The organism is Bradyrhizobium forestalis (genome assembly GCF_002795245.1).
Taxonomy (GTDB): Bacteria; Pseudomonadota; Alphaproteobacteria; order Rhizobiales; family Xanthobacteraceae; genus Bradyrhizobium; species Bradyrhizobium forestalis.
This window is the reverse complement of record NZ_PGVG01000038.1, coordinates 1-57,671: the sequence shown is the minus strand read 5'-3', so window position 1 is coordinate 57,671 and position 57,671 is coordinate 1. Positions and strand designations below refer to the sequence as shown.

Here is a 57,671-nt window from a genome sequence, read left to right as displayed (position 1 = left end):
AACCACAGGGAGCGGTTTGGGGCCGGATGGTAACCGCGAGTCATCGCCAAACTCCTTCCTGTGGTTATGGTCCCGGGTCTGCGCTTACGCTTGCCCGGGACGACCCGGGGAGGGAGCTTGGCCTACATTGACTCCCCCTCCCAAGTCGGGGAAAAGCGCGGCCGTGACGATCGCTCCCGACATCTCTGCGAAGCCAGACGGCGCCGAACGCCGTCTCATCCTTGTTGCCGCGGCGATCATCGCCGCGATGACGCTGCTGCGCATCGTCTATGCCTCTGCGATCGAGCTGCGCACGGACGAAGCCTATTATTGGACCTGGTCGAAGGAGGCCGCGCTCAGCTTCCTCGATCATCCTCCCGGCATCGCCTGGCTGATCCGCTTCGGAACCGCGATTCTCGGCGACACCAATCTCGGCGTTCGCTTCGGCGGCATCGTCGCGATGCTGGTGACGCAGCTGCTGCTCGCCGACATCGTCCGTCGCCTCACGCATGATGCACGTGCGATTGTGCTCGCGGTGCTGATGCCGGAGGCCGCGCTCTATTACGGTCTGCTGATGGCCAAGGTCGCGCCCGATGTCGCGATGATTCCGTGTGCGATGGCGATGGTGTGGTCGCTGGTGCGGCTCGCACAGGGCGGGGACGGCCGGTGGTGGCTCGCGGCCGGCCTGTTCGCAGGCCTCTCGATGCTGTCGAAATTCACTGCGATCATGTTCGCGCCCGCGGTCGCCGCCTTTTTGCTGGTGCCGGATTGGCGCTGGCGTTGGCTGCGCAGTCCTTACCCCTATCTTGCCGTGCTGGTCGCGATGGCAGTGTTCTCACCGGTGCTGATCTGGAACGCGCAGCACGACTGGGCCTCGTTCCGTTTCCAGGGCGTGCGCGCCACCACCAATTACGGCATCTCGCTGCGCACGATCGGCGATTACATCGGCCTGCAATTCGGCCTGGTCGGCTTCGTCATGCTGCCGGTGGTGCTGACGGGCCTGGTCTTGACGGCGTGGCGCGGTTATCGCACGCGCGAGCCGGTCGCGATCCTTTTGTCGACCGCGGTGCTGGTGCCGTTCCTCTACTTCCTCTTCAAGTCGATGACGCTGCGGGTCGGCGACACCTGGCCGATGTTCATGTGGCCGGTGGGCTTTGCGGCCGCCGCGGTGAACCTCGCCACGATGACGAAAGAGGGATGGTCGGCCCGAATGCTCAGGTCATCGCTGTTCTGGGCCGACACGGCGATCGGCTCGGGCATCGCCTTCGTCGTCATCGTGTTCCTCTACTACGTCGCCGCGCCCTGGAATCTGCTCGGCAAGATCGATCCGATCGGCGCCGAAGCCGGCTACGAGCAGGTCGCCGCGCGCGCGCAAGCCGCCCTCGACGTCACAGGCGCGACCTGGATCGCGACCACGGACTACCGCACCTATGCCATGATGCGCTGGCTGTTCCGGGGCCGCGTGCCCGTCATCGAGATCAACGAGCGCGGCCGTTTCCAGGATTTCCGCGATCCCGGCATGGACCGGATCAGCGGCCACGCAGGGATCTATGTCGGGCGCGAGCCGGACGACCGTTCGTCGCTGTGGGCTTCAATCCCCGTGAAACGCGAGCAGCTCGGCCAAGTCGAACGCCGCTGGCGCGGCGTCCTGACGGATACCTATGTGATTGAAAAGCTCTCCGACTGGACCCCGGAGCTCTCGCCGCCGAAGGATTCGCCGCTGTTCCAATGGAAAGTGCTGGCCCTCTTCTCCCTCTCCCCGCACGCGGCAGGGCTATCGTATATGACTCGTGGCGGCAGCCTGCGCGCACGCCTCGTCCTTCGAGACGGCGCTTACGCGCCTCCTCAGGATGAGGCTAATCGGCGTCAGTACCCGTTGAAACTGTTGCCGCGCACTCCGTCCTCATCCTGAGGAGCCCGCCTAAAGCGGGCGTCTCGAAGGATGGCCGCAGGGAAAAGCTCTCAAATGCGATAGCCCTGCCGCACGCGGGGAGAGGCGAAAGGAGTGCACTATTCCTCGTCGTCCTTCTTCCGCAGCAGATCCGTCGCGAGGTCTGACAGCTTCGGCGGCGGCAGCGCCGCGAACGGCAGCGGCCTTGTCACGTCGATCGCGGCCAATCCCAACCGCGCCGTCAGCAGCCCGTTGAGCACGCCTTCGCCCAACCGCTGCGACAGTTTTGCCGCGATGCCATGGCCGAGCATCTGCTGCACCAGGCTGTCGCTCGCGGCCATGCCGCCGGTGATGGCGAGATGGGCGATGACGTGGCGGAGCAGGCGGATCATGCCGAGTGCGCCGGGACGGCCGCCATAGAGATAGGCGAGCTGGCGGATCAGGCGCAGCGCGGCGACGAACACGAACAGCACGTCGATCGCCGCGCGGGGCGAGACCGCGGTGACGATCGAGACCTTTTGCGCCGCTGATGACACCAGCCGCCGCGCTTCCGCGTCCAGCGGCGACATCAACTCGCGCTCGGCGAGCCGGATCATGTCGGCGCCGTCGATGATCTCGCCGGCATGGCTCTCCAGCGTGGCGCGGGCGCGTGCCAGCTGCGGGTTCTGATGCGCGATCTTGAGGAGGTCCTGCACGATGACGCGACTCTCCTTGCGATCGTCATTGGCAAGCACCGCGGCCGCGCGCTGATGCAGCTTCTCGATCGTGGTGAGGCGCGCCAGGCCGAATGCCTCGCGTCCGATCACCACGGCAAGCGCCAGCGCGGTGACGAAGGCGAAGGCAACGCCGACGAAGCCGAGCGTTTCGCTGCGCGCAAACAGGTCTTCGATCAGATGGACGACGCTGAGCCCGGTGCCGAGCAGCGTCAGCCCGGCGAGGCCGGACCAGAACAGCGTGCCCCACGGGAAGCCGCGCCGTACCGGACGCGCGGCCTCGATCGGCACCGGCAGCGCCATTGGATCCGGCTCCGGCGTGATCTGGATCGTGCCGCGACTGAGCCGTCCCGTTTCGTCGGCCTCCGTGACGACGACGCCGGGATCGTCGAGCCGGAACGTCGCCGGCCGCCGCTGCTGGGATCGGTCGTTCATGACAGCCTGTCTCCGATCAGGAACTGCAAGGCACGGTCGAGGCGGATGTGTGGCAGCACGGGCTCGTCGTTACCCTCGCGCGCGAGCTTTGGCGGCCGGAAGCGCAGGAAGCGGAAATCGCTCTTCTCGGCGGCCTCCCTCGCGAGCCCACGGAACGCATCCGCGCCGTTGAACAGCGGCTCGGGATCGACGGGCAGATCGCCGGGAAAGGTCGCAACCTCCGTGTTGCCGTCGAAGAACTCGCCACCGGCGCTTTCGCCCGCGACCGGCGTTCCCAGGATCGACGGCAGTTTGTCGCGGCCATGCGCCACCTGCGCTTCGCGCGTGGCGCGCACGGCGGCCAGCGCCACGACGTCGATCGCCGCGCCGGTATCTTCCGCGCGCACAACGGCGCCCGAGACGGCACGGCGCAGCACGGCCTCGAGACGGTCGTGGCTGAAATGATGCAGATGGTCCGCCTTGGTCGCCGCGAACAGGATGCGGTCGATGCGCGGCCGGAACAGGCTGGAGAGCAATGTGCTGCGGCCGATGTTGAAGCAGTCGAGAATGCCGGCGAGTGCGGCTTCGAGATCGTGCAGCGCCTCGGGGCCGGAGTTGAACGCGGCGAGCGCATCGGCCAGCACGATCTGACGATCGAGCCGCGCAAAATGATCGCGGAAGAACGGCCGCACCACGACGTCCTTGTAGGCCTCGAAGCGCCGCACCATCATCGCCCACAGCGATCCCTCAGGTGCCTGCCCGCCGGCGGGCACGTCGAGCGGCGCAAAGGTCAGCGCCGGCGTATCGGCGAGATTTCCGGGCATCAGGAAGCGGCCGGGCGGCAACAGGCTCATCGCAAACCGCTCGTCGCGGCAGGCGCGAAGATAATCGGTGAAGAGCTTTGCGGCCTTCAGCGTCGCCTGCTCGTCCTCGCGCGCTTCCGGCTTGAGCGTTGCGAGATGGGTGTGCCACTCGGTCGCGAGATGCGCGCGCGGCGCCTCGCGCGACAGCGCCAGGCTTTCCGCGGACCATTGCTCGTAGCTCTTCTGCAGCAGCGGCAGGTCCAGCAGCCATTCGCCGGGATAGTCGACGATGTCGAGCGTCAGCGTGCGGTCGGCGCCGTTCGGGCGCTGGTAGTCGATGACGAGCCTGAGCTCGCTGATGTCGACGGTGGAGTTCGGCCAGCGCCGCTCCTCGACCAGCGCGCGCAGATGGCTTTCATAGGCAAAGCGCGGGACGGCGTCGTCCGGCTGCGGCGCCAGATGCGCCCGCGCGATCCGGCCCGAGGCATAGGCCTCGAACACGGGAAACCGGCCGCCGCGCGTCAGCCCGTGGATCAGTGCGGTGATGAATACGGTCTTACCGGCGCGCGACAGACCGGTGACACCAAGCCGCACCGTCGGGTTGAAGAAATGCTCGCCATAGTCGATCAGCGCCCGCGCCGACAGCCGCGCCTCCTCGACCATATCCTGGAAACTGAATGCCATATGAACGTGAGGGGATCTCGGGCGAGGGGATACGCAAAATGGACTAGTCACAAAAGTGGCAATTGCCTGAGGAAATTCAAGCTTTCATACTTCCACCGCCTTTGTTGGCAAATCAGCCGTTTGAACGATGCGCCGATCCCGAGAGACCATACAAGAGGGCATTGCCACGCTTTGCGGATTGCCATGACCGTCTTCCAAATGAAACAGTTCGCGTCCAATTCCGTCCACGCCGCAGTCGACGCGATCGGCTGGAACTACGACCGCGCCGAGTTGATCGCTGACGGCATCATCCATGCGATCGGCGTGCTCTCCGGCATCATCGCCGCGACCGTGCTGGTGGTGCTGGCGGCGGTTTATGCCGACGCCACCGACATCGTCGGCGTCTCGATCTATGTCGCTGGCCTGCTCTCGATGCTGGTGCTGTCGGCGACCTATAATCTCTGGCCGGTGTCGCCGGCGAAATGGCTGCTGCGGCGGTTCGACCATTCCGCGATCTATCTGCTGATCGCCGCGACCTACACGCCGTTCATCCTGGAGCTCAAGGACAGCGTGTTCGCGCTGGTGCTGCTCGCCGGCGTCTGGTGCGTGGCGATATCAGGCATCGTGCTGAAGCTGCTCTGTCCCGGCCGGTTCGACCGCGTCTCGGTCGGCATCTACCTCGCGATGGGCTGGAGCGGCATGATGCTGTACGGTCCCGTGGTCAGGGCCTTGCCTGCGCTGGTGCTGGGCTTCATCCTTGCCGGCGGCCTGCTCTACAGCTTTGGCGTGATCTTCCACGCCTGGCGGCGGCTGCGCTTCCAGAATGCGATCTGGCACGGCTTTGTCTTGGCCGGCGCGGCATGCCATTATACCGCGGTGCTCGACCTCGTGTTGAGCTGACGAGGACCCGCGACGCGGAATAAGCGGCGCGGTATAAAGCGATACAAGACAGAGGAGACGTCGCATGCAGGTGACCGGCAAGGTCGTGGTCGTCACGGGCGGCGCAAACGGCATCGGCAAGGCGCTGTGCGAGGCCTTTCACAATGCGGGCGCAGCCAAGGTCGTCGTCGCGGATATGGATGCCGCCAATGCGAGGGCGGTCGCCGCCATGGTGGATGGCGCCGCCTTCAAATGCGACGTCGCGCAGGAAAAGGACATCGCCCACGTCATCGAGGAGACCGAGCGGCAGTTCGGCCCGATCGAGCTGTTCTGCTCCAATGCCGGCATCGGCGGCGGCTTCGATCCGATGTCGGAAAATGCCGGCGGCGCCTCGGATGAGCCCTGGCAGCGCAGCTGGGCGATTCACGTCATGGCCCACGTTTACGCGGCGCGCCATCTTATCCCCCGCATGAGGGCGCGCGGCGGCGGCTATTTCCTCAACACCATCTCGGCCGCAGGCCTGCTGTCGCAGGTCGGCAGTCCGGCTTATTCGACGACGAAGCACGCCGCGGTCGGCTTTGCCGAAAGTCTCGCGATCTCGCACAAGGCCCACAACATCAAGGTCTCGATCCTCTGCCCGCAGGGCGTCGACACCAACATGCTGCGCTCGATCCCCAAGGGCCCGCAATCCGGCGACGGCGACCTGACGCCCGAGCAAGTGGCGAAAGACGTGCTCGCCGGTCTCGAGCAGGAAACCTTCCTGATCCTGCCGCACCCGCAGGTGCTCGGCTACATGCGCAAGAAGACCGAGAACTACGACCGCTGGATCGGCGGCATGGCCAAGATCCAGGCGAAGATGCGGGAGGAGTTCGGGAAGTGACCGCCACACCTGACGCTGTCATGCCCCGCGAAGGCGGGGCATCCAGTACCCCGCGGCGCGCATTGGTTTGCACAATTGGCGCCGCGGAGTACTGGATCGCCCGCCCCAGTGCGCAACTGCGCACAAGGCGGGCGATGACACCGAGAGTGTGGCTACGCCGCCATCTCCCCCTCCACCCGGCTCTGCCGCAGCGCCCGCGCGTAGAGCATCATGCCCTCGCGCACCGTGCGCTGCTCCGCTTCCGTCAGCGCGGCCAGCGCTCCACTCACCTGCTGCCGGCCGAACGCATGTAGCGCCTCCAGCGTGCGCCGGCCCTTCGCCGTCAGCGACAGCAGCTTGCTGCGCGCATCAAGCTCATCCGGTGTCTCGCGCAGCTCGCCGCAATCGATCAGCTTGCGCACCAGGCGGCTGACGCTGGATTTTTCCAGGCGCAGGAAGTCGCCGAGCTCGCCCGATGTCATGGGGCCGCGGATGCCGATCTCCAGGATGGTGTGGACCGCCGAGGGCGGATAGCCCGAGGCCGCCACCGTCGCGTCCATGAAGCCGAGCTCGCGCACCATCTGGCGCGAGGCGGCGCGGATGTCGTCGATCAGCGAAAGCTCGGCCATCTTGACTCCCGGCGTATAGTTGTATCATACAACTATATGCGCGCAGCGGCGCGCGCAAGCGTTTCGGAGGTGGGCCATGAGCGGAACTTTGCCTGCGGGGATGCGGATGAAGGACAAGGTCTGCCTGGTCACGGGCGGCGGCAGCGGCATCGGCCGCGCCACGGCGCTCAGGATGGCGGCCGAGGGAGCCGAAGCGATTTTCGTGGCCGGCCGGCGCGAAGCCGAGATCGACGCCACCGCCGCAGCATGCCGCGAGCTCGGTGTGGAGGCCGTCCCGGTCAAGACCGATATCACGCAGGAGGACGACGTCGCACGGCTGGTGCGCGTGGCCATCGAGCGTTGCGGCCGGCTCGACGTTGCCTTCAACAATGCCGGCTTCCAGGAGCGCCGCGCGCCGCTGGAAGAGCAGGGCACCGACATCTACGACAGCGTGTTCGACACCAATGTCCGCGCGCTGTTTCTCTGCCTGCGCCACCAATTGCCGGCGATGCTGCCGCAGGGGCGCGGCAGCATCGTCGTCAACGCCTCCGTCAGCGGCGTGCGCAATCCCAATCCCGGCTTCTCGCTCTATTCGGCTTCCAAGGCCGCCGCGATCTCGCTGACGCGCTCGGCGGCGATGGAGAACGCCCCGCGCGGCATCCGCATCAACGCCATCGCGCCCGGCCGTGTCGTCACCGACATGATGCTGCGCGCCGGCGTCGGCGATGTCGCGACCGTCAGCGCAGGCCTGCCGCTGCGGCGGATGGGCAGCCCGGAGGAGGTGGCGGAGGCCGTGGTGTGGCTGTCGTCGGATGCGTCGTCCTATGTCGTCGGGCACGTGCTCGCGGCGGACGGAGGATTTCTGGCGTCGTAGTGTGTGGTGCGTTCGCGCAACAAACTCGGTGTCGTCCCCGCGAACGCGGGGACCCATAACCACAGGGAGAGTTTGGCGAAGACGGGTAGTTGCTCTATCCTGCGGTACTGGCGCCTGCGCTTATCGACAGATCACGCGGTATGGGTCCCCGCGTTCGCGGGGACGACAAGATCAATGTTTCTGCCCGTACAGCACCGGCACCGCGGAATCCACGACGACCTCCACCAAGCTCGTGCCCTCGAACGCCATCCCGCGCTTCAACACCTCACCCAACTCCGCCGCCTTGCTCACTCGCACCGCATGGCAGCCCATGCCTTCGGCAAGCCGGACGAAATCGATCCCCGGCAGCTCCAGCCCCGGCACGTTCCTCACCTGCATCACCTGGCTGAACGAGCGCATCGCGCCGTAGCCGGAATTGTTGATGACGACGACGGTCAGCGGCAGCTTGCGCTGCGCGGCGGTCCACAGCGCCTGGATCGAGTACATCGCGGAGCCGTCGCCGATCAGGCAGACCGTGCGCTGCTTCGGCTTGCCGAGTGCCATGCCGACGGCGGCGGGCAGGCTATAGCCAAGGCCGCCGCTCGCCATGGTGTAAAAACTGTCCTGACCGCGCATAGGCAGGAATTTTTGCATCGCCGGCCGGTGCGAGGGCACTTCCTCGACGAGTGATGCGCCATCCGGCATCGCCTGCGACAGCGAATGCAGCAGGAATTCGACCGGCAGCGGATCGGCGGCTTGAGGCGGCGGCGGCAGCATGCGGCCTTTGGGCGCCGCGCGCTTGCTCTCCGGCAGCAGGTCGAGCAGCAGGCCCAGCGCCGGCTTCATCGTCGCGATGATGCTGGTGCCGACCGGTGTCACCGCCGCGGCGTCCGCATCATCTGTGATCTGGTAGATCGTCGCGCCGCCGTCGAAGATCGCGGCGTGGCCCTCGACATGGAAGGTGAACACCGGGGCGCCGATCACGACGACGATGTCGTGCTCGCGCAGCGCATCGGAGAGCTGCGCCGGCGAAGCGTGCAGGAAGCCGGCGAATTGCGGATGCCGCTCCGGAAACGAGCAACGCGCTGAGAACGGGCTGACCCAGACGCTGGCCTTGGCCTTCTCCGCCACGCGCACCATCAGATCGACTGCGCCGGCGCGGTCGATTCCGGGGCCGACGACGAGAGCAGGGTGTTTTGCCGAGCCGAGCGCTGTGACCAGCGCCTTCATCGGATCAAGCTCGGGCCCGATCTCACGGCTGACCTTGCGCGCCTCGACCGGTGCGCAGGCATGGGCCCAGTCGTCGATCGGGATCGAGACAAAGGTCGGCCCAAAGGGCGGCTGCATCGCGGTGTAATAGGCGCGTGCGATCGCGGCCGGCACGTCCTCCGGCCGCGCCGGCTCGACGCTGTATTTGACGTAAGGCCGCGGAAATTCCGAGGCGCGCTCGGCATAGAGGAAGGCCTGCAAGGGGAGGATCGAGCGCGCCTGCTGGCCCGCGGTGATCACCAGCGGCGTCTGGTTGCGGTGTGCGGTGTAGATGTTGCCCAGCGCGTTGCCGACGCCGGCGGCCGAATGCAGATTGACGAAGCCGGCATTGCGCGTCGCCTGCGCGTAGCCATCGGCCATGCCGACCGCGGAGGCTTCCTGCAGCGCCAGCACGTAGTCGATGTCGTCGGGCCAGTCGCTCAGGAACGGCAGCTCGGTCGAGCCGGGATTGCCGAACACCTTGTCGATGCCAAAGGCGCGCAGCAGGTCGAGCGTCGCCTGCTTGACGGTGACGGACTTGCTGCCGGTCTTGCCGTTCTTGGCCATGGTTTCCGTCCCCTGTTTATTCCTCATCCTGAGGAGCGCGCCTTCGCGCGTCTCGAAGGATGAAGGCCCGGCTAGTGGCCTCGCCCTTCGAGACGCGCGTGAAGGGCGCGCTCCTCAGGGTGAGGGTCTAACTTCCTATATCGCCGCTACATTCGCAACGACGAGGTGAGTGTGGCTCACCACACCGCCGTGCCCTTCATCGTCGGCTGCCCTTCCGCATTCGCGGTCCACAGCTCCATGCTCTCGCCGCTGTCGTTGGCGTTGACTGAAAACTCCGTGCCCTCGAACAGTGGCTGCAGACCGCGATACGAAAACTTTTTCGGCGCCTTGCCGCCGCGCAAGCGTGCCGCCATCTCGATGATCAGTGCCGCCTGGAGCGGCCCGTGGAAGATCAGGCCCGGATAGCCCTCGACCTCAGTGACGTAGTCGCGGTCGTAATGGATGCGGTGGCCGTTGAAGGTCAGCGCGGAGTAGCGGAACAGCAGCACGGGATCGGAGACATGGGTCTCGCGGTGCTGCGCCTGCGGCGGCGGAGGCGGGGCCTTGGCGCTCGCGGGCGCGTTGCTCGTCATCTCGCGATAGACGATGTCCTGCCGCTCGCGGATGGCGGTGCCGCGTGGCGAGGAGATGCTGTGCTCAACCGAGACGAAGCACAGCGTGCCGGTCGAGCCTGATTTGACCTGCACATCGGCGATGCGCGAGGTGCGCGTCGATTCGTCGCCGACGCGAAGCGGCTGCAGGAATTCGATCTCGCCGCCGGCCCACATCCGGCGCGGCAGCGGCACCGGCGGCAGGAAGCCGCCGCGGGTCGGGTGGCCGTCGGGCCCCAGCATCGACATCGGAAACACCGGCTGCGCCAGGCACCAGTGCACCGTGAACGGCGCGGCGTCACCCGCCTTGGGCTCGCCGACGTCCTGGAACAGCGTCGCGCGCAGGCCCTTCACGAGCTGCGCGGTGACGATGTCGGTGGCCTCCTGGCCGCGGCCGACCCATCGCCGCAAATGATCGATGTCGAGCTTCTCGGTCATGACGTCTCGCTCCGTTATTTCTTGGACTGGGGACGTTCGCCGATGGCGGGCACGGCACCATAGCTGCGCGTCTCGCCGACGATGATCGGCGCCGGCGCGGGATAGCTGACGCGGCCGTTCGGCGTGTCGACCTCGATGCGGCGCAGATGCGGATGATTGGCGAGGTCGGCCATGGTGTTGACCTCGGCGAAGGCGATGTCGGCGTCGGACAGCCGCTTCAGCAGCTCGTCGCGCGTCATCTTGCCGAAGCTGTCGGCGACGGACTTGTCGGTGAAATCGCGGTTGCGCACGCGCTCGACCATGTTGGCGACGCGCGGATCGGCCGGCAAATCCGGCTGGTCCAGCACCTTGACGCACAGCGTCTTCCACTCGCGCTCGCTCTGGATCGAGATCAGGATGTCCTTGCCATCCTTCGAGGTGAACACGCCATACGGCGCAATCGAGGGATGGCGCAGGCCCATACGCTTGGGCGGATTGCCGGCCTCGGCATTAAGCAGCGGCACGGTGCACCAGTCCGCCATCACGTCGAACATGGAGATGCGGATGTCACAGCCCTTGCCGGTGCGCCCGCGCGCGATCAGCGCTTCCAGGATCGCGGCATGCGCGGTGGCGCCGGTCGCGACGTCCACGATCGACATGCCGACGCGCGAGGCGCCATCGGGATTACCGGTGATCGAGGCCAGGCCACTCTCGGCCTGGATCAGGAGGTCATAGGCCTTGCGATGGGCATAGGGGCCCTCGTCGCCGTAGCCGGTGATGGTGCACGAGATCAGCTTCGGATAGTCCTTCAAGAGCCGCTCGCGGGAGAAGCCGAGCTTGTCCATCGAGCCCGGCTTGAGGTTCTGGATCAGCACGTCGGCGCTCGCGATCAGCTTCTCCAGCTCGGCGCAGCCTTCCTTCGTTGCGAGGTCAACCACCGCCGATTGCTTGCCGCGGTTGAGCCACACGAAGTAGCTGCTCTGGCCCTTGGCGGCTGCGTCATAGCCGCGGGCGAAATCGCCTTCGGGCCGCTCGATCTTGATCACCTCCGCGCCGGCATCCGCCAGCCGCGAGGAGCAGAACGGCGCCGCCACGGCCTGCTCGACCGCAATCACCCTGATCCCGTCAAGTGCTCCCATGGCGTGACCTCAGTACGAGCGCGGCATGCCGAGCACATGCTCGGCGACGTAGGAGAGCACGAGGTTGGTCGAGATCGGCGCCACCTGGTAGAGCCGCGTCTCGCGGAATTTGCGCTCGACGTCGTATTCCTCGGCGAAGCCGAAGCCGCCATGGGTCTGGATGCAGGCATTGGCCGCTTCCCAGGACGCATCCGCTGCCAGCATCTTGGCCATGTTGGCCTCCGCGCCGCAGTCGAGCCCGGCTTCGTATTTGCGCGTGGCTTCCTTCACCATCAGTTCGGCCGCGCGCATCGAGGCGTAGGCCTTGGCGATCGGGAACTGGATGCCTTGATTCTGGCCGATCGGCCGGCCGAAAACGCTGCGTTCCTTGGCGTAGTTCGTCGCCTTGGCGATGAACCACTTGGCGTCGCCGACGCATTCGGCCGCGATCAGGATGCGCTCGGCGTTCATGCCGGAGAGGATGTAGCGAAAGCCCTTGCCCTCCTCGCCGATCAGATTCTCTGCCGGCACCTTCATGTCGGTAAAGAACACCTCCGTGGTGGCATGGTTCATCATGGTGCGGATCGGGCGGATCTCGAGGCCCTTGCCCTTCGCCTCGCGCATGTCGACGATGAACACGGAAAGACCATCCGTGCGCTTCTTGACCTTTTCCTTCGGCGTGGTGCGTGCCAGCAGCACCATCAGGTCGGAATGCTCTGCGCGGCTGGTCCAGATCTTCTGGCCATTGACGATGTAGCTGTCGTTGCCTTCCTTGCGCGCGAAGGTCTTGAGCGAGGAGGTGTCGGTGCCACTGGTCGGCTCCGTGACGCCGAAGGCCTGCAGGCGCAATTCGCCGCTCGCGATCTTCGGCAGGTACTTTGCCTTCTGCTCGGCATTGCCGTGCCGCAGCACCGTGCCCATCGTGTACATCTGGGCATGGCAGCCGCCGCCGTTGCAGCCCGCGCGCTGGATCTCTTCGAGGATCGCGGCCGCAGCCGAAAGCTTCAGGCCGGCGCCGCCATATTCTTCCGGGATCAGCACCGAGAGATAGCCGGCCTCAGTCAGCGCGTCGACGAAGGCCTTCGGGTAAGCCATCTCGCGATCGAGCTTGCGCCAGTATTCGCCGGGGAACTGCGCGCAGAGCTTTGCGACGGCCTCGCGGATGTCGGCGTGATCTTCGGTGTGATGTTCTTGACTCATGGCGTTTCCAATTCTTAGCGGCAGTTAAGATAACGCCGGCCGATCCTCAGGCGTTGTGAAAACAACGCCCGCCCCCTATGCTCATTTGTTATAGCGTATGGAGTAGCCTTCCAGGATTGGCAAGCATGGATTTCCGGCAGCTCAGGACCTTCAGTTGCGTGGCGGAGCTCGGCAGCCTCTCCAAGGCCTCCGACACGCTGCGCGTGGCTCAGCCGGCGCTCTCCAGGCAGATCAAGCTGCTGGAACACGAGCTGCGCACCGATCTGTTCACCCGCAACGGCCGCGGCATGGTGCTGACCGAGGCCGGGCGGCTGCTGCTCGCGCGCACCTCCGGCATCGTGCGGCAGATCGACCAGATCCGCGACGACATCCAGTCGGCCAAGGGCCCGCCGTCCGGCCAGGTCGTGCTCGGCCTGGTTCCGACGGTGAGCTGCGTGCTGTCGGCGCGCTTTGCGCGGCGCTGCGTCGAAAAATTTCCCGGCATCTCGCTGCGCATCGTCGAGAGCTACAGCGGCCATCTCGTCGAATGGCTGCATCGCGGCGAGATGGACCTCGCCATTCTCTACGGCCGCTCGGCCGATCTGCATCTCAATGTGCAGAGCCTCGGGCGCGACAACATCGTCGCGGTCGGCCCGCGCGGCTGCGGCCTCGCGCGCAAGAAGAACGTCGATGTCGGCTGGCTGCTGCGCCAGCGCCTGGTGCTGCCCAGTCATTCCCACGGCCTCCGCGCGCTGATCGAGCACGCCGCCGCCCAGCGCAAGATCAAGCTCGACGTCCAGCTCGAGGCGGATTCCTTCCGCGTGCTGACGAGCCTCGTTGAGGAGGGCCTCGGTTTCGCGCTGCTGCCGCCTTCGTCGGTCCACGGCGAGGTCGCGGACGGACGGCTGGAAACCGCGCCCGTATCCAAGCCGATGACGCGCGAGCTCATTTTTGCCTCTCCGATCGACCGCCCGGCCTCGACGGCCTCGCTCGCCATCACCGCCCTCCTGCGCGAGGAGGTCGCCGCCTGCCGCAAGGAAGGCCTGTGGGACATCAAATTGAGTTAGATGCCGTGTGGTAGAACAGCCGCGGGGCATCTTGCCTTCGCATCTGGCGCGAGCTGTCATGCCGAAATTTTATAGCTGAGGTGTCTCCCCTCATCCTGAGGAGCGCGCCCTTGCGCGCGTCTCGAAGGATGAAGGCCCGGCTCTTCACTCCGTCCTCGGTGTCATTGCCCGCGAAGGCGGGCAATCCAGCATTCCAGAGGCAGCGCGGCTTGAATCGAGAGGCCGCGGCGTACTGGATGCCCCGCTTTCGCGCGGCATGACAGCGGGGGTTGGGGAAGCGGTTTGCCCCAAGGCGGCACGCGTAGCGCGCGCCTACCCCGGAATCCTCACCGGCAGCGACTCATACCCCTTGATGAAGCTCGAATAGATCCGCTTGGGCTCGCCGACCACCTCGATGCGGTCGAACCGCTTCAGCATCTCCTCCCAGACGATGCGCAGCTGCAATTCGGCAAGCCGCATGCCGACGCAGCGGTGGATGCCGAAGCCGAAGGAGAGGTGGGTCCGCGGCCGCGGGCGGTCGATGATGAAGTCGTTCGGCTTCTCGAACATCTCCTCGTCGCGATTGCCCGAGACGTACCACATCACGACGCGATCGCCCTTCTTGATATGCTTGCCGCCGATCTCGGTGTCCTCTAGCGCGGTGCGCCGCATATGCGCCAGCGGCGTCTGCCAGCGGATCACCTCGGGCACCATGGAATCGATCAGCGCTGGATTGGTGCGCAGCTTGTCGTACTGCTCCGGGTTCTCGTTCAGCGCCAGCACCGAGCCGGTCATGGTGTTGCGCGTGGTGTCGTTGCCGCCGACGATGAGCAGGATGATGTTGCCCATGAGGTTGTCGGGGTCCATGTGGCGCGTAGCCTCGTTGTGCGCCATCAGCGACAGCAGGTCGTTGCGCGGCGCCGAGTTGACGCGCTCGTTCCACAGCTTCGACATGTAGGCATAGCACTCGTCCATCTCGCGGCGGCGTTCTTCGGCCGAGGCGACGATGCCGCTCTTGGGCAGTGCGGTGGAGACGTCCGACCAGCGCGTCAGCTTGCGCCGCTCCTCCCAGGGGAAGTCGAACAGGGTCGCCAGCATCTGCGTCGTCAGCTCGATCGAGACGCGCTCGACGAAGTTGAAGGTCTCGTTGCGCGGCAGATTGTCGAGCACGGTCTGCGAGCGCTGGCGGATCAGCTTTGCCAATTCGTCGAGATGCGTTGGCGTGAACATCGGCGACACCGTCTTGCGCTGCGCCGAATGCCGGGGCTGGTCCATGGCGATGAAGCTTGGATAGTCATAGCCTTCCGGCACGTCTCGGATTGAGATGCCGCCGAGCTTGGAGTCCGAGGAGAAGAGGCCGTGATTGGTGTCGACATGCATGATGTCGTTGTATTTCACCACCGACCAATAGGGCTCGATCGGCGCGTTGGTGCAGTAATGCACCGGCTCTTCCTTGCGCAGCCGCTCGAACCACGGCCACAGCGTGTCGTCCTGGAACAGCCGTGGCGCGCCGGGGTGGAATTGCGACAGCGGCGTCGCATAGGCCTCCTCGCGCGCCCTGCGCAGGCGTTCGGCCTTGTCCACTTTAACCGGCGCTTGGATGTTCATGGTCGTGGCTCCAGTTGGTTTTCTTAACCTCTCCCGCTTGCGGGAGAGGTCGGCGCGTCCCGGGCGATGCGAAGCATCGTCCAGCGCGCCGGGTGAGGGCTTTCTCCTCTTGGGGATTATCCCGTTGCGGAGATACCCTCTCCCCAACCCTCCCCCGCAAGCGGGGGAGGGGGCGCAGCTTCCTCGTGGATATCGTCTCGGCTCATCTTGCTGCAAATCTACGCCGCAATCTTCACCGGCAGCGTCTCGAGACCCTTCACGAAACTCGAATAGACCCGCTTCGGCTCGCCGACCACATCAATATGGTCGAAACGCCTGAGAATTTCTTCCCAAATTATCTTGAGCTGGAGCTCGGCAAGCCGCAGGCCCACGCAGCGGTGGATGCCGAAGCCGAAGGAGAGATGCGTGCGCGGACGGGCGCGATCGATGATGAAATCGTAGGGCTTTTCGATCGCCTCCTCGTCGCGATTGCCCGAGACGTACCACATCACGACCTTGTCACCCTTCTTGATCTGCTTGCCGCGGAACTCGAAATCGGAGAGCGCCGTGCGCCGCATATGCGCGAGCGGCGTCTGCCAGCGGATCACCTCCGGCACGAAGCTGTCGAGCAGATCGGGGTTCTCGCGCAGCTTGCGATATTGCTCCGGATGCTGGCTCAGCGCGAGAAGCGAGCCCGACATGGTGTTGCGGGTGGTGTCGTTGCCGCCGACGATCAAAAGGATGAGATTGCCGAGGAAGTTCTTCGCGTCCATGTCGCGCGTCGCGGCGCCATGCGCCATCATCGACAACAGGTCGCTCTTCGGCGGTTGTTCGATGCGCTCCTTCCAGAGGCGGGAGAAATAGGCCGCGCATTCCGTCAGCTCGGCCTGCCGCTCGTCCTCGGTCGCGACGAGGCCGTCGCGGCCCGGAATGGTGGTGGCGATGTCGGACCAGCGCGTCAGCTTGCGGCGGTCCTCCCAGGGGAAGTCGAACAGCACCGCCAGCATTTGCGTGGTCAGCTCGATCGAGACGCGGTCGACCCAGTCGAACACCTCGCCGCGCGGCAGGTTGTCCAGGCACTCGGCCGAACGCTTGCGGATGTTGAGCGCGAGATTGTCCAGGTGCGTCGGTGTGAACATCGGCGCCACGGTCTTGCGCTGGGCCGCGTGGCGCGGCGGGTCCATCGAGATGAAGCTCTCGCGGCGCAGATCCGGATCGATGTCGCGGATGGTGATGCCGCCGAGCGCGGAGGCTGAGGAGAACACCGAATGGTTGGTCTCGATCTCCATGATGTCGTTGTAGCGCGTCACCGACCAGTACGGGCCGAACATCGAGTCCTTGCAGTAGTGCACGGGATCTTCCCGGCGCAGCCGATCGAAATAGGGCCAGAACGTATCGGTCCTGAACAATTCAGGATCGCCGGGATCGAATTGCTCCAGCGGCAGCGACGTGGCGCGTGCGCGAAGCGCGTCGAGCTTGGCCGCGCTCTCGATGGTCCCATGCATGACCGTTCTCCCTGATGGCGAACCGCGCGTCGTTGAATTCTGCGCTGCGGTATTTGATTTGCAATTACAGCCGGTTGTCTGCGTCGGGGCAAGGGAGAGTTTTGCCACATCCAACCTTCACGAGAGCGTGGGACGGCCGTCACGCCGCCATGCGAACGTGACCTCCCGCACGCGGCGCCGTGGAGAATCGTGCAAGAAAACCGACTGGAATCGAGGTAAATCGAACCGGCCCATCTTGGGGATCGACTAACCCTTGATCTATAGTTTGATCGGAGCAAATCCGCATCCCGAGGTTGCCGCCGTGAACGATATGCAATGGGCCCCCATCGGCTCCGAACCCTTACCCCCGCCGCTGCCGCCGACGCGGGTGGATTTCACCGGCAACCGTTCCGAGTTCCGCAAAATGGTCACCAAGGGTGCCATGCTGGAGCTCGTCACCTTCGGCTTCTACCGGTTTTGGCTGGTCACCGACGTCAGGCGTCATCTGTGGACGAACACAGCGATCGACGGCGATGCCGCCGAATACACCGGACGGGCGAAGGAGCTTTTGGTCGGCTTCCTGTTCGCGCTCGCGATCCTGGTGCCGATCTATCTGGCCTATTTCCTCATCGGCATCGAGTTCGAGCGCTGGCAGGGGTTTGCCTCGGCGCCGCTGTTCCTCGCCTTTTACGCCTTCGGCCAGTTCGCGATCTTTCGCGCGCGGCGCTATCGCCTGACGCGCACGGTCTGGCGCGGTGTGCGCTTCTGGATGGACGGCTCGGGCTGGGCCTATTCGTTCCGCGCCATGGCGTGGGGCTTGCTCGTGTTCCTGACGCTCGGCCTGGCGCTGCCCTGGCGCGAAGCGGCGCTCGAGCGCTACAAGATGCAGCACACCCATTACGGCGATCTCGCCGGCGATTTCGAAGGCGACGGCTGGACCTTCTTCAAGCGCGGCTGGTGGCTGTGGCTGCTCAGCCCGATCGCGCTGATCATCTTCCCGCTCGCGCCGTTCCTCTACGCCGAGTTTAGGGCGCGCGAATGGCGCTGGTGGCTCGACGGCATCCGCATCGGCGGCGTCAGCCTGTCCTCGGAGCTTCCGCACAATGCGTTCTACGGCCTGTACTGGAAGGTGATCGGCTGGTGGGTGCTGCTCTCGATGATCTTCGGCGCCTATCTCGGCGGTGCGACCATGCTTGTCGTCAAGCTGAGCGGGCTTCCTGCCGAGCAGGTGTTCGGGCCCGACAATACCGCCAAGAGCATCCCGATGCTGGTCATGATGGTCATCGGCTATTTCGCCGTGGCACTTGCGATCAACATCGTGATGCGGGTCTATCTCCAGCGCGATCTCTGGGCCAAGGTGCTGGAAACCGTCGAGGTGCACAACATCGGCGCCGCAGCGGATGTGCGCGCCAGTGGTGAGCTCGCCAGCGCACTCGGCGAAGGGTTTGCCGACGGGCTCGATGTCGCGGGATTCTGAGCTGTGAGTGATGTGTCCACCGAGGCCCCGGCGCCGTCGGCAAAGCCGACGGTCTTCTTCGACGGCGTATCCAGCCGCAGGCGCCAGGTGACGCTGACGCTCGGTGATGCGCTCGAGATCGTCGAGGAGGGCGGAGCGCCCGTGCGCTGGGCCTATGCCGACATCCGTCGCGCCGACAGTCCGGCCGGCGTTTTGCGGCTGGCCTCCACGTCCGCGCCGCCGCTGGCGCGGCTCGAAATTCGCGACGCCGCGCTCGCCGCCGACGTGACCGCCCACTGCTTGCATCTCGACGAGCACCAGACCTCGCGTCGCGGCATCGCAAAGATCGTCGGCTGGTCGGTTGCCGCCGCTGTTTCCATCGTCTGCGTCGTGCTGTTCGGCGTGCCGCTCGCCGCCGACCGTCTCGCGCCGCTGGTGCCGAAGCCGGTCGAGCGGCGCATCGGCGACGCCGCCGAGGTGCAGATGAAGACCATCTTCGGCCGCAGCGTGTGCGAAGATCCCGCCGGCAAGGCCGCGTTCACGAAACTCGTCAACCGCCTGCGCGACGCCGCCGGCCTCGACGACGATTCCATGACGGCCGGCGTGCTGCCGACGTCGGTGCCGAACGCTTTCGCCTTGCCCGGAGGCAAGGTCTACGTGCTGAGGGGCCTGCTCGACAAGGCGCAAAGCCCCGATGAGCTCGCCGGCATCCTCGCCCATGAGCTTGGCCATCTCAAGCATTACGACAACATGCGCGGCCTGATCTACAACGGCGGCACCTCGTTCCTGATCGGTCTGTTGTTCGGCGACGTCACCGGCTCGAGCGCCGTGATCTTCGCCTCCCGCAGCCTGGTCGAAGCCTCCTATTCGCGCGAGGCCGAGACCGCTGCGGACACGTTTGCCATCGAGATCATGCACAAGCTCGGCCGCTCGCCCAAGCCCGCGGCCGAATTGATGTTCCGCATCACCGGCAAGGAAGGCGGCTCCGGTCTCACCACGATCCTCGCCAGCCACCCGCTGACGGAGGACCGTCTCGCGCGCATGACGAAAGAGGACCGCCCGACCAGCGGTCCGCCGCTGCTGACCGACAAGGAATGGCAGGCGCTGAAGGGCATTTGCGGCAGCGGGAAGATCTGAGCGCGCGATGAGATCAGGCTTGATTGCTGCAACGACGAAGGTGCGCTCCCTCTCCCGCTTGCGGGGGAGGGCTGGGGTGGGGGTGCTTCCGCAATGGGACACTCCCCCAGAGGAAAGAACCCTCACCCGGCGCTGCGCGCCGACCTCTCCCGCAAGCGGGAGAGGTGAACGAGCCCGCGAGCGCTCGATTCAACCTGAAGCCATTTCGCTTTAGAGCGCGCTTACCGCGTTCCGTAGGCGCGATCGCCGGCGTCGCCGAGGCCCGGCAGGATGAAGCCGTTCTCGTCGAGGCCTTCGTCGACCGCGGCCGTCCAGATCGGCACGTCAGAATGCAGTCCGCGCAGCCGCTCGAGGCCTTCCGGGGCTGCGATCAGGCAGGCGAGGCGGATGTCCCTGGCGCCGCGCTCCTTCAGCCGGTCGATGGCAGCCACGGCAGTGTTGGCGGTCGCAACCACCGGCGTCACCACGATCGCCAGGCGCTCGCCGAGATCTGACGGCGATTTGAAGAAGTACTCGACCGCGGCAAAGCTGTGCGGCTCGCGGTAGAGGCCGATATGGGCGACGCGCGCGGTCGGCACCAGGTCCATCATGCCGTCGACGAAGGTGGTGCCGGCGCGCAGCATCGGCACGAACACCAGCTTCTTGCCGGCGATCTTGGCCGAGTGCATCGTCGCCAGCGGCGTCTCGATGACGGTGTCGGCGAGCGGCAAATCGCGCGTCACCTCGTAGCACAAGAGCATGCCGATCTCCTTGATCAGCTCGCGGAACGACTTGGTCGAGATGGACTTGTCGCGCACCAGCGTCAGCTTGTGCTGCACCAGCGGATGATCGACGATCGTGACGCCTTCCATGATGGGATGCTCCTGAGTTCACAAATGCGGTGCGGGAGGCGCGTCAACCTCTCCCGCGTGCGGGAGAGGTCGGCGCGACGCGCCGGGTGAGGGCTCTGTCCTCTTGGGGATTCTTGACTGCGGCGACACCCTCTCCCCAGCCCTCCCCCGCAAGCGGGGGAGGGAGCGCACTTGCTTCATGGTGTCCATCGCGTTTGCCTGCATCATGCTTTAAAACACCGTGCCGTCGCTGATCACCTTGAGCGGCGGCGCGCCGTCGGGCCGGCGCGCGAAGGCAATCGCGCGGCCCGCGGCCCAAGTGCCGCCTTCCAGAATGCTGGCGAGCGGCAAGGTCTCAGGCGTGCGGCCGAGCTTGGCGCGAACCAGTTCGGCAAGACGATCCAGTAGCGCGACCGTCAGCGCGCGCCACTCCACGACGAGCAGCGAGTCCACCGCATGCGCGCGCGCGGCATCGGCCACATCGCGCAGGCGCAGCACCTCGTGATCGACGAACAGGCCGCCATTGCGATATTCGGCAAGCCCGGTCAGGCCATCGATGTCGGTGACGACAAAGCCTGCGCGCTGCAGCGGCTCGATCAGCGAGTAGCTCAGCCATTGCGACAGCTTGTGCAGCGGTACGAGGCCCGCGGTGGCGTCATCGGCCTTGATGGCCGGATGGCGCCAGCAATCGCCGAGCGGGATTCCTGCGAGCTCCAGCCGCGACGGCCAGATTGGCCCGAGCTGGTTCAGCACTGCCGCCAGGATCGCGGGTGCGGCAATGGCGCCGCCAGTCGCCTGCGCCGCGATGTGATCGAAAAGGCCGCCCGGCCGCGGCGTGTCGTGCAAGCCGAACACGTCCGCGCGCTCCGACACCAGATTGCCCAGTCGTCGCAGCAGATCGGCGCGCCCCTCGAGGCCGAGCAATGGATTGGCATCGGTCACTTGGAAAGCGGAGGTGAGCGAGGCAAGGGGCAGTTCTGCGAGCACCTCCGCATCGGCTCTGAACGGCGCGCGCGCATCGCCGGAAAAGAGCCCGCTCGCGAACATGTCGAGGCTCGCGATCGCAAGCCCCTCGGAGCGGCCGATGCCTTGTCCCGTCACGGCGTCGCGATAGCGCCACGCCGCACCCGCGCCGGCATCGAGCAGCACGCTGACGATGGCGAGGTCGAACTCGGAGCGCGCCCGCGCCGCGCGATCCGGCCAGGACGCAGCATCGGCGAGCCGGGCCCAGCGGTCGACGCCGCCGAGCACAAAGTGCCGCCAGCGCGCATGGAACGGAATGTCCAGCGTCGGATAGGCTTTTCGTGTGACCGTGAGCACGACCTCCGCGACGCCGTCCATGCCGTCGAGGTCGATCGTGAAGTGCTGGAGCGCGCCGGCAAGGCCGAGCTCGAGCATCTGCCCGGCGCGCGCGCGAACCGCCTGTGCGGTGAGCAGCGAACGCGCCTGCAATTCCAAAGCCTCCGCCATCGCGCGATCAGTATTTTTCCAGCGAGCGACCGACCACGCCGTTCACGTCCTTCTCCGGCTCGATGTCGGTCGAGTAGTAGCCGGCGGCCTTCTTCGCGGCGATCTCGACATAGGCGTCGGCCGGAATCAGCTCCGGCGGGATCGGCACGCGCTCGACGATGTCGATGCCCTGCGAGGTCAGCGCGTCATATTTCATGTCGCTCATCGACAGGAAGCGGTCGATGCGGGTCAAGCCGAGCCAGTGGATGGTATCCGGCATCAACTGCTGGAAGCGCGCGTCCTGGACACCGGCGACGCATTCGGTGCGCTCGAAATAGGCGGCGGCCGCGTCGCCATCCTCCTGGCGCTTGCGCGCGTTGTAGACCAGGAATTTCGTGACCTCGCCGAGCGCGCGGCCCTCCTTCCGGTTGTAGACGACGAGCCCGAGCCCGCCCTCCTGCGCGCCACGCGCGGATTCCTCGATGCCGTGGATCAGGTAGGGACGGCAGGTGCAGATGTCGGAGCCGAACACGTCGGAGCCGTTGCACTCGTCATGCACGCGGCAGGTGATCTTGGTGCGATGATCAGGCAGCTTTGTCACATCGCCGAACAGGTAGACGGTGGTGCCGCCGATCGGGGGCAGGAACACTTTCATGTCCGAACGCGTGACGAGCTCGGGGAACATGCCGGCGGTCTGCTCGAACAGCGTGCGCCGCAGCTCGGTCTCGCCGGTGCCGAAGCGCGCCGCAAGGCCCGGCAGGTACCAGACCGGATCGATCGCGATCTTCACCACCGAGACGCTGCCATTGGCGTGCACGACCTCGCCGTCGGCGCGCAGCCGCTTAGCGGCGAGCGCCTCGCGGATCTCCGGCAGGTCCAGCCGCGCCCGCGTCACCGCGATGCTGGGGCGGATGTCGGCGCCCTCGGCGATCTCCTGGCGGAAATTTTCGGCGACGAGATGACCCCAGGGATCGAGCGCGACGATTTTTGTGGGATCGCTCCATTGCGGGAACGGGCCGATGGTCGCGGCCGGAAAGGTGTTGGTGAGGTCGGGGCGCTTGATCGGATCGAGCGCGCCGGCGGAGACGGCGAGCGCGCGGTACATCGCATAGGACCCGCCATGGCTGCCGATCACGTTGCGATCCCCAGCGCGCGACACCGTGCCGATGACCGGCCCGCGGGCGCGCGCGGTCGCCGCGCCCCAGTGGATCGGAAAGGTGGCCTTCCGGCCCGGCTCCGGATGGGAAGTCAGGCGGATGTGGTCGGTACGGTTGGCACGGCTCATGTCCAGGCTCCCAAAAAGCCAACGGCCCGCCGCTCGGACGGGCCTGGCTCGCTGGCGACGCCGAACCGGCGGCGCAAGCTCAATCCAACATATTGTAGCGGCCGGCGACGACAGACAAGTTAATCGTGCCGGGCGGGCAGGGCCGTTTGCGACCAAATTCCCGTCAGCAACGGGCCCGCAGAGTCCGCCTTCAGCGCCAGGCGCTCGCGCTGGCCGAGCTCGCCGCCTAGCCAGAGCGATCAGCTTAAGAAATTGAAATATTTATATTATTCATGTTTTCAAGGGGCCGTGCATCGTTTCGCTCGGCCGGCGTCGAATCCCGGACTAAACGTATCATTGGCCCAATCGCAGATCGTTCTTGTCTTGGAGACCCCAATGCCCGCCGCCAGCTACATCGATCCCCGCAACGGAAAGCTCTATTCCCTCGACCAGCCGCGCTGGTGCTCGGACGAGCGCACGCCGCTGCTGGTGACACCCGGTGCCGGCGTCTCACGTGAGGAAATCGATGGCCGCACGCGGTCGCTCTGGCGCTACCGGGCGGCGTTGCCGGTCGAGATCGCAAAGCCTGTTACGCTCGGCGAAGGCTGCACGCCGCTGGTCCAGCAGGACTGGGGTGATCTGCGCCCGCTGTTCAAGCTCGAATGGTTCAACCCGACCGGCAGCTTCAAGGACCGCGGCTCGGCGGTGATGCTGTCCTTCCTGCGGCAGATCGGCATCGACGCGATCCTGGAAGACTCCTCCGGCAATGGTGGCTCGTCGATGGCGGGGCTTGGCGCTGCCGGCGGCATGCGCGTGAAGATTTTGGCGCCCGCGTCTACTTCGCCGGCCAAGATCGCGCAGGTGCGCGCCTACGGAGCGACGGTGCAACTCGTCGAAGGGCCGCGCGAGGAATCCGAAGCCGAGGCCATCCGCCAGTCGAGCCAGACCTTCTATGCCAGCCACAATTGGCAGCCGTTCTTCCTCGAAGGCACCAAGTCGCTCGCCTATGAAATCTGGGAGGACCTCGGCTTCCGCGCGCCCGACAACGTCATCGTTCCCGTCGGTGCCGGCAGTAGCCTGCTCGGCTGCGCCTTCGGCTTCCGTGAGCTCCTGAAAGCCGGGCAGATCGCAAAGCTGCCGCGCCTGTTCGCGGCGCAGCCGCTCAATTGCTCGCCGATCGATGCAAGTTTTCGGGCCGGCGTCGATACGCCTGTCGCGCGTGAGGTCAGCAAGACTATTGCCGAAGGCACCGCGATCAAGACTCCCCTGCGCCTGCGCGAGATCATCGCCGCGCTGCGCGAGAGCGGCGGCGGCACCATCGCGCTCACCGAGGACGAGATCGTCGCCGCCTTGCGGAGGCTTGCGCGGCAGGGCCTGTTCGCCGAGCCGACCAGCGCCAGCGCGGCCGCGGCCCTGGACAAGCTCTCTGCAACCGGCGCCATCACGGCAAACGAGACCACGGTGGCGGTCCTCACCGGCACCGGCCTCAAGGCCGCGTCCACCGTCGCCGATCTCGTGCAGTAGGGTCGATCTGTGGAGCGCGTCGCGTGGTCCCGCGCGGGCTGGGCCGTTGCAGATACGGGAGCGTCATGTCCGGGCTTGTCCCGGACAACCACGTTCCCCGTGCCGCGGAGCCATATGCGCGCCTTGAACCTTCGGCCGGCTTCGCCAGCCTCATGAAGATCGACCTCGAGCAATGGGAGAGTTCCATGACTGCGCAGGATCCGTTTGCAGGTTTCAAGGCCATCCAGAGGGAAGCCTGGTCGCTGTTCGCGCCGATGGAGGTCTTCACCACACCGACGGCCGCCAAGCTGGTCAATTTTGCCGGCGTTACCGCCGGCCAGAGGCTCCTCGACGTCGGCTGCGGCACCGGCGTGGCCGCGATCACGGCGGCGCGCCGCGGGGCGAAGGTGAGGGGTCTCGACCTGTCGCCTGTCCTGATCGAGCGCGCGCGCGAGCACGCGCAGCTGGTGAACCTCGACGTCGACTTCACCGAGGGTGACGCCGAAGGCCTGCCCTATGGCGACAACGAGTTCGACGTGGTGCTCAGCCAGTTCGGCCACATGTTCGCGCCGCGTCCGGACGCCGCCATTGGCGAGATGCTGCGGGTGCTGAAGCCCGGCGGCACCATCGCCTTCTCCACTTGGCCGCCGCATCTCTATGTTGGACGCATGTTCGCCCTGGTCGGCCGCCACCTGCCGCCGCCCGAGGGCGTGGCATCACCGGTGTTGTGGGGCGATCCGAAAATCGTCGCAGAGCGCTTCGCCGGGAAAGCAAAGGACATCTCCTTCGAGATGGACATGATGACGCCGTCCGCGCTCAGCCCGCAGCATTTCCGCCGCACCATGGAAACGACGATCGGACCCCTGATCAAGCTCGTCGCCCAGTACCAGGACGAGCCGGAAAAGCTCAGGAGCTTCCGTGCCGAGTTCGAGGCGTTGATCTCCGAATATTTCGACGCAAGCAACAACGTGATGCGCCAGCAGTTCCTGATGACGAAGGCAAGGAAGGCGTGAGAGCGGAAGGCTGCGCTGGAGAATCTCTCCGGCCGGATCGATCAAGGCGAGCGAGACCACGGTCGCCGTCCTCACCGGCACAGGCCTCAAGGCCGCAACCACCATCGCCGATCTCGTGCAGTAGCGGCGGACTGCGCGCTTACCCTCCCCTGGAGGGGGAGGGTCGGCTCGCGATCGAGCGAAGCGAGATTGCGAGCCGGGGTGGGGTGACAGTCTCTCCACCGATGCAGTGCCCGAGTGGAGAGATCACCCCACCCCGCTCGCGCTGCGCGCGATCGACCCTCCCCCTCCAGGGGAGGGTAAGAACCTCAATCATTCAGATCGTTCACCCGCTTGACCCAGGCGCGCCCGTCTTTGAGCACGGCGGGCAACACCGCCTTGACCTCCGCGACCGTCATGCCCGCCTTGATGCGGGGATCGTAGAGCAGGTTGAGGATGTACTGGTCGTAGACGTCGAAATAGCCCATCGAGACGTTGTCGTTGAACATGGTCCAGGGCACGCTCGCGGTGTCGTTGATGGGCCCGAGCGATTGCAAGAGCTCCTCATAGGCGCAGTCGAGGAAGGTGAAATCGCCGTTGTCGACGGTGAGGATGACGTCGGAATGCTCGATCTCGAAATTGTCGTTCTTGCGGAAGCCGGACAGGCATTGCGGGTCGAGCGAGGAGCGGATCTCGCGCGCCTTCTCGGCGCCGTAGAAACTCGAGATGGTGCGGAACAGATCGCGGTCGCGCACCAGCTTCACCCGTACATTCGCCGCTTCATTGGTGTCGATCATGGCGATGTCGAGATGCTGCACCCGGTGGGCGATGTCGGCCACGACTCTTGCAAGCTGTGTCTTGCGGTCGGCGCGGTCGCTCTCGGCGTACACGCGCACCGGCCCGTCGAACTTGCGGATGCGGTCGACGCGGCCGGCCAGGTGATATTCGGCGCCGAATGCCGTCTTCAGGAAGCCTTCGACGATCTCGTTGTCGGTGAAGCTCTTCTTCTCGGCGCGCTGGCGCGAGGCGACCGCGGGCAGCTCGCCCGCGGCAGCGATGGGTGCGGCCTCAGGCAGACATGTGAGCACTGCGAGCGCAAGCAGAGTGATGCGAAGGGCAGGCGAGGGCGGGACAAATGCGCTCATCGTCCTGCAACGCTGCCGCATTCGCGCCACGCGCACAAGACCGCAAATTCACGCGCCCTGCGGGTTCCCGCCGTGCGTCTCGCTCCGCTCAACCTCTCCCGCTCGCGGGAGAGGTCGCCGCGTAGCGGCGGGTGAGGGTTCTTTCCTCTGGGGGATTGTCCCGTTGCGGAGAGACCCTCTCCCCAACCCTCTCCCGCAAGCGGGAGAGGGAGCGCACCGCCTGCGAGGAAGCAAGTCCCTTCAGTTGTTCAGCACCACCACCGTGGTACCGACCGAGACGCGGCTATAGAGGTCGGTGACGTCGTCATTGGTCATGCGGAAGCAGCCCGAGGACACCGCCTGGCCGATCGTCTCCGGCTCGTTGGAGCCGTGGATGCGGTACAGCGTCGAGCCGAGATACATCGCGCGCGCGCCAAGCGGATTCTCGATGCCGCCCTTCATGTGACGCGGCAGGTCCGGCCGGCGTGCCAGCATCTGCGACGGCGGCGTCCAGGCCGGCCATTCCTTCTTGGCGGTGATCCTGTGTACCCCACCCCAGCGGAAGCCGTCGCGGCCGACGCCGATGCCGTAGCGCAGCGCCTGGCCGTTCTGGAGCACCAGATAGAGCCGGCGCTCAGAGGTGTTCACCACGATCGTGCCGGGGGCATAGTTGCCATTATAGTTGACGGTGGTGCGGGGGATCGGGCTCGAGCCGCCTCTGAAGAAGTTCGGGCCGCCGCCCATGATGTCACGCGAGTCGAACTCTTCGGCGCGCGTGCCGCCCGCCATGGCTGACAGCAATGCGATGGCGGCAATCGGCGCGGCAAAAAACCGGATCATTGTTTCCCCCAGCAAGAAATCGATTCAATGAACGCCACAGGCCATATTTGCGGGGATTCCGCAAGCCACGGCCCCGTGAGGGATGCCATGCTCCACGATTGGCGTTACCAAATCGGCAACCACGATTTGCCGAAAAGCATTAGAGCGTTTTCAAGCGAAGTGGATACCGGTTCGCATGAAGAAAACGCGTCAAAATGTGAATCTAACGCCCCATTCCGATTCCATCGGAACGGGGCGTTAGCCAAACCGGCGCATGGCCGCGCGGGGCAGGGCAGCGATGGCGGCTATTGCTTTGACGCACCGCGCGAACAATGATTGATCGGACGGATATCTGGACAATGCCGGTCGTGGGAGCTTTTTGATGAACGGTGCGGAAAGCCTGGTGCGGACGATGGTCAAGGGCGGGGTGGACGTCTGCTTCACCAACCCAGGCACCTCCGAGATGCATTTTGTCGCAGCGCTCGACCGCGTGCCCGGCATGCGCTGCGTGCTCGGCCTGTTCGAAGGCGTGGTGACGGGCGCGGCCGACGGCTATTTCCGCATGAAGGGCACGCCGGCTTCGACCCTGCTGCATCTCGGCCCCGGCCTCGCCAACGGCCTTGCCAATCTGCACAATGCCAAGAAGGCGAATTCCGGCATCGTCAACATCGTCGGCCAGCACGCCGTCTACCACATCGGCTACAACGCGCCGCTGACCTCGGACATCGAGGGCCTGGCCCGGCCGATGTCGTCCTGGGTCCGCACCTCGCCGGATGCCAAGTCGGTCGCCGCCGACGGTGCCGCGGCGATCGCCGCCGCCAAAAGCGCGCCGCCGCAGATCGCGACCCTGATCCTGCCCGCCGATACCGCCTGGAACGAAGCCGACGGCATCGCCGAGGTGCCGGCCGAGCAGCAGCGCGCGAGCTATTCGCCGCAGGCGGTCGAGCAGGCCGCAAAAATCCTGCATGGTGACGGCGAAGGCACGCTGCTCCTGATGACCGGCAGCGCGCTGAGCGAGCAGGGCCTGGCGCTGGCCGAGCGCATCGCCGGCAAGACCGGCTGCACGGTGATGGGCCCGACCTTCCGCCCCAAGATGGCGCGCGGCCGCGGCCGTTTCTCGATCGACCGCATCCATTACGTGATCGAGAACGCGCTGCCGATGCTGGCGAAATTCCGTCACATCGTGCTGATCGAGTCCGACGATCCCGTGGCGTTCTTCGCCTATCCGAACAAGCCGAGCATGCTCAAGCCCCAGGGCTGCGAGGTGCATCGCATGACCTCCTGGGGCGAGAACTCGGTCGCGGCGCTGGAAGCGCTCGCCGGCGCCGTGAAGGCCAGCGCCAAGGACGTCAAGCCGCAGGCTTTGCAGGAGCTGGTCAAGCCGACCGGCGCGCTCACCTTCGCCTCGATCGCGCAGGCGATTGCCTGTGCGATCCCCGAGAACGCGATCATGGTCGACGAATCCCTCACCACCGGCCGCGGCTTCTTCCCGCCGACGGCGGCGGCCGCGCCGCACGACTGGCTGCAGAACATGGGCGGCTCGATCGGCTTCTCGACGCCGCTCTCGATCGGCGCGGCGATCGCCTGTCCGGACCGCAAGGTGATCACCATGGTCGGTGACGGCAGCGCGATGTACACCATCCAGTCGCTGTGGACGCAGGCGCGCGAGAACCTCGACATCGTCACCATCGTGTTCGCCAACCGCATCTACCAGATCCTGCGCGGCGAGTTCGACAATGTCGGCGCCGGCGAGCCCGGCCAGCGCGCCAACGACATGCTCCGGCTCGACCGGCCGACGCTGGATTTCGTGGCGCTGGCCAAGGGCATGGGCGTGCCTGGCCGCGCCGTCACCAATGCCGACGAGCTCAACAAGGCGCTGGCTGAGGCCGTCGCCGAGCCCGGCCCGCGGCTGATCGAAGTTCAGATGTAGGGCGTCAACAGACAGAGCGCCGTGAGCCCGGAGGCACGATGCAGACCGAGCTGGACAAGGTGATCGCGGCGCTCCGGGACTTCTACGCCCACGAGGGTTTCCTGTTCGAGAAGGACATCGGCGAGCGGGCGGTGACGCACCGCTTCGCCGTGCATCTGGAAAAGCAGTTTTCGGGCTGGTCAGTCGACTGCAACTACGACCGGCTCGGCGAGCGCACGCTGCATCTGCCGCACGGCACCATCATCTCGACCGACGATCATCTCGGCAAGTCGATCTACCCCGATGTCGTCGTGCATCAGCGCGAGATCCCGAACAATCTGCTCGCCGTGGAGATCCGCAAAGCAAGCAATCACACGCCGCTCGATCACGATCAGCACAAGCTGCGGGCGCTGACCGACGTGCATGTCTGGTTTCCCTATTGGATCGGCGTGCTGCTGGTGCTGGACAGGCAGCACGTGACGACGTCGGAGGTCTATGTCAGCGGCCTCGTCGATGAGGCGCTGTCGCGCTGGTTCGCGACGCGGCTGGAGGAGACCGGCCTCGCCGCCCCGCATTAGCAGCGTACCCGTGTCGGTCAGACTTCGAGGACAAGGCAGGAAGTCGCTCCGCCTGGTCGGTATCTACCGCTTGTGACCCATCTGCGACATAGGCAGCATCGAAATCCCGCAGCGCAGCAGTCTCCTGCTGTAGCCGAGGTGTGTTATGCTTTCAGTCGGAAGCACGGAGGGACCGGGAGTGAACCGGCGCTCATGCATCATGCTGCTCGGCGGCGCGGCAGCTTGGCCGCTCGCAGCGCGTGCGCAGCGAGGCGGGAAGGTCTATCGCGTCGGGATTCTGGAGCCAATACCGGCGGCACGGAACGCCGCCAACCTCGAGGCTCTGCGCAAAGGTCTGCGCGATTTCGGTTACTTCGAAGGAAATAACTTGATCATGGAGTATCGGTCGGCCGACGGTCGGGCCGAGCGGTTTCCGGATCTCGCATCCGAATTGGTTGGCCTCAAAGTCGACCTGATCCTGGCGAGAGGCACCCCTGCCACCACGGCGGTTCAGAACGCGACCGGAACGATTCCAGTCGTCATGATGACAATGGGCGGCCCCGGTGCGATCGTAGCGAGCTTCGCGCGGCCGACCGGCAACATCACGGGGGTGATTACTTTCAGCACCGAGCTGACAGCGAAACGGGTTCAGGTTCTCAAAGAACTGGTTCCGAGCCTCACGCGAGTTGCGTTGCTTCACAACATGGGCAATCCAGCTGTCCCAGCCGAATGGGACGAGACAAAGATAGCGGCGCGCTTGCTGGGTCTCGAGGCTGAGCTTCTTGACGTGCGGAGTGAGGGTGACCTGAGCCACGCATTCGAACTGGTGGTGCGACGGCATATCGACGGCCTCGTCGTTGGGGCAGACGGTCTCACCCAAATGCATCAACAAATGATCGTTGAATGGGTAGCCCGCAACCGTGTGCCCACCGTCTTCCCAGCCCGCGAGTTCGTCGAAGCCGGGGGACTGATCGCCTACGCCGTAAACTATCCTGACCTCTATTTCCAGCTCGCAGCCTTCATCGGCAAGATCTTCAACGGCGCAAAGCCAGGCGATTTGCCGGTGCAACAGCCTACCAAGTTCGAGTTGGCGATCAATCTTAGGACCGCAAGCGCGCTCGGCCTCGAAGTCCCGCCGACGCTGCTCGCCCGGGCCGACAAGGTGATCGAATAGAGGACCTGCTTGCTGCGTGCATTCGTCGGGAATTGGCCCAACCCTTCCCAGCGGGATTCTCGTCTAGGCGCACCGGTCTGAACCGCCCCTTTTTGCCCCATAGCAGAAGTGGCGTGTCCGCAGAATGTCCGCTTTGCGCCGGAAGTGGCCTCCTCTCCGGTCGCATCTCGACCCAAAGAAGTCCAAAGCTGATCATTACCGCGCGCTTTCTAATCTTGCCTTGGCTCTGACAAGGTCCGGAGTTTCAAAACCTTCGCTAAACGATCCGTAAATCTCGCCGAGTTGCAAGCGACACTTGTCTGCGTTGTGTCTCAGTTCGCTCAGGTCACACATGCTCAAACAAAGTCTAAGTTCCAGGGACTTCGCTTTCTGTTCGCGCGCGACATCAAGGCCTTTCGAAAAGTAGCACTCCGCCTGATCCAAGTCCTGGTTCGATCGGAGGTAGGATTCGCCGAACAAACGATATATCTCAGCCTCGTAAAAGCGTTCGGAATTCGCCTCATTGAGCCTCAGTTTCGCCTGCTTCAGAAAGTCGAGCGCTTTCGCGTAGTGCTCGTGCTCTATGCATGCATCCGCCAATAGGCCCAAAGCGTAAGACTCAAATAATAGCGCGCCAGTGGCGCGTTCTTGTTCCAAGCCTCCCTGAATTTCGGCGAGACCTTTCTCAAAGTTGCCCTGGTAAGCGCTTGCCCATCCCCGCAAAATCAGGGCCATCGCCAAATAGTGCGCAAACTGATGCTCTTCGCAGAACGCAACTGCGAGGTTCGCCTCCGCGGCGAGAGCGGTGACATCGCCCCGAAGCTGATGCACGCGAAGGCTTATCGTTCGTGCGATTGCCTCACTGAAGGGATGTTGAGATGCATCTGCGTATCGGCGTGCCTCCGTGCACATTCGCAAAGCTCGATCTGGATGACCGAGCAAGCAGAGGGTCATGCCGTCGTATACCCGTACATGAACTCGGGGGTCTTGTGCCGACAGGTCAAGGTATTCTGCAGCCTTACTGTCCTCGCAGAGGCCAAGACTACGTTCCAGCTCCGCGTGAGCATCGGCAAACTTCCCTTGTGCAAACAAGGTAAATCCTGCCGCCTCGTGGGCAAGAACCCTGAAAACCGAGTTATCCGCTCTCTCGGCACTATCCAGCAAATGTTCTGCAAGGGCTTGAGCTTCACCAAGCGATGCGTGAACGAAGTTCCACGTCCATAAACCAAAGATCGCAGGCAAGACATGTTCGTCAAGCCCACTCTCTTTGCAGAGTTGAAGCGCTCGCGTGTACGCATGCTTCACGCTGTCAGTGCTCCAACCCTTGGTTGCCCGGAGAGCGTTTCCGAGGGCTATCTGAAGCAGCAACTCCAACTTGTTGCGTAGCATCGGGTCGTCGATCTGGGGAATCTGATCCAGCCCTTGCTTCAGGTGACGGGCCGCTTCATTGTGCGCCGAGCGAGCCGCTGACTGTCTGCCGGCTTCATACCAGTAGTGTAGGGCCCGTTCGTGATTCTTCGCCTGAGTATAGTGGTATGCAATAATCTCGGGCTGCGTTCGTACAGCTTCGGGGAATTTCTGCTCAAGCGCCTTCGCGATAGCGGCGTGCAGATGCACGCGGCGGCTCTTCAGGAGCCCAGCATATGCGGCGTCTCGCACCAAAGCGTGCTTGAACGTGTATACCGCGTGTGGATTTTCACCCCTGCAGAACATCAGTTCCGAACGGACCAACTGATCAAGAGCGTCGTCCAACCTCTGCTTCGGCAGCCCGGCGACGGCGCTCACAAGCTCGTAGTGAAACTCTCGCCCCGCGACGGCACCGATTTGAGCCACATCCCGCACCGGTGACAACCGATCAAGACGGGCCATCAGCGAAGCCTGCAAGGTGGTTGGGATTGCGAACGACGGCAGAGGCCCCTCAAGAAAATATTCCCCGTCACGCTCTCGCAAAAGCCCGCCTTCCAGCACCATCTTCGTTAATTCCTCGACGAATAGAGGCACGCCATCGGTGTGTGCGAGAATATGCTCCATTACCTCCTTGGGGAGGGTTTTGCCTCCGGTCACCCGCAGGACCAACGCTGTGCCGTTACGTCGGCTAAGTCGGGTGAGCGGGATGATGGTGGTGTGAGGATAACTCGGCCAGGGCGGAGTGAATTCGGCTCTCGCCGTGATCAGCACCAGTGCCCTAAGCTGCGGCACATGCTCCACCGTAGCTGCGAGCAGCTCAAGCGAGGTTGGATCAATCCAATGGACATCTTCGAAAATGAGTAGGACCGGCTGCCTCGCCGCTAGTCCATCAAGCTGGGCCAATAGGGCTGCGAAGGTCTTCTCTTTACGTTTTTGTGGAGTGAGGTCCTGCAGCCGGTGGCGGTCATCCGCCGGCAGCACCAACAAGTGTGCCAAGACTGCGAAGTGTTCTGGATTACGTGTGGATTGCACCAACAGAGCGTCCAGCTTGGATAGCTTCTCCCGAGGCGAGTCGCTGTGCTTAAATCCGGCAGCACGTTCGAGCTGGCTGATGAACGGGAACAATGCGCTGTGCGTATGATGCTCGGAGCAGAAATAGCGCAGGGTGGCGTGGGATTCACCCTGAAGCCGCTCGTTAAGCGCCGACGCAATGTGGGACTTGCCGATACCTGGTTCGCCGGTAAGCGTCACCACCCGACCTTCTTCCTGTACAGCTTGTCGCCAGCGGCGTAACAGCAGCTCCATCTCCTCGTCACGCCCGAACAACGGAGGCAGCTTGGTGGTGTGCATCGCCTCGAATCGGCTCTCGACACCGCTCGTCCGCAGCACCTGATAGGCCCGGACCGGCTCCGCCCAGCCTTTCAGCGCGACGGGATCTGGCTCGCAATACTCGAACTCCCCGCCAGCGAGCCGGCGCGTCCTCGCGCAGATCAACACAGATCCCGGCTCGGCCATCGTTTGTAGCCGCGCGGCGAGGTTCGGCGTCTCACCAACAACTGCTTGCTCCGCCGGAACACTCCCAATCAGAAGCTCGGTGACCACCACAGTGCCTGTCGCAATGCCGACGCGAACCTCCAGGGCAGCGGCGACATTCCGGATGCTCGCTACGGCATCGACGATGGCAAGGGCGGCGCGGACAGCCAGTTCGGCATCATCCTCATGCGCTTTCGGATAGCCGAAATAGACCAGCACCCCGTCGCCCATGTAACGGGCTATCTTTCCCTGATAGCGGCCTATGACTTCGGTGATGCAGCTGTGATACGCGCCAATCAGCGCTCGCATATCCTCCGGGTCCAACCGCGCCGCAAGGGCTGTGGAGCCAACCAAGTCACAAAACATCACTGTAAGATAACGCCGCTCGCCCTCATCCGGTCGACTCAGGTAAAGCTCTGCTTTAGCCGGAGGCCCAACTTCGTCATCAAGCTCTGCGATGGCGCGCACCAGCTTGCGCCGATGACCTAGCAGGACGCCAAGCTCCTTTAGATCCTGTTCTGTCAGGTCGCGGACGACCGAGAGGTCAATGCCGTTTTCGGCGAAGCGCCGGGCGTACTCCGATAAGCCGATTGACTCGAGCCACTCCGCGACGCCTCTCATGGCATGGCACTCGTTCTCGATGTCCGGACAATCGTACACTACACAACGTATCACACACGAAGAAAGAGCGAACGCGCAGCGAATGAGTGGAGCAGTGGGCGACCGCGGCTAGTGAACCTCGCTGCCTGCTCGCGGAGAGCCCCTATGAAATGAAGAGAGCTTGGCCAATTACGGCCGAAATATTGACCATTACGCAAGCCGCTCACTCCGGATGAGTCTCAACTCACCTGAGTACCGGCCACTGATTAAGCCGTGCAAGCAAGGCCATGCTTGAGGGCCTCTAGGCGGCTCGGGAACCATTTCTGAGACTGTCCGGTTAGTTATGGCGTGATAAGAGGGCCATCGCCATGAGGACTCAATATCTCGCTGCGATCACAATAGCTGTTCTTGCCGCTGGCATTGGGCTGGCAGTCAATTCTCGAGGTTCGCTGCCTCCTCAAACGCAGTCCGCGCCGGCCATGCAAGTGGCAGACCGATTAGCTGCGTCGGTCGATGCGTTTTTGCTCGGGTCTGGCGGCTAACGGCCGGCGTTGCGGCGTGGCGCCACTGACATGCGGCGAGCAAACCGTCGCGGCAATAGATCAGCCTATCTTTCCCTCGGGCATCGCGGTCGCGGCGACGTCCGATTTCGCCCGCAAATTATCGATACCTCGGGGCACGCTCGTGGTTGTGGAATTCTCCCGGTCTGAGCCTGCATATCACTGCCGTCATATCACTGCCGTTTCCGTGCGCGAGGTGGACGCGCCGGTCAGATGGAGCTATTCACGCCGCGCATCGGCCCTTATGCCGTCGGATGTAATTTCATAGTCCTCGCCGCGATGCCTGAGCCAGCCTGCCTTTACCATCGCGATCGCGGTCTCTTCATTGCATAACCGGTGGTTACCGCCGGGATAGTACAATTTCCCATCATGTGCGACCAAACGGCCGTACAGGTGCGCTTGCCGTAGCACTCTCCGCATTCTGGGCGTGGGGTTGACCATGATGCCCATAAACCTTGGGGCTCAGCAGTCCTTCCGAACGAAAATATAGCGCGGCGCGCTGCCCGCGGCGAGAAGTATTACCGAATTGATCACCGCATTGATCGCGCAACTGACGTTGCCGCGCGGGGAGATGGGCGCTTCCTGACCAAGCGAAAGGCTGGCAGACCACCGTCAAGCCGCAATTGATTGCGGCCTCAAGGTGCCGCTTTCGTTCAGCCTGTTTTGCTGGGCTGTGGCGGCGCGCGCGATCGTCGCGCACGCCGCCACGCCGTCAGTAAGAATACGGCTGCGAGTACGCGTAGCGCGGGTTGATGCCGCAATAGGCCGAGGTGCCGGAAGCCGTGGCGGCACATTGCTGGTAGCTGGCGAACTGACAGTTGCCGGGATAGCCCCAGCTGCGGCCTTGCAGGCAGTATCTGTCGTTTGCGGCCTGGGCCGGCGCCGCCGACAGCGACGCGGCGATCAAGGTCGCGAACGATGCAAGCGTGAGGATGGTGCGACGCATTTCAGTCTCCTTCGAGCGGGGTGGAACGGCCATGCCTTGCCGTTCCCCGTGGCCTGTTCGACGCACGGTCATGCAGTGTTGGTGTCGGCATGGCGCGATGCGTTCGAGATGAGGCACATCATGACGCAGGCCATGGTTCGTAATGTGATCTCCACCACAGTTCCGGTGTGGGATCGGACCTATTGTCGACAGACTTGCACGCGTCGATGCCGGAGGCCTACGCTGGTCTCATCCGGATCAGGCAATCTTGGAGGTTCTGATGCAGAAATCATATTTGCTGGCCGCGACGGCAGCGCTGGTGCTTATGACGCAAATGCCGCTCGCTCTGGCGCAGGGCGCTCCAGCCGCCGGCGGAACCGCTGCGCCTGCCGCGACAACCACTGCGCCGGCTGCGACGACGACAGCGCCAAGCGCGACCCCCGACAGCTCCAGCCAGCCGACCGACACCAAGAAGAGCGCGTCGAAGAAGCCGGCAAAGAAGAAGATGACCCGGCAGCAGGAGATCGATCATTCGATCGACACCGGCACCGTGCCTGCGCGCTACCGCAGCTCGGTGCCGAAGCAGTATCAGCAGTATATTCCGTTCGACAAGCGGTAGCGGATCGGACGGCGACGCGATCGAACGTCGTGCCGCCGGCGCCATCGAGAGGTGGATACGGTCTTAGTAAGGCAGTCTTGATGATACGGTCTTGGCCGGGCGGCTTCCGGCCCCACCTCCGCGGTGGCGGTCTGCGAGAGCAGTGCTAGAGTAGGGCGAAGCCGGGGGGAATGATGAGTGACGAGCTGAGGGATGCTGGCCTTGTGGCCATGATCAGCAGCATCCTGGGAGGCAACAAGCGCGCAGACAGTGTTGCACCGCCGCCGCTCGCCGAGGTTCCACCGATGGTGCCGGCGGATGCGGTGGAGCAGACATCCAGCTTCGATCCGCCGGCGGCCAAAGCCGAGAACGCGCCCGATGCCGCGCCGGCTGCCACGAAACCGGCCGAGCCGCCTGCGCAAATCGCGACCACGCGGGACGGCAAGCGCCTGCTGCCGGCGGAGGCGATCGCCGATCTCGTGCTGGGCGAGCTGCGCAAGCTGGAAAACTTCCCGAACTCTGGCGTCTCGGTCACGGTCTATGGTTACCGGCACTGGAACGCCATGCTCACCTTTGCGCCGTTCTCGACCAGTTTCCAGAATGCAACCCGGTTCCGCCAGGCCGTGCCGGACCTCGTCTTCAAGCTCCGCCGTTTCGTCGAACTTGAGATATAGTCTCTTGCCATCGGCGGCTTACGGCGTCGCCATCCAACCAGCTCGACAGGATATTCAATTGAGCGTCGCCTTCACCAAGGAAGAGAGCGCCGAAACCGCGTCCGAGACGCTGTTGCCGGACCGCCCGATCTCGCCGCATCCAAACCTCGTGACGGAGGCAGGCTTCAAGGCGTTGCAGACGCAGCTCGCCGAAGCGCGCGAGGCCTATGAAGCCGCGCAAGCCATCGAGGACGTCAACGAGAAGCGCCGGCAGTCGGCGGTGCCCCTGCGCGATGCCCGCTATCTCACCGAAAGGCTGCGCACGGCGCAGCTCGTGCCCGATCCGACCTCGACCGAAATCGTCGCCTTCGGCAGCACCGTGACCTTCAGCCGCCCCGACGGCCGGGTGCAGACCTACCGCATCGTCGGCGAGGACGAGGCCGATCCGAAGGCGGGGTCGATCTCGTTCGTCTCGCCGGTTGCGCGGTCGCTGATGGGAAAGGCGGTCGGCGACGTCGTCGGCTCAGGCGCGCAGGAGATCGAGATTCTGTCGATTGCGTAGGAGCGGAGGGCGAGGCGACGATCGCGTGGCAAAGGGCGCTATCGACAGGAGCAATCTCATTCGCCTAAAGCATGATCCGGAACAGCGCGAGGCCGTCGTCTCCGCCAAACAGAGCTTGATGGTTGGATGAGACGGTTTCTGTCGGGAGCGTTGCCGTTCTACGCGCTGGCCGGATTGGCCATGTGCATGTACCTCGTCTTGTACAGGACGAGCCTCGTCGACTTGAACGCCATCGTCCAGGGTGCGACCGGTTCATCCTGGTTTCTGGTCTTCATGTTCGTCTGCGTGCTGCTGGAGGCGGTCTTCCCGTATTTCGGCTATTTTCCCGGAACGGCGCTGATCCTGATGTCCGTGGCGCTGAACCCGAAGGCCGCGGATGGCTCCGTCTTTGTCGTGGCGTGGCTCGCCATCATCCTGGGCGCCGTTCTCAGCTACGCACAGGCTCGTTTCTTCAGGCCGTTCCTGCAGCGGGTGGCCTCGAAGGCGGCCCTGCGCCGATGCGAGTCGTTGTTCGATGCCTATGGCCGCTATGCGCGCATTGCATTGTTCGTTCATCCCAACGCCTGCGCGATGTATTTCACGGCGCTCGGACTGCTCGGCCGGAGCCTCACGCGAGAGCTCGCTTATCTCTGCGCGGGTGCGGCGGCCGCCGTGGGCATTCTGTTCGTCATCGTGACCAGGCTCGTGTCGTCCATCGGCCCCACCGACGATGGCGAATTGCAGGTGCTGCTGGCAGTGGCGCTGGTCGCCATGGGGACCCTGATCGGTCTCTACACGGCCTGGCGGCCGAAGGTGGCCTGAAGCCTGCTCCGTCGTTGCTTAGGCCAAGGGGCCGCGCTTCGCGCGCACCCGTTGGCTCGCAATGACGACGAATCATCGCGCTTTACACCTCCGGCAGTTCGACGCCCGTCAGCTCGCTCAATTTGCCGATGAGCTGGTCCTGAAATTTCGGATCGGTTGCCTCGCTGGCCGGCTCTTGCTGCTCGAGATGATGCCAGTAGCGCCCGCTCACCAGGGCTGCGGAATCCTCGCTGACCGCCAGCCAGGTTTGCGTCCGTTGTCCGGTGTCGATATCGCCTGGGGCGCCCGCGCCGCCCATCTTCGTGCGCACCCAGCCGGGATCGACGGCATTGCTCAGGACCTCGGGCCAGCGTCGTGCCAGCGCGAAGGCGAGCGCGACGATTTGCAGCTTGCTCTCGGCGTAGGCCTTTGCCGAGTCCCAAGCCCGTTTCCTCCAGTCAATATCGTCGAGCGAACCCTCGCCGCCGCGGTGCAGTCCGCTGCTGAGATACACCAATCGGCCCGGCCGCTCGATCAGGGCCGTGAGCAGGTACGGCGCAAGCGTGTTGATGGCCAGGGTTTCGGCATGGCCTTCCGGCGTCGCGCCGCGGCTCGGCCGCGTGTAGACGCCGGCATTGTGGATGATCGCATCCATGCGCCCGATCGCGTTGACCTGATCCGCGATGCTTCTCGTCTCTGCCGCGCTTCTGAGATCACCGGCCACCACCCCCGCGGCACGCGAGGTAAGCTCGCCGAGCGTTGCGGCACGATCGGCCGACCGCGCATGCAGCACCACGCGGTGCCCCTGATCGAGGAGTGACTGCGCCGCCGCCCGGCCGAGACCGTCGGTGCTGCCGGTGATGAATATGGTCGCCATGCGCCGCTCCTCCGGATGTTTCGTGTGCAGTGTACCGCGCCCCGCGCACCATTTCCGAGACTGCCGCGATCGCCGAGGCCTGCCGCCATGCGGGCACGACGCAAATCGGCCTGCAGCGGCAATTTGTGGGAACTCGCCGCTTCGGCAGATCGCGCAGGCGAATTGACGCGTAGTCGATTGAAAATCAACTAATGATACGTCTGGTCGGAAGCACCTGATGGTGGAATAATTCCTGACGCTTTGTTGATTGGATTTGAGGTCGGCCGCAAACCGGTTGGCGACGTGGATTTTCATCATGGCCGCACTTCCTCAGGACGTTGTGGCGGACCTGCAGCAGGAGAACGCGCGGCTCCTGGCCGAATTGCGCGCCGCACAAGATCGCGAGACCGCCACCGCGGACATTCTCAAGATCATCGCCAGCTCGCCATCGGAGGTGAAACCGGTATTCGACGCAATCGCGAGGCGCGCCAATGCCCTGCTCGGCGGCTTTTCGACGACCGTATTCCGCTTCATCGACGGCACGGCCCACTTGGCGGCGTTCACGCCGACGAATCCCGCCGCCGATGAAGCTTTGAAGAAGATGTTTCCGCGGCCGATTGCCGATTTCGAGAGCTTTGCGAGGACGCAGGCCGGTAAGGTGGTGCCGACCCCCGATACCGAAGCGCTGACGAACGAGATCAAATTCATCGCGCGTGCCCGCGGCTTTCGCAGCATGTTGTTCGTTCCGCTCGCGGCCGGCGGCGTGGTGATCGGCATGATCAGCGTCACGCGGGCCGAGCCGGGCAGCTTCGCTCCGCATCATGTGCAACTTCTGCAGACCTTCGCCGACCAGGCCGTCATCGCCATAGAGAACGTCCGGTTGTTCGATGAGGTGCAGGCGAAGACGCGAGATCTCGCCGAATCGCTCCAGCAGCAAACCGCGACTGCCGATGTGCTGAAGGTGATCAGCCGCTCGACCTTCGATCTGCAGACCGTGCTCAACACGCTGGTCGATTCCGCGGCACGGCTGTGCGAAGCGGAGATGGCATTCATCATGCGCCGCGAAGGCGATGAATATCAGGCCGGAGCAGCGGTCGGGTTTTCCGAGGAATACATCGCGTTTCTGCAGGCTCACCCGATTGCCCCCGGCCGGAGCACGGTCACGGGCCGGGCCGTACTCGAGCGCCGTCCCGTGCAAATCCTGGACGTCGCCGCAGATCCCGAATACGGCCTGCACGAGTCCATTGCCATGGCTGGCCAGCGCACGGCGCTCGGCGTTCCCCTCCTGCGCGAGAATGAGCCGATCGGCGCGATCGTAATCGCCCGCAAGCGCGTGCAGCCGTTCACGGAAAAGCAGATCGAGCTGGTCGCCACGTTTGCCGACCAGGCCGTGATCGCCATCGAGAATGTCCGACTCTTCGAACAATTGCAGACCAGGACGCGAGACCTGTCCGAGGCGCTGACGTACCAGACCGGTAGCGCCAATATCTTGCGGGTCATCGCTTCCTCGCCGACCGAGGTCGGGCCGGTGCTCAAGGCGATCGTGGACAGCGCATGCGGGCTGTGCGAGGCATATGATGCGCTGGTCGTTCTGAGGGATGGCGACGATCTCGTCATCCAGGCACACCATGGACAAGTTCCCGTGGTGTGGAGCCGACGATCGATCAGTGTCAAATCGCCCACCGGCCGGGCGATTATCGACCGTCGCACCGTTCATGTGCACGACCTGCTCGGGCCGGAAGGGGAGGAGTTCCCGACAGGACGCGAATATGCGCTTCGCTCCAACGTTCGGACCGTTCTGAGCGTGCCGCTGTTGCGCGACGGCGAGAGCATGGGTGCGATCGTGCTTCGTCGCACGGAGGTTCGTCCATTTGGCGAGAAGCAGATCGCTCTGCTTCAGACTTTTGCAGATCAAGCCGTGATCGCCATCGGCAACGTGCGCCTGTTCGAGCAATTGAACGAATCGCTGGAGCGGCAGACGGCAACGTCGGAGGTGCTGGAAATCATCAGCGCTTCATCGGGCGCACTGACGCCGGTCTTCCACAAGATGCTGGAGAATGCGACGCGGATCTGCGGCGCCGGGTTCGGCACCATGAACCTCTACGAAGAAGGCGGCTTTCGCACCGTCGCATTGCACAATGCGCCGCAAGCCTACGTTGACACCCGCCTATACCAGCACATTCGCCCGCATCCGGCGAGCGGGCTCGGCACTGTCGAGAAAACTCATCAGACGGTTCATATCGACGATATCAGGACCCAGCCGCCCTACGTCGAGGGCAACCCCAACGTTCGCGCGCTTGCCGACCTTGCCGGCGCAAGGACCCTCGTCATCGTACCCATGCTCAAGGAAGACGAGCTGATCGGCACGATCACGATCTTCCGCCAGGAAGTCAAACCCTTCACGGACAAGCAGGTCGAGCTCGTATCCAACTTCGCACACCAGGGCGTGATCGCGATCGAGAATGCACGCCTGCTGAATGAGCTGCGCGAGCGTACTATGGAACTGTCGCAATCGCTGGAGGAATTGCGAAATGCGCAGGATCGGTTGATCCAGACCGAGAAGCTTGCCTCGCTCGGGCAACTCACCGCCGGCATTGCGCATGAGATCAAGAACCCGCTCAATTTCGTCAATAATTTCGCTGCGCTTTCCTCCGAACTGATCGACGAACTCGGCGACGCGCTGCGCTCAGCCGGACTCGGCGAGGCCGCAAGGCAGGACATCGACCCGCTGATACACTTGCTGCAGGGCAATTTGGAAAAGATCGTGCAGCACGGAACGCGCGCCGATTCCATCGTCAAGAATATGCTTCTGCACTCTCGCGAAGGGTCTGGCGAGCGCCGCGCGGCCGATATCAACGCCATTCTCGAGGAAAGTCTCAACCTTGCTTATCACGGAGCGCGCGCTGAAAAAGCCGGCTTCAATGTCACGCTTGAAAGGAATCTCGATCCGTCTGCGGGGGCGCTCGAGCTGTATCCTCAGGAGATCACGCGGGTGTTCCTCAATCTCGTTTCAAATGGCTTCTACGCCGCCAGCAAGCAAAAGGACGCCGCCGGCGACGGCTTCGAGCCAAGGCTGCGCGCGACGACCACAAACCTCGGCGGCGCCGTCGAGATCCGCATTCGCGACAATGGCGCCGGCATCCCGGCCGGCGTGAGAGAGAAGATATTCAACCCATTCTTCACGACCAAGCCCGCGGGCGAAGGAACCGGCCTTGGCCTTTCAATCTGCCACGACATCATCGTGAAGCAGCACGGCGGCAGCATCGAGGTCGATACCGAGCCTGGCGGCTATACGGAGTTCATCATTACGCTGCCGCGTACGCTGGCGGCACCATTGCAGACCGGAGGCAGAAGTCGAGCGTCTATATAATGGTGGTCGACGACGAGCCCGATGTCGAGGCGCGGCAGGTCGCATCACCGCAACCATTGTCGATGACAAACCGCAACGGCTCGCAGGGTGAAATCATGGTAGGCGCTATCCCAAGTGAAACCAGGCATTTTACGTCAATGTTCACCGAAAACACCGGGGGTTGAAAATGAAGACGCTCTTGGTCCCGCTTCAAAATATTCCGATGATGACATCCACGCTCGAGGTCGCCGTACGCCTCGCGCAACGTTCCGGCGCCTATATCGAAGGCTTTCCGCTCCGGTTCGGCATCCCTCAATATGCAGCCGCGGAATTGGCCACCGGCATTCTCTTGGAGTCGTATGAGGTAAAGAGCGAAGCCGAATTGAACGACATGCGCAATTTTTTCGAAGCCTTCATGCTGAAGCACGATATTCCTCGAGCCACTGCGGGATCGAATAGACCATGCTTCAGCTGGCTGGAGACCGCGCCTGAGGGCGAAGACTTTGTCGGAAGTTATGGGCGCGCTTTCGATCTGATCGTGATGGCACGGTCTGACATTGATGCTGCGGGCCCTCACCGTCGCGCGATTGAATCCGCGCTGTTTGAGAGCGGCAGGCCCGTCCTGCTGACGCCATTGAATGCACCAAGAAGCATCGCGACAAACATCATGATCCACTGGAACGGTAGTACCGAGCAAGCTCGGGCCAACGCATTTGCCATGCCGTTGCTTCGTCTGGCCGAAAGGGTATCGGTCCTAACCGTTATTGGCGGCCAGGGAGTGCCAGGACCATCTGCCGATCAGATCGTCCAGCAACTGCGGTACAATGACATTGCAGCCCAGGTGAGAAGGGTTGAACTGGAGAACCGCGACACCGGAGAGGCGGTCCTCGACGCCGCCAGAGCTGAAGGCTGCGATCTCTTGATCAAGGGAGCCTTCACCCGCACCCGGCTGCGGCAAATGATATTCGGCGGGGCAACCAGCTATATCCTGGAGCACGCGGATCTGCCTGTTCTAATGGCTCATTAGAGCGCCGGGCATCATGGCAATTTCGACGCGGTTGATCCCGCGCCACCTGGACAGTATCTCCGCGTGACCGACGAGGCCGAGGCGGTTGGGCGCAAAGGTCCCGTCCGTCGGCGCGATGCTCCCATCCGCGAGCGGGTCCCGCGTTGCGGCAGCTGGCGAAGCCTTAGCGCGTACCAGGCGAGGCCAGGCATCGCTGCGATTCCGGCCGCCCACAGCTTGGGGCGGAGTTGGTCGACGGCTGTGCCCCACTGCGCTTCCAACCCCTAGCCGGACAAGTCGCCGAACAATCAGTTCGAGTCAAACGCAGGTACGGCCCGTTCATATCGATGTCGCGCCAACGTCACAGCCGTTGGTTAACGGAGCGTTCGTGCCAGTACCAAGCCAAACAGCCAGGGAGCAGAGCATGTCGCACCATCACCACCACGGCGATTATCATCCTTTCAAGAAATTCAAGTTCGGGACCAATGGAAACGACGCCATTCAAGGGTCGGATCAGAGCGACGTCATCTTTGGGTTCCAGGGCAATGATACCATCGTCGCGGGCCTCGGCAATGACATCGCCTTCGGCGGCCGCGGCAATGATTGGATCGACGGCGGCAAGGGAAACGATACGCTGTTCGGCGAGAGCGGTAATGACGCCCTGATCGGCGGCGATGGCAATGACGACCTGCATGGCGGCCGCGGCCGGGATCTGCTCATCGGCGGCGCGGGCCGGGACCAACTGGACGGAGATCAGGGCAATGACAAGTTCCTGTTTCGCCAGGGCATGGGTGTGGACACGATCGAGCATCTCGATGCCGGCGACCGGGTCGATGTCCGCGACTTCAACATTCCGTCCTTTCAGGCGCTGATCAATTCCGCGCGCCAGATCGGCCACGACGTTCAAATCGATCTCGGTGGTGGCGACAAGCTCATCATCGAGCATGCCCGCATTTCTGATCTTCACGCCGAGCAGTTCATCGTGTCCGATGAGGTGAAGGGCGCGTCGAGCTCACAGACGCCCTACCTGCTCAGCAGCGACTCCCACGTCTACACCGAGTCGTTGCTGACGACCGGCGACAGCGTGAACGGCTACAAGATGGCCGGCATTCCGGACGGCCTCGGCGCGTTCGACAATGGCGACGGCACCTTCACCGTGCTGATGAACCATGAACTTCCCGCAGCCGCGGGCATTGCCCGCGCTCATGGCGGCACCGGCGCGTTCGTGTCGGAGTGGGTCGTTGACAAGACGACGCTGCAGGTCCTGTCGGGCAAGGATCTCATCCATGACGTCTGGATGTACGAGGGCGGCACCTATGTCGACCACAACGCCGGCGGCAGCCCGGTGACGTTCAACCGGTTCTGTTCGGCCGATCTGGCCGATTCGGGCGCGTTCTACAATGCGCAGACCGGGCTCGGCTTTGACGGCAGGCTGTACCTCAACGGTGAAGAAGGTGGCGTCGAGGGACGAGCTTTTGCCCATGTCGTCGGCGGCCCCCAGGACGGTAACAGCTACGAGCTGGCCTGGCTCGGCAACATGGCCTACGAGAACGTGGTCGCCAACGCGCATACCGGGGACAAGACCGTTGTCGGCATGATGGATGACGGCCAGAACGGCCAAGTCTACTTCTATTCCGGCACCAAGCAGTCGACCGGAAATGCCATCGAAAAAGCCGGGCTGACCGGCGGCCATCTGCTCGGAATTCACGTCACCGACTTCGAGGGTTCCGCGAACAATGCGCAGAGCAACACCAGTCCGCTTGGTGCCGACGAGAAGTCCGCCTTCACCATGATTGACCTCGGCGATGTCAGCGGCAAAACCGGCGCGCAGATCGACGCGGACAGTGAAGCTGCGGGTGTGACGACCTTCCTGCGGCCGGAGGACGGCGCATGGGATACCCTCAATCCCAACCGCTTCTACTTCGTGACGACGAATGCGTTCAACGCGCCGAGCCAGCTGTGGGCGCTGGACTTCGCCGACGCGTCGCATCCCGAGCTTGGCGGCACCATCAAGCTGCTGCTCAACGGCAGTGAAGGCCAGCAGATGCTCGACAACATCACCGTCGATTCGCACGGCAAGCTCATTCTTTGCGAGGATGTCGGCAACAACGCCCATCTCGGCAGGGTCTGGCAATACGATCCCGCGACCGACGCGTTGACACAGCTCGCCCAGCACGATGCAAGCCGCTTCGTGACGGGAGGTGCAAACTTCCTGACCCAGGACGAAGAGGCATCGGGGGTCATCGACGTCTCGCACATCCTCGGCAACGCCGGGGAAAACGTCTACCTGATCGACACGCAGTCTCACCTCAATGTGGGAGGCGAGCTCGTCGAAGGTGGCCAGCTACAGCTGATCCACCAATATCTCGTCTGACGCCGGTCGCCCGACGAGGATACCGCCCAATGTGGAGGTGCCGGGCTCCTGGCCCGCACCTCTGCTGCTGTCAAACGGCTGTCATGAATCATGGACAGTTAGAAGCAGCTCCATCGCTTCTTCGATGAAGCGTGGTCGGTCCGAGACGATCAACCCCATCGTAAGCCGCGGAGTAATTGCGTGTGATGCTGGCTAACCAAGCAGGCGTTTCCACGGACGTGGAATCGGAGCTGCGCGCCGCGCTTCGATCATGCCGCATGGCTCTGGTGGGCATTGCAGCGTTCAGCGGATTGATCAACATCCTCAGCCTGACCGGCTCCCTCTACATGCTGGAGGTCTATGATCGCGTGCTGCCTGGCCGCAGCGTATCCACGCTGGCCGGCCTGACGATCATTGCGGCCTTGCTGTTCGTCTTTCAGGGCACATTGGAAGTGGTTCGCGGCCGAATGCTCGTTCGCATCGGGAACCAGATTGACTGGCGCATCAGTGACCGCATCTACGATTTGTTGGTTCGCCTTCCGCTTCGCACACGCAGTGGCGGAGACGGATTGCAGCCGGTTCGCGACGTCGACACCATTCGATCGGTGATGTCGGGCTCCGGTCTGCCTGCCCTGTTCGATCTGCCTTGGCTGCCGTTCTACCTCGCCATCTGCTTTGCTTTCCATCCGCTGATTGGCACGACAGCGCTCGGCGGCGCACTCGCGCTGGTGATGTTGACGCTGGTGACCGATCGGCTGTCGCGGCAATCCGTCCGGAAGGCGTCGAGCTATGCCGCTGCACGCAACCGCCTTGCGGAAGCCAGTCGTCGCAACGCGGAAGTCCTGATCGCGATGTCGATGTCGTCCCGGTTTCTGGAGCGATGGCGCAAGCTGGGCGATGCTCATCGCAGGCAGCAAAGGATCGCCAACGATATCTCGGGAGGCTTCGGAGTCACCGGACGGATGCTGCGCATGATGCTGCAATCGGCCGTGCTCGGAGTTGGGGCCTATCTCGTCATTCGACAGGAAGCATCCGGCGGGATCATCATTGCCAGTTCCATCCTGACCGGTCGCGCACTTGCACCGGTGGATGTCACGATCGGCAACTGGAAGAATTTCATCGCCGCGGCCCAAAGCTGGCGGCGCCTCACCGGGCTCATGGCGGCATTGCCAGCATCCCCTGAAAAACTGCCTTTGCGGCCCCCGACACGATTCCTCGTCGTGGACAAGTTGTCCGTCGCGGCCCCTGGATCGGAAAAGCTCCTGGTTGCCGATGTCAGCTTTCACCTGAAGGCAGGCAGCGGGCTTGGCATTGTCGGCGCCAGCGGCTCGGGAAAATCCTCGCTGGTGCGCGCCCTTGTCGGCGCATGGCGGCCATCGCGCGGCGTCATCCGGCTCGACGGTGCATCGCTCGAGCAATGGTCGCCTGACGCACTGGGAAATCACATTGGATACCTGCCCCAGGACGTCGAACTGTTCGAGGGCACCATCGCCGAGAACATTGCACGGTTTGCACCTGACGCTTCGATGGAACAGATCCTTGCCGCTGCCGAAGCCGCCGGCGTCCACCCGCTCATCGTCAGCCTGCCCGATGGATACAACACCCAGATCGGCGAACAGGGCGCACTATTGTCGGCGGGGCAGAGGCAGCGCGTTGCGCTCGCGCGCGCGCTCTATGGAAATCCCTTCCTGGTCGTGCTCGACGAGCCCAATTCCAATCTGGACATCGAGGGCGAGGAGGCCCTGACGCGCGCAATTCTCTCCGTTCGGGCCCGAGGCGGCGTTGTCGTCATCGTCGCACATCGTTCCAGCGCGCTGGTTGCCGCGGACTTCGTCATGACGATGGCCCATGGCAGGCAGCAGGCGTTCGGGTCCAAGGAGGAAGTGCAGTCGCTGGTGGCGAGGCGGGAAGCTGGGCCGCCTGCCGCGCCGTTCAAGGTTGTTGTCCCACAACCGGCCGCATCCACATGACCACCGCGACATCCGGCGAAGATCGCAGCATGCGCCATCATCTGCTTGCCGGCGTCGTTCTGGCGGCGGGGCTGACCGCGGGGATCGGCGGCTGGGCCGCCACCACCGAGCTGTCGGGAGCGGTCACCGCCGCCGGATCGGTGGTCGTCGACTCCAATGTCAAGAAAGTCCAGCATCTCACCGGCGGTGTTGTTGGAGAGCTGATGGTTCGCGAAGGCGACCATGTTCGCGCCGGTGAGACATTGGTGCGGCTCGACGAAACCGCCCTGCGTGCCGGCCTCGCCATCTATGCCAAGGGACTGGACGAGATGCGCGCCCGCAAGGCTCGTCTTGCCAGCGAGCGAGACGGTGCCGACAGTCTCGTCATTCCGCAGGAGTTGCTCGAGAACGCTTCTGCGGAATTCGTCGCGGCGCTCGGCAGCGAACGCAAGCTGTTCGAGTTGCGCGCCACCGCGCGTCGCGGCCAAAAATCCCAGCTTCGCCAGCGGATCGCGCAGCTCGAGGATGAGATCCGCGGCTATGCGGCTTTGCAGCAAGCCAAGGCGGAAGAGATCGAATTGATTCAGCGCGAACTGACCGGAGTGCGCGGCCTCTGGGAGAAGAATCTCGTCCAGATAAACCGTCTTACCCTCCTGGAGCGCGAAGCCGCGCGTCTCAAGGGCGAACTCGCGCAGTCGGTCGCGTCCACGGCTCAGGTCCAGGGCAAGGTCACCGAAATCGGGCTGCAGATCCTGCAGATCGACCAGGATCTCAGCAGCGAGGTTGCCAAGGAATTGCGCGAGATCGACGGCAAGATTGGCGAATTCATCGAGCGCAAGGTGACGGCCGAAGATCAGCTGAAGCGGGTTGACATACGTGCTCCGCAAGATGGCGTGGTTCATCAACTCAACGTCCATACGGTCGGCGGCGTGGTAAGCCCGGCCGATCCCGTCATGCTGATCGTGCCGGAAGCCGACCTGTTGATGGTGGAAGCCAAGGTTTCTCCGGCCGACATCGACCAGCTATACGTCGGTCAATCGGCAAGCCTGCGATTCTCTGCATTCAACCAGCGCACGACGCCGGAGATCGAGGGCAAGGTCAGCCGTATCTCCGCCGACGTGACGCCGGACCAACGTACGGGTCAGAATTACTACACGGTACGTGTCTCGATCATGCCCGAGGAGCTGGCACGGCTCGGCACCGTCAAGCTCGTGCCCGGCATGCCGGCGGAAGTCTTTGCCAAAACCTACGATCGCAGCATCTTGTCGTATTTCACCAAGCCCCTCTTGGACCAGGTGGCCCGGGCGTTCCGCGAGCGTTGATGCGGGGCGGTGTCCATCGGCCGCCAAGCTCTGCACATGGTGAGTGACCCTAAGCCGTCCGACTTGCGCCCGCTGAGCCGTATGACGCAGAGCTCAGGTTCGACCGACCGCCCGGTGAGCCTCTCCCTGATCATGCCATCCTGCCGCTGTTTTGCCCGACGAGTCAATCGCTAATTCGGAAAAAGAGAAAATACGTAACCCATTGATCCGACTGATGTCGGCGTTGTTTTCGCAGTTTTCGTTGAGACGGCCTCCCACTGGTGAGGACCGGCGGCGACGAGATCATGGGCATCACCCTGGACATACAGGGCCTCGAGTTCGCGCTGCTGGCGACCGACCATGACATCAACGGCACCGGTCTTGACAAGGCGCTGTATCGGCCTGGCGCTTTTGTCTTCCGGATGGGGGCGACCACGCACCGCATCCAACTCTCGTGGGAAGACGGGCTGTCCCATGAAGACGTGATTATCACTTGGAAGCGCTGAAAACTGACCGATCCAATATTTTTGGGACGACATTGATGTCTCCCCCGGAGCGACATAGATGTCTCTCCGCCCGAGGCAGAGAAGTCCTACGAAGTAACACTTATCACGTAATAGCACTCAGCGGACAGTTAGCACACAGACACCCAGTGTAGCCAGGACATGGGTGTCTCCCCATTACCCTGCTTCATCATATTGAAAGTCCATTTCAACGAGAGCATGTTCGCATCATGAAAACGAAAACACAGACCGCAAGCAACGTCGTCCAGCTCCAGCCGAAGAAGAACGGCAGGCGCGTGGAGGACAAGTGGACGCCACAAGTAGCGAAGTTCGGGTATATGTCCTGTCCGAACTTGCTCCTGTTTGCCCAGGCAAAACTGAAGATCACACCGATGCAGTTCAATGTGCTCGCGCACATCTTTCAGCACTGGTGGGATGCGGACCGCGACCCTTACCCTGCCAAGGATACGATAGCTCGGCGGATGAGGCGTACGCCTCGGCAAATACAGAGATACCTGACCGAGCTCGAAAATTTGGGGTTAGTCGAACGGAAGTCGAGATACTCAGGACAGGGAAGGCAGATCAACAATGCCTATTCGTTCAACGGCCTGATCAAGAAGCTCAAGGCACTTGAGCCCGAGTTCACGAAGGAGCAGGAGCAGAAGAGGCTCAGGAGAAAGAAACTCGAGACGGCCGGCGCTGGCTGACCGTCTCGTCGAGATCGCGGCTTAGCTCAAAGGATAGAGCCCTGCTTTCGATCTGGGTAGTCTCGCAATACCTACCTAGAGGCAGGAGCGTGCGGGTTCAAGTCCCGCAGCCGCGCCCAATTTCCACGAGGCAGGTATGTTCGATGATATTCCGGACTCCCCAAGGGAGCAGGTACAGATGATGGAGAGCATATTGCTCGCTGCCTGCGAGGGTAACCGCGGTAGCTCGGGCATGTACAGCCAGCTGCGGGGTCTGCTGATGCAGGATCCGACCCTTGCGCCGCTGCTGCCGCCTTTTGTTAGGACATGCCGGGATCTCAATCATTTTTGGTCGTATATTAAGGGCGTGGACAAATCGTGGGAGCCACGCCGTCTTCATGTTCGCAGCGAGTTGTCTCCCCTGTTTAACTACCTCGAAGGGACGAATCGCTCGCCTGTCGACTCCGTTGCATCTGATGCGCTCGCATCGTTCGACGCTGATGGCGTGCACATAGTATGGGAGAAGGCCCTAAATCGGCGTCATAGAGACCCAGAAGGGGCGATCACCAGCGCTAGAACCTTACTTGAAACGGTCTGCAAGCGCGTTCTCGATGAGAGCGGCCGGACCTACAATGAAAGGGATGATTTGCCAGCACTCTACAAGTCAGTGGCAACGGAGCTGAAGCTGGCTCCGAGCCAGCACACCGAAGATATCTTCAAGCGGATATTAGGTGGGTGCACAAGCGTAGTTGAAGGACTTGGGTCGCTCCGCAATCGCATCGGTGACGCGCATGGACAGGGCGGAAAACCTATTCGGCCGTCAGCCCGCCACGCTCAACTTGCCGTCAACCTCTCAGGTACGATGGCAACTTTCATCGTTCAGACCTGGAAGGAAAAGAACACGTAATATCACACCGTCGAGCGAATACTCCGGACTAGATTTCGGCGGCTTGCATTCTTTGCAAAGGGCGGAACAAATTGAATTTCGAAAAGCCCATCTATCATGAACGATATTGTGCATTCGTTGACGTCCTCGGCTTCAAGGAGGTTGTGAAGGACATTAATCGAGGTCTCATCACCCCGAAACGGGTAATCAAGCTACTCAAGCAAATCCAAACGCCCTATCGTCGTTGGCATGGAGACAGCGCATGGCAGGAAGACTTCCGCTCTATTAGTATCTCAGATGCCATGGCCTTCAGTACCGAGCCAACTCCAGGTGGCCTTAGAATCCTACTCGATTTAATCGAGCTCTTGACCGTTGAGTTGCTTGCAGAAGACTATTTGATCCGCGGGGCTATCACTCTTGGGCCGCTCTATCACAGCGGCGATATCATTTTTGGCGAGGCGCTCGTTAGGGCTTACGAAAACGAGGCAAGGTTAGCTCGTTATCCACGAGTAGTCTTGGAAAGTCGAATATCGGATGCGGCGGAGCGATGCGGCCACGGGCACGCGGTCCGCCAGGCCAGCGACGGAATGATGTTCGTAAACTTTCTGAATGGCGTTGTTGCCGAAGTGTCGGCCGCGAAATTCAACTCGCGAGGAAACGAATTTTACGTGAACAAAGATGTCACCTACTATCGCAACATTCGCGACAACCTGCAGGCCAAATTACGGAGCACGCGCGACAACCCAAATTACTTCGAGAAAATCCAATGGATTAGCGGTCAATGGAACGACGCTATCGCCTCAGTAAAAGTTGACATTCCGCCGATAACAGGTCCTGGACTTTAGCTCTCCTGCGAGCAGATGTACGCGGTACGCGGCACAGGACGGAAAGACTCAGAGAAATCTTGATCCAAGAGAAGTGGTGGGCGCACTGGGACGAACAATGGACCTCTCGCGTGTGAAGCGAACGCTCTCCCGCTTAGCTATGTGCTCGTAGATGGCGTGCGGCAGAGCTCGTGCGCGGCATCCCGATAGGCCTCCGGGACAATGCCATCATGCCCCTGTTTTGCCCGACGGAGCAAGGGGGATTCGGAAAAGCGCAAGCCCTTGATCCGACTGACGTCGGCTACTGTGCATGGGGTTGTTTTCGACATTTTTTGATTCTGGCCCCCAAAGGCAGCCAGAGGATGGATGGTGGGCGCACAAGGGATCGAACCTTGGACCTCTCCCGTGTGAAGGGAACGCTCTCCCGCTGAGCTATGCGCCCGGGACCATCATGCAGGCGGCCGGACTTTCGGCCGGCCGGCACATCGGAGCCCGCGATTTAGAAGTGCGGGCTTAAGGTGTCAAGTTTCCAGGCGCCCAAGGTCCGGAAAACCTCGCGTCAATCCGGTGATTCGCCAGGGAAACCGCCTTTTCAGCCCAGTTACGCGCCCTGCTGGCGGGCGCGGGAGGCGTGGGCCTGCAGCGCGCGGATGCGCTCGGCCAGCGTTCCGCCGCCCTCGGGCAGGCTGGCGGCGGCCGCCCCATTGGTTGCGGCATCATTGGCCGGGCGCGGCGCCGGCTTCGGCGGCTGGCCGGCCTCGGCCGCGAGCAGCGCCTCGATCGGCGAGTTCGGGCCTTCGAGCTGCATCGCGAGCTTGGCGACTTCCGCCGCGATGTCGTTGATGCGCTCGCGCAGAAGCGCGTTCTCCATCCGCTCGGTCGCCCAGGAACTCTCCGCCTGCTGCTGGATCGCGTTGATGTCGCGCTGGAGCTTGGCGCGCTCGTCGCGCGCGGTGCGGAGCTGCTCCTCCAGCGCGGCCTTTTCCGCGCGCAGCTGTTCCATGGCCGCCGACGATTTGCCGCCGCTCAGGGCGGCGATCTCGACGCGCAGCTCCTTAATGGTGCGCTCATTGCTCTCGTTGGCCTGGCGGAGCTGGTTGTTCTCATAGTCGCGCTCGGCGAGCAGCTTGCCTTGCGTGGCAAGGCGCCCCTCGAGGTCGGCGACGCGGCCCGACAGCATCTCGGCTTCCTTGACCTGCACGAGCAGCTGACGATCGAGCTCGGTGACGCGCTGGCCCAGATTCTCGACGCGTCCGCGGGCCTCGCCGAGCTCGCGCGAGGCGGTCTCGGATTCGGTCCGCTCCTGCGTAAGGCGCGCTTGCGTCGCGGCAAATTCCTTCTCGGCATCGCCGACGCGGTTCTTCAATGCCTCGATCTGCGCGCGCACGGCGACCAGCTCGACCTGGCGGCTCTCCGCCATCATCGAGCGGTCGGAGAGTTCAGAGTTGATCTTGGCGAGCTCGGCCTGCTTGTCGGCCAGCGCGATCTCGGCCTGGCGCAAGGCTTCCGTCTTGGCGCTGAATTCCTCTTCGGTGGCGCGGAGCTGCTCCTTCACCGCCTTCTCGCGCGCCTCCAGCGCGAAGATCGTGGCGTTCTTCTCGCCAAGCTCGATCTTCATGCGGTTGATGGCGTCGCTCTTCTTGCCGAGCTCGGCGAGCTGGCTCGTGGTCTTGTTCTTGAGCTGCTCGACGCTCATCTCGAGCCGCCGCGCCGACATGGCGAATTCGGCACGGAGCTGGTCCTTGTCGGCCTGGATCTCGGCCATCGACAGCGGGGTTGCGGCCTCGAGCCGGCGCGTGGTCAGGCGTACCGCGCGGTTATGCACCAGCGGCACGATCGCGAGCCCGCACAGCATCGAGAGCAGGAAACCGATCGCCAGGTACATGATCGGTTCGACCATGGGCCAGAACTCCCAAGCTTAAGGAAAAATTCACCAACGACAATGCCATGGCGGGCCGGCAAAAAGCCAGCCCCGCTCTGTCGTTAACCTTGATCGGTCGGCGGATGGGAGGGCGAGGACCTAGAACGGGTTCCAGGTCGCCCGCGGGGTGTATTTGAGATAGCCGATATTGGCGCCCAGCCGCAGGCCGAGGCCGGAGCGGATCGGCACCAGCACGATGTTGTTGGAGGTGAGCGCGGTCATGCCGAAGCCGCCGATGATGTAGGCCGAGCCGTCGATGCCGCCGAAGCGCTGGTAGATCGCGTTGGTGGCGGGCAGGTTGTAGACCAGCGTCATGGTGCGCGCGCCGTCGCCGCCCCAGTCGAAGCCGAGCGAGGGACCCTGCCAGTAAACCCTGAGGTCGCCGGCATTCTTGGTGTAGAGCGTGCCTTCGCCGTAGCGCAGGCCGGCGACGAAGGCGCCGGAGCCTTCCTCACCCAGGATGTAGCCGTTCGGCAGGCCCCATTGGCTGACCGCCTTCTCGATGATCGAGGCGAGCCCGCGCGAGACGTTGCCGAAGAAGCGGTGGCCGGCGGTCACCAGCTCGTCCGGCCCATAGGTATTGGGCGTCGGGGTCCGCTGCGGCGGCGGCAGGTTAGGCGGCGGCGCCTGCTGGGCGGAGGCCGGCACGATCCAGCCGATCATCGCGGCAAGCGCGAGCGCAGCAAGGCGTGATGCGAAAGTCATAAAAGAACCCCTGGTACCGAAACCGGTCGCTTCCTTAACCTGACGCCAACAGGCACGGCTCTAGGTTGCGCCGAATGTCCCCTCGACTCGGATGTTATCCGCAGCAACTATGACGGCACAACGGCAGGAAGATAGCCCTTTGCGCCCCGGAATTGCCTTGATCGGCCGCCTCGTCTGCCTGCTGGCGGGCATTTGGTTCGCCTGCCCAGAGTTGCCGGTCGAGGCCGCCACCACCGAACGGATCGTCGTCAACCGCTTCACCGGCGTTGCCATCGAGGGTTTCGACCCCGTCGCTTATTTCGTCGCCGGCACCGCAGTGCAGGGGACGGCGGAGTTCGAGGCGAATCTCTGGGGTGCCGTCTGGCGCTTCCGCAACGAGGGCAACCGGGCTTCCTTCCTGGCCCATCCCGAGATTTATGGTCCGCAATTCGGCGGCTATGACCCCGCCGATATCGCTCGCGGCGTCACCATCGCCGGCAATCCCCATTTCTTCGCGATCGTGGCGCAGCGGCTGTATTTGTTCAGCCGGGAAGCCAATCGCGACGCCTTCGTCGCCGATCCCGAGCGCTTCCTCTATGAGGTCGGCAAGCGCTGGCCGGCCCTCCGAGATCAGCTCGGTCAGTAACAAGCTCGGTCAGTAGCAGCCTACCGCCTGCGGGTCGCCCCAGGCGATGAATTCCGGGATGATGAAGCCCGTGGCGCTGCGCTGGCCGAAGCTGAGCTCGCCGCCCTTGCCGTCGGTCACCCTGCCGCCAGCCGCGGTCACGACCGCGCAGCCGGCCCCGACGTCCCATTCCGAGGTCGGCCCGAAGCGGGGATAGATGTCGGCGCTGCCTTCCGCGATCCGGCCGAATTTCACGGCCGAGCCACACGTCATCCTCACGGCATTGGGCCTGTTGTCGATGAACGCCTCGCTTTTGGGATCGCCATGCGAGCGGCTCACCGCCGCGACCCAGGGTTCTCCTCGCGTCGGCAGCTTGCGGGTGTGGATCGGCTCGGCCGCCCCGATGCTTGCGCCGCTGAACGCCACCCGCTCGGCGCCACGGCCGACGATGCCGCGCCAGAGCAGTCCGAGCGCGGGCGCGCTGACGATGCCGAGCAGCGGCACGCCGTCCGTCACGAGCGCGAGGTTGACGGTGAACTCGTCGCGGCCGGCGACGAACTCCTTGGTCCCGTCGAGCGGATCGATCAGGAAGAAGCTGCCCTGGAACGGTGGGGCGGCGAGCTGGGTCCGCTCTTCCGACAGCGTCGGAACGTCGCCGGCGAGCTGTGCGAGGCCGTCTGCGATGATGCGGTCCGCGGCCAGGTCGGCCTCGGTCACCGGCGAGCCGTCCTGCTTGCCGTCGATCCGCATGGCGGCGCGGTTGACGGCAAGAATCGCTTCACCCGCCTTCACCACCAGCGCGGTGAGCGGCTCCATCAATCCGGATGCGGCCTGGGCGTCGATGATCCTCACCTGCATGCCTCATTCATCGGCAAGTCTGCCCTCTCGGTTGATTCGCCCGCAGCTCTTATGGCCGCCTCGAACCTATCGCAAGCTAGCTGCCACCGGCTGGCGAATGTTAGAACCCGCAGCATCCGTCAAGCATGCGTGATTCGCGGCGTCCAGCGCCGTGCAATTCCAGGAACCCTCCAGGACCCCATTATATGTCTGACGCCTCGTCGCCCGCGACCGCTACTGCTCCCGATATGCTCGAACTCGCAGCGCTGTTGTGCTCGCGGGTCTGCCACGACCTCATCAGCCCCGTCGGCGCCATCGTCAACGGGCTCGAAGTGCTCGACGACGATCCCAAGCCGGAGGATCGCGAGTTCGCGCTCGATCTGATTCGCAAGAGCGCCAAGACCGCCTCCGCCCGGCTCCAGTTCTGCCGCCTTGCCTTCGGCGCCGCCGGCTCCTCCGGCGCCCAGATCGATCTCGGCGATGCCCAGACCATGGCGCGCGGCCACATCGAGGACGGCAAGTGCTCGATCACCTGGAATCTGCCGCGGCTGCTGCTGCCGAAGAATCGCGTCAAGCTGCTGCTCAACATGCTGGTCGTTTCCCAGCACACGATCCCGCGCGGCGGCATGCTGACGGTTGATCCGATCGGCGAGGGCGAGACGATGAGCTTCCGCATCACAGCGACCGGGCACAATGCGCGCTTGCCGCAGAACATCTCCGAGCTCTTGAGCGGCGAGCGTGGTCCGGCTGCGGATGCGCATGCAATCCAGCCTTACTACACGCGGCTGCTCGCGCAGTCCTGCGGACTTACGGTGACGCTTGCGCCCGAAGGCGAAGCCATCATCGTTAGCGCTTCGTAAACATACCCGTCGCGCTCGGCTGCTTAATCGAATCTTTATGAGGCGCTTCGGCTTGTCCGGAGCGCCTTATCTCTTTGTTGGTTCCGTTCTTTTGCACATACTCAACCATTATTAAACGCTTTGCGGTGAAGCTGGCCCCATTCCGAAATGGCGCATCACGCCTCGTGCGCGCCCTTCCTGTATGAAGGCCTGTTTTCATGGATGATCTGTTGCGGGAGTTTTTGACGGAGACCAGCGAGAGCCTGGACACCGTGGACAATCAGCTGGTGAAGTTCGAGCAGGAGCCGAACAACGCCAAGATCCTGGATAACATCTTCCGCCT

Annotated in this window: 48 protein-coding genes and 2 tRNA genes; 29 read left to right on the top strand and 21 right to left on the bottom strand. The window is 63.7% G+C overall.

Annotation, left to right across the window (positions count from 1 at the left end; genetic code table 11):
- The first annotated feature begins 247 nt into the window (after positions 1-247).
- Positions 248-1,891: a glycosyltransferase family 39 protein gene (locus CVM73_RS31380; protein ID WP_245452484.1), complete on the top strand. Its 1,644-nt coding sequence runs from the start codon at positions 248-250 to the stop codon at positions 1,889-1,891.
- Between the two features lie 98 nt (positions 1,892-1,989).
- Here the strand turns inward: CVM73_RS31380 and CVM73_RS31375 are convergent, their stop codons facing one another.
- Both CVM73_RS31375 and CVM73_RS31370 read right to left on the bottom strand, forming a co-directional pair.
- A complete protein-coding gene (locus CVM73_RS31375; protein ID WP_100235646.1) occupies positions 1,990-3,018 on the bottom strand; it encodes a YcjF family protein in 1,029 nt (342 codons plus the stop codon).
- Positions 3,015-4,484, bottom strand: coding sequence for a YcjX family GTP-binding protein (locus CVM73_RS31370; protein WP_100235645.1), 1,470 nt, complete (start codon positions 4,482-4,484; stop codon positions 3,015-3,017). Before CVM73_RS31370 ends, CVM73_RS31375 begins: the two co-directional genes overlap by 4 nt.
- Positions 4,485-4,667: 183 nt before the next feature.
- Between CVM73_RS31370 and trhA the strand changes: the two genes are divergently transcribed.
- A complete protein-coding gene (gene trhA, locus CVM73_RS31365) occupies positions 4,668-5,363 on the top strand; it encodes a PAQR family membrane homeostasis protein TrhA (protein ID WP_100235644.1) in 696 nt (231 codons plus the stop codon).
- Between the two features lie 64 nt (positions 5,364-5,427).
- The gene (locus CVM73_RS31360; protein WP_100235643.1) at positions 5,428-6,222 is read left to right on the top strand and encodes an SDR family oxidoreductase; all 795 of its coding nucleotides are present in this window, start codon (positions 5,428-5,430) and stop codon (positions 6,220-6,222) included.
- Between the two features lie 152 nt (positions 6,223-6,374).
- Here CVM73_RS31360 and CVM73_RS31355 read toward each other — a convergent pair whose 3' ends face one another.
- Entirely contained in the window at positions 6,375-6,830 is a 456-nt protein-coding gene (locus CVM73_RS31355; RefSeq protein WP_100235642.1) for a MarR family winged helix-turn-helix transcriptional regulator, read from the bottom strand.
- 76 nt (positions 6,831-6,906) lie between these two features.
- On the opposite strand from CVM73_RS31355, the gene CVM73_RS31350 reads away from it, so the two are divergent.
- Positions 6,907-7,683, top strand: a complete 777-nt coding sequence (locus CVM73_RS31350) for an SDR family NAD(P)-dependent oxidoreductase (protein ID WP_100235641.1) — start codon at positions 6,907-6,909, stop codon at positions 7,681-7,683.
- A 171-nt stretch (positions 7,684-7,854) separates the two neighbouring features.
- Here the strand turns inward: CVM73_RS31350 and mdlC are convergent, their stop codons facing one another.
- The 4 genes from mdlC to CVM73_RS31330 all read right to left on the bottom strand — a co-directional run bounded on the left by mdlC (position 7,855) and on the right by CVM73_RS31330 (position 12,802).
- Positions 7,855-9,477, bottom strand: coding sequence for a benzoylformate decarboxylase (gene mdlC / locus CVM73_RS31345; RefSeq protein WP_100235640.1), 1,623 nt, complete (start codon positions 9,475-9,477; stop codon positions 7,855-7,857).
- Between the two features lie 176 nt (positions 9,478-9,653).
- Positions 9,654-10,505, bottom strand: a complete 852-nt coding sequence (locus CVM73_RS31340) for an HTD2 family dehydratase (protein ID WP_100235639.1) — start codon at positions 10,503-10,505, stop codon at positions 9,654-9,656.
- 14 nt (positions 10,506-10,519) lie between these two features.
- Entirely contained in the window at positions 10,520-11,623 is a 1,104-nt protein-coding gene (locus CVM73_RS31335) for a CaiB/BaiF CoA transferase family protein (RefSeq protein WP_100235638.1), read from the bottom strand.
- A 9-nt stretch (positions 11,624-11,632) separates the two neighbouring features.
- Positions 11,633-12,802, bottom strand: a complete 1,170-nt coding sequence (locus CVM73_RS31330) for an acyl-CoA dehydrogenase family protein (protein ID WP_100235637.1) — start codon at positions 12,800-12,802, stop codon at positions 11,633-11,635.
- A 125-nt stretch (positions 12,803-12,927) separates the two neighbouring features.
- Here CVM73_RS31330 and CVM73_RS31325 point away from each other — a divergent pair, with 125 nt between their 5' ends.
- The gene (locus CVM73_RS31325) at positions 12,928-13,848 is read left to right on the top strand and encodes a LysR substrate-binding domain-containing protein (protein WP_100235636.1); all 921 of its coding nucleotides are present in this window, start codon (positions 12,928-12,930) and stop codon (positions 13,846-13,848) included.
- Between the two features lie 312 nt (positions 13,849-14,160).
- Here CVM73_RS31325 and CVM73_RS31320 read toward each other — a convergent pair whose 3' ends face one another.
- Positions 14,161-15,435 carry a cytochrome P450 gene (locus CVM73_RS31320; RefSeq protein WP_100235656.1) on the bottom strand — a complete coding sequence of 425 codons (1,275 nt, stop codon included), beginning with the start codon at positions 15,433-15,435 and terminating at the stop codon, positions 14,161-14,163.
- Positions 15,436-15,653: 218 nt separating this feature from the next.
- Complete coding sequence (locus tag CVM73_RS31310) at positions 15,654-16,919, bottom strand: cytochrome P450 (RefSeq protein WP_100235635.1); 1,266 nt, start codon at positions 16,917-16,919, stop codon at positions 15,654-15,656.
- Between the two features lie 310 nt (positions 16,920-17,229).
- Between CVM73_RS31310 and CVM73_RS31305 the strand changes: the two genes are divergently transcribed.
- Both CVM73_RS31305 and CVM73_RS31300 read left to right on the top strand, forming a co-directional pair.
- Positions 17,230-18,375, top strand: coding sequence for a YjgN family protein (locus CVM73_RS31305; protein ID WP_208639269.1), 1,146 nt, complete (start codon positions 17,230-17,232; stop codon positions 18,373-18,375).
- Between the two features lie 3 nt (positions 18,376-18,378).
- Complete coding sequence (locus CVM73_RS31300) at positions 18,379-19,491, top strand: M48 family metallopeptidase (protein ID WP_100235634.1); 1,113 nt, start codon at positions 18,379-18,381, stop codon at positions 19,489-19,491.
- Between the two features lie 221 nt (positions 19,492-19,712).
- Here CVM73_RS31300 and upp read toward each other — a convergent pair whose 3' ends face one another.
- The 3 genes from upp to CVM73_RS31285 form a co-directional block, all read right to left on the bottom strand.
- Entirely contained in the window at positions 19,713-20,342 is a 630-nt protein-coding gene (gene upp / locus CVM73_RS31295) for a uracil phosphoribosyltransferase (protein WP_100235633.1), read from the bottom strand.
- A 210-nt stretch (positions 20,343-20,552) separates the two neighbouring features.
- The gene (locus CVM73_RS31290) at positions 20,553-21,791 is read right to left on the bottom strand and encodes a URC4/urg3 family protein (protein WP_100235632.1); all 1,239 of its coding nucleotides are present in this window, start codon (positions 21,789-21,791) and stop codon (positions 20,553-20,555) included.
- 7 nt (positions 21,792-21,798) lie between these two features.
- Positions 21,799-23,055, bottom strand: coding sequence for a GTP cyclohydrolase II (locus tag CVM73_RS31285; protein ID WP_100235631.1), 1,257 nt, complete (start codon positions 23,053-23,055; stop codon positions 21,799-21,801).
- A 375-nt stretch (positions 23,056-23,430) separates the two neighbouring features.
- On the opposite strand from CVM73_RS31285, the gene CVM73_RS31280 reads away from it, so the two are divergent.
- Together CVM73_RS31280 and CVM73_RS31275 are read left to right on the top strand one after the other, a co-directional pair.
- A complete protein-coding gene (locus CVM73_RS31280; protein ID WP_100235630.1) occupies positions 23,431-24,558 on the top strand; it encodes a threonine synthase in 1,128 nt (375 codons plus the stop codon).
- A 65-nt stretch (positions 24,559-24,623) separates the two neighbouring features.
- Positions 24,624-25,550, top strand: a complete 927-nt coding sequence (locus CVM73_RS31275; protein WP_100235629.1) for a class I SAM-dependent methyltransferase — start codon at positions 24,624-24,626, stop codon at positions 25,548-25,550.
- Between the two features lie 308 nt (positions 25,551-25,858).
- Here the strand turns inward: CVM73_RS31275 and CVM73_RS31270 are convergent, their stop codons facing one another.
- Positions 25,859-26,674, bottom strand: coding sequence for a DUF2927 domain-containing protein (locus CVM73_RS31270; RefSeq protein ID WP_167407157.1), 816 nt, complete (start codon positions 26,672-26,674; stop codon positions 25,859-25,861).
- A gap of 240 nt (positions 26,675-26,914) precedes the next feature.
- Positions 26,915-27,493 (bottom strand): L,D-transpeptidase, encoded by a 579-nt coding sequence (locus tag CVM73_RS31260; protein WP_100235627.1) that lies wholly within the window; start codon positions 27,491-27,493, stop codon positions 26,915-26,917.
- Positions 27,494-27,854: 361 nt separating this feature from the next.
- Here CVM73_RS31260 and CVM73_RS31250 point away from each other — a divergent pair, with 361 nt between their 5' ends.
- The 3 genes from CVM73_RS31250 (at position 27,855) to CVM73_RS31240 (ending at position 31,112) form a co-directional block, all read left to right on the top strand.
- Complete coding sequence (locus CVM73_RS31250) at positions 27,855-29,402, top strand: acetolactate synthase large subunit (protein WP_100235625.1); 1,548 nt, start codon at positions 27,855-27,857, stop codon at positions 29,400-29,402.
- A gap of 38 nt (positions 29,403-29,440) precedes the next feature.
- Positions 29,441-29,959 carry a hypothetical protein gene (locus tag CVM73_RS31245; RefSeq protein WP_100235624.1) on the top strand — a complete coding sequence of 173 codons (519 nt, stop codon included), beginning with the start codon at positions 29,441-29,443 and terminating at the stop codon, positions 29,957-29,959.
- A gap of 178 nt (positions 29,960-30,137) precedes the next feature.
- Positions 30,138-31,112 (top strand): ABC transporter substrate-binding protein, encoded by a 975-nt coding sequence (locus CVM73_RS31240; RefSeq protein ID WP_158237629.1) that lies wholly within the window; start codon positions 30,138-30,140, stop codon positions 31,110-31,112.
- Between the two features lie 195 nt (positions 31,113-31,307).
- On the opposite strand, the gene CVM73_RS31235 is transcribed toward CVM73_RS31240, so the two are convergent.
- The gene (locus CVM73_RS31235) at positions 31,308-34,652 is read right to left on the bottom strand and encodes an AAA family ATPase (protein WP_100235622.1); all 3,345 of its coding nucleotides are present in this window, start codon (positions 34,650-34,652) and stop codon (positions 31,308-31,310) included.
- 1,251 nt (positions 34,653-35,903) lie between these two features.
- The gene (locus CVM73_RS31230; protein ID WP_100235621.1) at positions 35,904-36,137 is read right to left on the bottom strand and encodes a DUF3551 domain-containing protein; all 234 of its coding nucleotides are present in this window, start codon (positions 36,135-36,137) and stop codon (positions 35,904-35,906) included.
- Positions 36,138-36,396: 259 nt separating this feature from the next.
- On the opposite strand from CVM73_RS31230, the gene CVM73_RS31225 reads away from it, so the two are divergent.
- From CVM73_RS31225 to CVM73_RS31210, 4 genes are all read left to right on the top strand, one after another.
- Complete coding sequence (locus CVM73_RS31225) at positions 36,397-36,735, top strand: hypothetical protein (RefSeq protein ID WP_100235620.1); 339 nt, start codon at positions 36,397-36,399, stop codon at positions 36,733-36,735.
- A gap of 173 nt (positions 36,736-36,908) precedes the next feature.
- Positions 36,909-37,388, top strand: a complete 480-nt coding sequence (locus CVM73_RS31220; protein ID WP_100235654.1) for a hypothetical protein — start codon at positions 36,909-36,911, stop codon at positions 37,386-37,388.
- A 58-nt stretch (positions 37,389-37,446) separates the two neighbouring features.
- Entirely contained in the window at positions 37,447-37,929 is a 483-nt protein-coding gene (greA, locus tag CVM73_RS31215) for a transcription elongation factor GreA (protein WP_100235619.1), read from the top strand.
- A gap of 126 nt (positions 37,930-38,055) precedes the next feature.
- Positions 38,056-38,730, top strand: coding sequence for a hypothetical protein (locus tag CVM73_RS31210; RefSeq protein ID WP_100235618.1), 675 nt, complete (start codon positions 38,056-38,058; stop codon positions 38,728-38,730).
- Between the two features lie 82 nt (positions 38,731-38,812).
- Here CVM73_RS31210 and CVM73_RS31205 read toward each other — a convergent pair whose 3' ends face one another.
- Positions 38,813-39,586 carry an SDR family NAD(P)-dependent oxidoreductase gene (locus CVM73_RS31205; RefSeq protein WP_100235617.1) on the bottom strand — a complete coding sequence of 258 codons (774 nt, stop codon included), beginning with the start codon at positions 39,584-39,586 and terminating at the stop codon, positions 38,813-38,815.
- A gap of 295 nt (positions 39,587-39,881) precedes the next feature.
- Here CVM73_RS31205 and CVM73_RS31200 point away from each other — a divergent pair, with 295 nt between their 5' ends.
- The 11 genes from CVM73_RS31200 to CVM73_RS31160 all read left to right on the top strand — a co-directional run bounded on the left by CVM73_RS31200 (position 39,882) and on the right by CVM73_RS31160 (position 52,443).
- A complete protein-coding gene (locus CVM73_RS31200) occupies positions 39,882-42,935 on the top strand; it encodes a GAF domain-containing protein (protein WP_100235653.1) in 3,054 nt (1,017 codons plus the stop codon).
- Positions 42,935-43,099 (top strand): hypothetical protein, encoded by a 165-nt coding sequence (locus CVM73_RS39860; RefSeq protein WP_158237628.1) that lies wholly within the window; start codon positions 42,935-42,937, stop codon positions 43,097-43,099. The genes CVM73_RS31200 and CVM73_RS39860 overlap by 1 nt, the downstream gene beginning before the upstream one ends.
- A gap of 2 nt (positions 43,100-43,101) precedes the next feature.
- Positions 43,102-43,941, top strand: coding sequence for a universal stress protein (locus CVM73_RS31195; RefSeq protein WP_100235616.1), 840 nt, complete (start codon positions 43,102-43,104; stop codon positions 43,939-43,941).
- An 85-nt stretch (positions 43,942-44,026) separates the two neighbouring features.
- The gene (locus tag CVM73_RS31190) at positions 44,027-46,294 is read left to right on the top strand and encodes an alkaline phosphatase PhoX (protein ID WP_100235615.1); all 2,268 of its coding nucleotides are present in this window, start codon (positions 44,027-44,029) and stop codon (positions 46,292-46,294) included.
- Positions 46,295-46,479: 185 nt separating this feature from the next.
- Positions 46,480-48,243, top strand: coding sequence for a type I secretion system permease/ATPase (locus CVM73_RS31185; RefSeq protein WP_100235614.1), 1,764 nt, complete (start codon positions 46,480-46,482; stop codon positions 48,241-48,243).
- Positions 48,240-49,544, top strand: coding sequence for an HlyD family type I secretion periplasmic adaptor subunit (locus CVM73_RS31180; protein WP_100235613.1), 1,305 nt, complete (start codon positions 48,240-48,242; stop codon positions 49,542-49,544). Before CVM73_RS31185 ends, CVM73_RS31180 begins: the two co-directional genes overlap by 4 nt.
- 284 nt (positions 49,545-49,828) lie before the next feature.
- The gene (locus CVM73_RS31175) at positions 49,829-50,029 is read left to right on the top strand and encodes a hypothetical protein (RefSeq protein ID WP_146006687.1); all 201 of its coding nucleotides are present in this window, start codon (positions 49,829-49,831) and stop codon (positions 50,027-50,029) included.
- 227 nt (positions 50,030-50,256) lie between these two features.
- Positions 50,257-50,733, top strand: coding sequence for a helix-turn-helix domain-containing protein (locus CVM73_RS31170; protein ID WP_100235611.1), 477 nt, complete (start codon positions 50,257-50,259; stop codon positions 50,731-50,733).
- Between the two features lie 15 nt (positions 50,734-50,748).
- Positions 50,749-50,852 (top strand) — tRNA-OTHER (locus CVM73_RS39855).
- 17 nt (positions 50,853-50,869) lie between these two features.
- Positions 50,870-51,619 carry an abortive infection family protein gene (locus tag CVM73_RS31165; protein WP_100235610.1) on the top strand — a complete coding sequence of 250 codons (750 nt, stop codon included), beginning with the start codon at positions 50,870-50,872 and terminating at the stop codon, positions 51,617-51,619.
- Between the two features lie 71 nt (positions 51,620-51,690).
- Positions 51,691-52,443 carry a hypothetical protein gene (locus CVM73_RS31160; protein WP_100235609.1) on the top strand — a complete coding sequence of 251 codons (753 nt, stop codon included), beginning with the start codon at positions 51,691-51,693 and terminating at the stop codon, positions 52,441-52,443.
- Positions 52,444-52,789: 346 nt separating this feature from the next.
- Here the strand turns inward: CVM73_RS31160 and CVM73_RS31155 are convergent.
- The 3 genes from CVM73_RS31155 to CVM73_RS31145 form a co-directional block, all read right to left on the bottom strand.
- Positions 52,790-52,864, bottom strand: a tRNA-Val gene (locus CVM73_RS31155).
- Positions 52,865-53,023: 159 nt separating this feature from the next.
- A complete protein-coding gene (locus tag CVM73_RS31150; RefSeq protein ID WP_100235608.1) occupies positions 53,024-54,322 on the bottom strand; it encodes a coiled-coil domain-containing protein in 1,299 nt (432 codons plus the stop codon).
- A 120-nt stretch (positions 54,323-54,442) separates the two neighbouring features.
- The gene (locus tag CVM73_RS31145) at positions 54,443-55,048 is read right to left on the bottom strand and encodes a DUF1134 domain-containing protein (protein ID WP_100235607.1); all 606 of its coding nucleotides are present in this window, start codon (positions 55,046-55,048) and stop codon (positions 54,443-54,445) included.
- 139 nt (positions 55,049-55,187) lie between these two features.
- Between CVM73_RS31145 and CVM73_RS31140 the strand changes: the two genes are divergently transcribed.
- Positions 55,188-55,673 (top strand): YHS domain-containing (seleno)protein, encoded by a 486-nt coding sequence (locus tag CVM73_RS31140; protein ID WP_100235606.1) that lies wholly within the window; start codon positions 55,188-55,190, stop codon positions 55,671-55,673.
- Positions 55,674-55,682: 9 nt separating this feature from the next.
- On the opposite strand, the gene CVM73_RS31135 is transcribed toward CVM73_RS31140, so the two are convergent.
- A complete protein-coding gene (locus CVM73_RS31135; protein ID WP_100235605.1) occupies positions 55,683-56,510 on the bottom strand; it encodes a 3'(2'),5'-bisphosphate nucleotidase CysQ family protein in 828 nt (275 codons plus the stop codon).
- Positions 56,511-56,695: 185 nt separating this feature from the next.
- Between CVM73_RS31135 and chpT the strand changes: the two genes are divergently transcribed.
- A complete protein-coding gene (chpT, locus tag CVM73_RS31130) occupies positions 56,696-57,349 on the top strand; it encodes a histidine phosphotransferase ChpT (RefSeq protein ID WP_167407156.1) in 654 nt (217 codons plus the stop codon).
- The last annotated feature ends 322 nt before the right edge of the window (positions 57,350-57,671 follow it).

Bases quoted from the DNA above. Each gene is read 5' to 3' on its own strand.
- CVM73_RS31230 (WP_100235621.1), bottom strand. From the start codon at position 36,137: ATGCGTCGCACCATCCTCACGCTTGCATCGTTCGCGACCTTGATCGCC.
- CVM73_RS31260 (WP_100235627.1), bottom strand. From the start codon at position 27,493: ATGATCCGGTTTTTTGCCGCGCCGATTGCCGCCATCGCATTGCTGTCA.
- CVM73_RS31310 (WP_100235635.1), bottom strand. From the start codon at position 16,919: ATGCATGGGACCATCGAGAGCGCGGCCAAGCTCGACGCGCTTCGCGCA.
- upp (WP_100235633.1), bottom strand. From the start codon at position 20,342: ATGGAAGGCGTCACGATCGTCGATCATCCGCTGGTGCAGCACAAGCTG.
- CVM73_RS39860 (WP_158237628.1), top strand. From the start codon at position 42,935: ATGGTGGTCGACGACGAGCCCGATGTCGAGGCGCGGCAGGTCGCATCA.
- CVM73_RS31360 (WP_100235643.1), top strand. From the start codon at position 5,428: ATGCAGGTGACCGGCAAGGTCGTGGTCGTCACGGGCGGCGCAAACGGC.
- CVM73_RS31170 (WP_100235611.1), top strand. From the start codon at position 50,257: ATGAAAACGAAAACACAGACCGCAAGCAACGTCGTCCAGCTCCAGCCG.
- CVM73_RS31150 (WP_100235608.1), bottom strand. From the start codon at position 54,322: ATGGTCGAACCGATCATGTACCTGGCGATCGGTTTCCTGCTCTCGATG.
- CVM73_RS31145 (WP_100235607.1), bottom strand. From the start codon at position 55,048: ATGACTTTCGCATCACGCCTTGCTGCGCTCGCGCTTGCCGCGATGATC.
- CVM73_RS31275 (WP_100235629.1), top strand. From the start codon at position 24,624: ATGTCCGGGCTTGTCCCGGACAACCACGTTCCCCGTGCCGCGGAGCCA.
- CVM73_RS31135 (WP_100235605.1), bottom strand. From the start codon at position 56,510: ATGCAGGTGAGGATCATCGACGCCCAGGCCGCATCCGGATTGATGGAG.
- trhA (WP_100235644.1), top strand. From the start codon at position 4,668: ATGACCGTCTTCCAAATGAAACAGTTCGCGTCCAATTCCGTCCACGCC.
- CVM73_RS31350 (WP_100235641.1), top strand. From the start codon at position 6,907: ATGAGCGGAACTTTGCCTGCGGGGATGCGGATGAAGGACAAGGTCTGC.
- CVM73_RS31165 (WP_100235610.1), top strand. From the start codon at position 50,870: ATGTTCGATGATATTCCGGACTCCCCAAGGGAGCAGGTACAGATGATG.
- CVM73_RS31175 (WP_146006687.1), top strand. From the start codon at position 49,829: ATGGGCATCACCCTGGACATACAGGGCCTCGAGTTCGCGCTGCTGGCG.
- CVM73_RS31220 (WP_100235654.1), top strand. From the start codon at position 36,909: ATGAGTGACGAGCTGAGGGATGCTGGCCTTGTGGCCATGATCAGCAGC.
- CVM73_RS31375 (WP_100235646.1), bottom strand. From the start codon at position 3,018: ATGAACGACCGATCCCAGCAGCGGCGGCCGGCGACGTTCCGGCTCGAC.
- CVM73_RS31320 (WP_100235656.1), bottom strand. From the start codon at position 15,435: ATGAACATCCAAGCGCCGGTTAAAGTGGACAAGGCCGAACGCCTGCGC.
- CVM73_RS31270 (WP_167407157.1), bottom strand. From the start codon at position 26,674: ATGAGCGCATTTGTCCCGCCCTCGCCTGCCCTTCGCATCACTCTGCTT.
- CVM73_RS31200 (WP_100235653.1), top strand. From the start codon at position 39,882: ATGGCCGCACTTCCTCAGGACGTTGTGGCGGACCTGCAGCAGGAGAAC.
- CVM73_RS31305 (WP_208639269.1), top strand. From the start codon at position 17,230: ATGCAATGGGCCCCCATCGGCTCCGAACCCTTACCCCCGCCGCTGCCG.
- CVM73_RS31250 (WP_100235625.1), top strand. From the start codon at position 27,855: ATGAACGGTGCGGAAAGCCTGGTGCGGACGATGGTCAAGGGCGGGGTG.
- CVM73_RS31205 (WP_100235617.1), bottom strand. From the start codon at position 39,586: ATGGCGACCATATTCATCACCGGCAGCACCGACGGTCTCGGCCGGGCG.
- CVM73_RS31210 (WP_100235618.1), top strand. From the start codon at position 38,056: ATGAGACGGTTTCTGTCGGGAGCGTTGCCGTTCTACGCGCTGGCCGGA.
- CVM73_RS31325 (WP_100235636.1), top strand. From the start codon at position 12,928: ATGGATTTCCGGCAGCTCAGGACCTTCAGTTGCGTGGCGGAGCTCGGC.
- CVM73_RS31180 (WP_100235613.1), top strand. From the start codon at position 48,240: ATGACCACCGCGACATCCGGCGAAGATCGCAGCATGCGCCATCATCTG.
- CVM73_RS31370 (WP_100235645.1), bottom strand. From the start codon at position 4,484: ATGGCATTCAGTTTCCAGGATATGGTCGAGGAGGCGCGGCTGTCGGCG.
- CVM73_RS31285 (WP_100235631.1), bottom strand. From the start codon at position 23,055: ATGAGCCGTGCCAACCGTACCGACCACATCCGCCTGACTTCCCATCCG.
- CVM73_RS31235 (WP_100235622.1), bottom strand. From the start codon at position 34,652: ATGAGAGGCGTCGCGGAGTGGCTCGAGTCAATCGGCTTATCGGAGTAC.
- mdlC (WP_100235640.1), bottom strand. From the start codon at position 9,477: ATGGCCAAGAACGGCAAGACCGGCAGCAAGTCCGTCACCGTCAAGCAG.
- CVM73_RS31355 (WP_100235642.1), bottom strand. From the start codon at position 6,830: ATGGCCGAGCTTTCGCTGATCGACGACATCCGCGCCGCCTCGCGCCAG.
- CVM73_RS31290 (WP_100235632.1), bottom strand. From the start codon at position 21,791: ATGGCGGAGGCTTTGGAATTGCAGGCGCGTTCGCTGCTCACCGCACAG.
- CVM73_RS31280 (WP_100235630.1), top strand. From the start codon at position 23,431: ATGCCCGCCGCCAGCTACATCGATCCCCGCAACGGAAAGCTCTATTCC.
- CVM73_RS31245 (WP_100235624.1), top strand. From the start codon at position 29,441: ATGCAGACCGAGCTGGACAAGGTGATCGCGGCGCTCCGGGACTTCTAC.
- chpT (WP_167407156.1), top strand. From the start codon at position 56,696: ATGTCTGACGCCTCGTCGCCCGCGACCGCTACTGCTCCCGATATGCTC.
- CVM73_RS31195 (WP_100235616.1), top strand. From the start codon at position 43,102: ATGAAGACGCTCTTGGTCCCGCTTCAAAATATTCCGATGATGACATCC.
- CVM73_RS31225 (WP_100235620.1), top strand. From the start codon at position 36,397: ATGCAGAAATCATATTTGCTGGCCGCGACGGCAGCGCTGGTGCTTATG.
- CVM73_RS31335 (WP_100235638.1), bottom strand. From the start codon at position 11,623: ATGGGAGCACTTGACGGGATCAGGGTGATTGCGGTCGAGCAGGCCGTG.
- CVM73_RS31185 (WP_100235614.1), top strand. From the start codon at position 46,480: ATGCTGGCTAACCAAGCAGGCGTTTCCACGGACGTGGAATCGGAGCTG.
- CVM73_RS31340 (WP_100235639.1), bottom strand. From the start codon at position 10,505: ATGACCGAGAAGCTCGACATCGATCATTTGCGGCGATGGGTCGGCCGC.
- CVM73_RS31330 (WP_100235637.1), bottom strand. From the start codon at position 12,802: ATGAGTCAAGAACATCACACCGAAGATCACGCCGACATCCGCGAGGCC.
- CVM73_RS31380 (WP_245452484.1), top strand. From the start codon at position 248: ATGACGCTGCTGCGCATCGTCTATGCCTCTGCGATCGAGCTGCGCACG.